This window comes from Proteus sp. CD3, assembly GCF_008808075.1.
Classification (GTDB): Bacteria; Pseudomonadota; Gammaproteobacteria; order Enterobacterales; family Enterobacteriaceae; genus Proteus; species Proteus appendicitidis.
In genome coordinates, this window is sequence record NZ_CP019686.1 from 1 (window position 1) to 57,671 (window position 57,671).

Sequence of the window (57,671 nt, forward strand, 5' to 3'; positions counted from 1 at the left end):
AAAGTGGGTTCAACCATCCAAACGGAAAAGACAATAGAGTATGAAGGGCAAACATACCCTTATGTGACATTAGATGTCTCCTCTCAATCACACCCATTTTTATACCGGTAAGCAGAAGACACATTCTCAAGAAGGTAATGTGGCACGCTTTAATAAACGTTTTGGTCAATTTATTAAGTAAGGAAGAAAAAATGCAGGTATTAAGTTCATTAAAAAGTGCTAAACAGCGCCATCCAGATTGTAAGGTGGTGCGTCGCCGTGGTCGCCTTTATGTGATTTGTAAATCAAATCCACGTTTTAAAGCAGTTCAGGGGTGAAATTATGCAAAAGCCAGTTCTTTCTTGTATTTTAATCATGGATTATTGGGTAGTGCAATGTGTTTTAGCACATAGCCACCATCATGAAAAAGTACAAACACAAGCACAGCGAGATGCAGCAAACGGGATTTTGAGGACAAGGACGTTCTCAATCGCCAGCTTAGTGATTGGGATGGCGTAAATCTGTAGAGCCTTATGGTGAGTGGCGAGCTAGATGAGGTTTTACAAAAGAAAGCAGAAACGAAAAAAGATAAAAAACGGTTGAAGAGTACCGAACCTATTACGCACAAGGATAAAACTGTGGGATATTTTATTATTATTGAGTTCCATAGAGGCGAAAACGTCGATAGCTGTGAATATCACTATGATGGTTATCGTATTCTACATTATGAGTCTGGTAAAAAAGGCGTACGTTTCTTTTCCGCTGTGATGATGCCAAAAGCCAAGCACCTAAATTTATTCAATTTAGCGACCATATTATTGCGCCAGAGAAAGCAGGGCACTTCCATTTATATATGGGCAATATATCGCAAGATGAATTACTTAAAGACTAGCAACTGGCCAACGTATTATCCTTATTCCATGAAAGCAGATGATATTGTTCATGAAATGCTTTATCACTGATTTAAGTAAAATAGATAGAAAATAAAATAAAAAATTAGCAAAGGAATGCTAGATTTTTTTTAATTAATTATGTGGTCTAAAGAGAATAATAAAATAATTCATGTGAAAGTTATTTAATTAATAAGTATACTCATATTTATTTAGTGATATATTAAACTAAGTCTATTCATTTTTTTATTACCTAATATTTAATTAATTTTTTTAAAAGGAATTTTTATGGCATATCCTATTTATTTAACTTTAAAAGGGAAAGTCCAAGGGTTAATTTCTGTTGGTTGTTCATCTCTGATTCGATAGGAAACCGTTATCAACTTAATCATGAGGATGAAATTCAAGTGATTAGTTTAAATAATGGTTCTTTTCGTACACAAAATGCATCTTATCAACCGGTTATATTTACTAAACCCATAGATAAATCATCACCACTACTTTCAACAGCCCTAGATAACAATGAGGTATTAGAAGCAACATTCACTTTTTATAGAACAAGCCAACATGGGCAACTTGAAAAATATTATGAAATTAAACTGACAGAAGTTTCTCTAATTGAAGTTTCTGATATTTTCCCTGATTCAATAAATGATAATGAATCAATGCCATATCAGCGTATTCAAATGAAATATACTTCAATCTCAAGAAATCATTAGTCGGTAATACCTCTAGTTACAGTATTAATAGTGATATGATTAAGTAGGATTTACAACATAATTAAAAGATATGTGCTATTTACACATATCTTTTGGATATAACATATTCGCTTTGGTGCAAAGATTGATTGTTTATAGCAAATATAATATCCCTTAGAGACTAAATCATATCTGACATAAAATGAAAAAAAGAAACTAAAAACAATTCCAGCTATTACAATAATGGCAAGATAACCGGCGATTTTATTATTCATTTTTTGTATTTTTTTTCTTATATGCACAAAGAAAACCATAATATGAAAAATAAAAAGTTAAAGGAACCCCCAAAGCAGAGTAATCCGGTCTGAAATGAAAATGCTATTCTGTCTTTCATTAAAAAGTAATCTATATAATTAATTGTTGAGTAATAAAATCCAAAAACGATAAGAGTAAAATACATAGAGAAGATAGTATTAAATTAACCGGTTTTATTTCTATTTTTTTATTTTATCCACGGCTAAGTCTTCCCCATTGTGTAAAAAATTGATCAGGATGATAAGGTGTTTCAGGTTTTTTGTCTCGATAAGATTTTAGATTTTTAATTATGGGTTTCACTTATCTTAAATTCATCATCTAATTTATATAGGGCAATCGCTACCACTAGACCACAATAAATACACCTAAAGTAACGACTATAATACTTGTTCCTCCTGCTAATGCAGCTGTTACTAAGCTACCCGTGAGTAAAGTTGTCATTTGCATACTAATAGCCAATTTTGCCATATCCATCGTTATATTTACGAAAAAATTGGTGAGATCATATTCATCTCTAAATATTAGCTCTACAATTCTATAAGCTGCTGAAAAGACAATTGCAAAACGTGCTCCCCCAGTTGAAACTGAATTCATTCCTTGGGTTCCTACCCCCATATATATAATACGAGGATTATTTGCTAAGTATCGAGTTGCATTTAAATAAGTTCTAACGCCCGCATGACCTGAAATTCTTATATAGACATTTCCATTTTTACCTACATATTCAGTCGCTGTGATATTAATATTTCTAAACTCATTAATAATCCTTTCGACTCTATATAATTCATAGATATTTCCAGAATATGATGAAGCAATATCACCAACACTAAATAAAGTGTCTTTCGATGATTTATAAGGTGTTGGGGTAGATAAGTTTTTTAGAACATAATCAGCTTCTTCAATGGTGATAAGTGCTGCAACATTTCATCATCTTCGGTATCATTAAGGATCCGTTCAATTCTTTCTTATTGTTGTATTGTTCTTCTCTATCCCAATCAATAACGGTGGTATCGTATATATAGCCCATATAAAAAATCCTTTTTTATAAATTTGGATTAGATTAATAAAATTTATAGTTTTATGCAATTAAAAATATTCGTTATTAGATTAACCAATTTAAAAATTAGCTTAATACTATATGAGTTTTTATTTCTTATTATTTCATATTTATGATGATTATTTTGATTGTTATGGTATTTGTTTTATTTATCTTTTTAATTTTATTTAAAGAAATAATATCCACTCTTATAAGAGAAGTTGTTTTTATTTTTATATTAGTAATAAATAGATTAAGGATATATAAATTCTATTTTATATCTTTTTGTTAAATCAGGGATTTTAATTTTTTAGATAATAAGAGAAAATAATAAGAAAAAAGAGTAAGAAAAAAGTAGTAGCATCCATGCTGACTTACTTTTATAAGTTGGGTTAACGATTATTTATAATCCCTGGCAGAGATACTTCATCTCCATATAGTCTTCAATACCGTGTTCAGAGCCTTCACGACCTAAGCCTGATTGTTTAATTCCTCCAAATGGCGCAACTTCATTAGAAATTAAACCCGTATTAATGCCCACCATGCCGTATTCTAAATTTTCAGCAACACGCCAAATACGCTGTGGATTTTCACTATAAAAATAAGCCGCTAAACCATAAATGGTGTTATTAGCTAAATGTACTACTTCATCTTCATTTTCAAAGATAACTAAAGGTGCTACAGGGCCAAAGATCTCTTCTTCAAGGATATGGCTATCGGCAGGCACATTACCCACAACAGTAGGCTGGAAGAAGTTTTCACCCGCTTTATCACTTTCACCACCACAAAGCAGTGTCGCACCGCGTTTTAGTGTGTCAGCCAGTAAAGATTGTGATTTTTCAACTGCTTTGCGATTAATAAGAGGTCCAATAGTGACACCTTCTTCAAAACCGTTTCCTACTTTGAGCTTTTTGACAGCAGCAACAAAACGTTCACTAAATTGTTGATAAACATCTTTATGAATATAAAAACGGTTAGCACAAACACAGGTTTGCCCTGCATTGCGGAATTTAGCGCCCATAGCCCCTTCAACGGCTTTATCAATATCGGCATCGTTAAACACGATAAATGGCGCATTACCGCCCAATTCTAAAGAGACTTTTTTTACGCTATCAGAACATTGGCGCATTAATAAACGTCCAACACCTGTAGAGCCAGTAAAACTTAATTTGCGAACACGGTTATCAGAGGTAAAGACTTCGCCAATTTTAATGGCATCACCTGTAACAATATTAATCACACCCGCAGGAATACCCGCTTGAGCCGCTAATTCCGCTAAAGCTAATGCGGTGTAAGGTGTTTCATTGGCAGGTTTAATCACCATCGTACAACCCGCAGCTAATGCTGGAGCGGCTTTGCGGGTGATCATCGCTGCTGGGAAGTTCCAAGGTGTAATAGCAGCACAAACACCAATACCTTGTTTAATCACCATCAAACGTTTGTCAGCAGAAGGTGAGGGAATAATTTCACCGTTGGTTCTCTTTCCTTGTTCTGCAAACCACTCGATAAAAGAAGCCGCATAAGTAATTTCACCCTCTGCTTCAGCAACAGGTTTACCCTGCTCAAAGGTCATTAATTCAGCCAATTTTCTTTTATTTTCAGTGATTAATTTAAACCAGTTTTGCAATAACGCTCCGCGCTGATGTGCTGTAAGTGCGCGCCATTTTGGTAAGGCTTTTTGTGCAGCATCAACAGCCATTATTGCTTCTTGAGTTGCCATATTGGGTACAGTTCCGAGTAAAGTACCCGTGGCAGGATCGATAACATCAACGGTTTCGTTATTTTTAGCATTACACCAAAGACCATCAATATAGCCTTGTTCGCGGAAATAGGGATTTGTCGTTATCTTCACTTAATACCTCTCTGAACACATTATATATTGATATTTATAAGGCTAGGCAGTTTAGTGCCTATGTATAATTATATGCCTGTGTTGTGATGTTGTGAAAATAAGTATGACAAATGCCAATAAAAAAACGTTAAAACGCGGTGAATAGAGTCAATTGCTTACGTTTTTAATGAATCTCAAGGCTGAAGGTTTACGCTGTACCTTACCACTGTTATTCTTGAATTTAACTTTCATAAAAAACAGGTATTTTCATGTCAAAACCATCATTTGATTCTATTGAATCACAGGCAAGTTACGGTATTGGTCTGCAAGTCGGTCAACAACTGACTGAGTCAGGTCTTCAAGGATTAGAGCCAGCAGCACTGTTAGCTGGCTTGACCGATGCATTAGAAGGTAATGCGCCTTCTGTACCTGTTGAAACATTACACAATGCCTTACGTACTATGCACGAGCGTGCTGAAGCTGTGCGTCAAGAACGCCAAGCAGAGCTGGCTGATGCTGGTAAAGTTTTCTTAGAAGAAAATGTGAAAAATGAAGGCGTTCAAGTTACAGAATCAGGTTTACAGTATAAAGTCCTGACTGCGGGCGAAGGTGCAATCCCTGCGCGTACTGATCATGTTCGTGTTCATTACACAGGGCGTTTAATTGATGGTACTGTGTTTGATAGCTCAGTTCAGCGCGGTCAACCTGCTGAATTCCCAGTAAATGGCGTTATCGCAGGCTGGATTGAAGCATTAACATTAATGCCAGTAGGCTCAAAATGGGAATTATATATTCCTTACCAATTAGCTTATGGCGAACGTGGTGCGGGTGCGGCTATTCCTCCATTCGCGACATTAGTATTTGAAGTAGAATTATTAGAAATTTTATAATTTCTTATTCTGCGGCAAATTAGAGTAAAAAATAGCTGGTTTTTGCCAGCTATTTTTGTCTCTATACTAAAATAAAGAGACAGTAGGGTAATTAATTTTTATAAGAGAAGTTATCTGCTTATAGAAATAAGAGAGGTGTATGATGTTAGAACAAGTCAGCAAATTAGCCCGCCAAGCAGGTATGGCGATAATGCAAATCTACCAGCAATCAGAGCCTATCCAAGTACAGGAAAAAAGCGATAATTCACCTGTCACAGAAGCTGATTTGGCCGCTCACCAAATTATCAAACAAGGACTTGCTTCTATTGCCCCTGATATACCTCAATTATCTGAAGAAGATCCCCCTGAATGGGAAGTTCGTCGTCATTGGGATCGCTATTGGTTGATTGATCCTTTAGATGGAACTAAAGAATTTATCAGCAAAAATGGTGAGTTTACGGTGAATATCGCCTTAATTGAAAATGGTATTCCCGTTTTAGGCGTTGTCTATGCACCAGTTCAAAATGTGTTATATGCGGCTGCTAATAAACAAGCATGGAAAGAAGTGTGTGGTCGTAAATTACCTATTCATGCGAGCCGCGCTGAACCGCCAGTGATTGTGATTAGTCGTTCTCATCAAGATGATGAATTAAAAGAGTATTTATCTCAACTTGGTGAACATCAAACGGTGGCAGTTGGCTCTTCTTTAAAATTTTGTCTTGTGGCGGAAGGTAAAGCACAACTTTATCCTCGCTTTGGACCAACACATACATGGGATACTGCCGCAGGTCATGCCATTGCGATAGCAGCTGGTGCGCATGTCACCGATTGGAAAGGAATCACGTTAGATTATTCCCCTAAAGAATCGCTGATAAACCCAGGATTTAGAGTGTCTATTTTTTAAATAGACCAAATAAGGTTGTAGCCCTTTATATAAAAGGGCTATAACACAGAGATTATTCTTTAATTAAATCGTTGATAAGATTGATTGCAGTTGTAATTTCCGCACCGCTTAATACACCTTCTTTAACGAAACGAACCTTACCTTGCTTATCTAAAACAACAATAGCTGAACTCTCTTTCTCTAATCCCCAGCTTTTTAATGCTGCACCATCGGCATCAACAATAAACTGTGACCAAGGAAATTCTTTTTTACTGTCTTCAACACTGCCACGAACAAATGGACCTGTGCCAAAGACTGCATCATCAGTATTAATAATCGTTGTAGTTTGATAACTGGTGTGTGGAAATTTAGCCAGTTTTACGGCTTCAATAAACGGTGCATTCATCTCCTTCGCCTTGCTACGTCCTGCTATATGCTGAACAGTACGTACTTTTCCACTAAGCAGACCACTATTCCAATTTTGGTAGCTAAACTTATCTTTGGTTGTGTCATAAAGTAGTTCGCCTTTGTCATTGATTGTGACAGCAGGAAGTACTGTATTTTCAGTGATGTTATGTGCAAATGCCCAGGTGGATGTGCTGAGTAAAAGAGCAGCTAAGGTTATTTTGTGCATAGCCATTGTCCTATTATTGAAATCGACGTTAGATTTTATCTAAGCATAGAAGCTAGTGAAGAATAATACCTCATTACTGATACATTTATTTAACATTGAGTGAGTAAAATAATGCATACGCTATCTTTAGTTATATTCTTTACTGTCAATAAATGTAAAAACAGATAAGAAAATCAAATAAGTTGAACCTAGTACTTATAATTAGGTCTTTAAATTTGATATATAAAGATAAGTCTTTATGACTTATTAAACTCAACAACGAGCATGGGAGACTAACTGAAAGATGAAAATCTTCAATCGCTATAACCCTGAAAAAATTGCTCTCTACGTTAAGACATTATTTCGTGGACGGTTTTACATCAAAGGAATGGGTGCATTTGAATTCGATTATGGCAAAATACTACTGCCTAAAATAAAAGATAAGCTACATTTTAATGTGATGAGTGAAGTAAACCAGCAGGTGGTTTTACTGAAAGCAGAACTGGGCTAACTTTTATCTGATAGATAACTGAGTCTTTCTCGTGCATACCTTCGATAAGACTCAGTTATTAATTTCAACTTGTTACTTGTTACCTATTACTTGTTAACTGACCGTTTTATTCTCATCTGTCTTGATATCGACTTCTGTTGTGGTTGTCTGTGTTACAGGAACGTGCTCTTGTAAAACAGGCTTCACAGGTGGAATATCATCAATTTTTGTCACAAGCAGTTGATCTATTTTGTAATTATCAATATCGACAACTTCAAATTTGTATCCTGAAAACTTCACATAATCAGTGCGTTTGGGAATTTTACGTAAGCGATACATCATAAACCCAGCGATGGTTTCGTAGTTACTTGAATCTGGGAAATCGTCGATATCAAGTACACGCATTACATCATCAATTGGCGTACCGCCTTCAACTAACCACGAGTGCTCGTCACGGCTTACAATTTGCTCTTCTTGCCCCGGTCCAATTAAATCGCCCATTAAGGTTGTCATTACATCGTTTAACGTAATCACACCCATCACCATAGCGTATTCATTAAGGATGATGGCAAAGTCTTCGCCAGATGTTTTAAAGCTTTCTAACATATCTGAAAGTGTTAATGTATCAGGAATAATCAACGCTTTACGGATATGAACACCTTCATTAAGATTTAGGCTTTGTCCGTTAATAACGCGATTAAGAAGCTCTTTAGAATCTACATAACCAATAATATGGTCGATATCACCTTCACAAACTAAAAATTTAGAGTGAGGCTGGGTAGCAATTTTTTCTTTGATATCACTTTCAGTTTCTTCACGATCAAAATAGACCACATCTTCTCGTGGTGTCATTGCGGATGGTACAGTACGAGATTCTAATTCAAAGACATTCTCAATCAACTCATGCTCTTGTTTACGTAAAACCCCAGCAACAGCCCCCGCTTCTACAATGGCAAAAATATCATCAGAAGTAATATCTTCATTTCTAACCATCGGGATTTTAAATAATTTGAAAATGAGATCTGCCATACCGTTAAATAACCACACCAAAGGGCGAAAGAAGGCAAGACAGAAACGCATTGGATTCACAATTCTTAATGCGATAGCTTCTGGTTTTATCATACCAATGCGTTTTGGCGTTAAGTCAGCCAGTAAAATAAACATTGATGTGACAATAATAAAAGAGCAAATCGACCCTAATTGTTGTGAGAGTGCTTCATCAAAAAATTGTAGGAAAAAGCTTTTTAATGAAGGCGAAAATGCAGATTCACCGACAATACCCGCTAAGATAGCGACGGCGTTTAATCCAATTTGCACGACGGTAAAAAACATGCCCGGCATTTCTTGCATTTTTAATACACGAGCAGCGTTGATATTGCCTTCATCAACAAGTTGTTTGAGCTTAATTCGACGAGAAGCAGCAAGAGAGATTTCGGACAGCGAAAAAAAGGCGCTGATAGCACAAAGCAAAAGCACAATGAGTAAACTATTAAGCATATAAGGCTCACACCACCCCAAGTATTTAATCCAAAGGGTAATACTAGAGTGTTAAAAATAGAAGATAAATCAATATATTGTGATGAGGTTTTTCACAAAGAAAGATAAGAGGGCGCAATTATATCATCGCCCTGCTATTTTCTGCTAGTTTTACTTTTCAGGTGGGAAACAGATGCCAATTCCCCCTAAGCCACAATAACCTTGTGGATTTTTATAGAGATATTGTTGGTGATAATCTTCAGCAAAATAAAAAGGCCCTGTAGGTTGAATTTCTGTGGTGATTGCTTCAGTAGCACCTTGAGCATTCATCGCTTGCTGATAACGTTTTTTGGACTCAATAGCTTGCGCATATTGTTCTGCATTAACGGTGTAAATTGCCGAGCGATATTGACTACCAATATCATTACCTTGGCGCATACCCTGTGCAGGATTATGATTTTCCCAAAAAAGCGCCAAAAGTTGTGAGTAGCTAATTATTGTAGGATCAAAAACGACTCTCACGACTTCACTATGACCCGTTAATCCTTGGCAAACTTGTTGGTAGGTTGGATTTTCTGTTACACCACCGCTATAACCTGCACTTGTTGAGTAAACGCCTTGTTGTTGCCAAAACAGACGTTCAACTCCCCAAAAACAACCCATCGCAAAATAAGCGATACTCATTTTTTCAGGAATATCATTGATAGAATGCCCATTTACTGCATGATTAGCAGATATTTCTAATGGTGTCGAAGTACCCTTTAAGGCATTCTCTGGTTGGTAAGCTTTATGTTGCAAGGTAGACTCCATTTTTTATATTTGTAAACGCTTTACTATGGTAAAGGTTTAATATTGTTATAAACTAAATCTACAATAAAGCTTAAAACAGTTTGTCGTCAATTCATCACATGGATTAAATCATATTGAGGAGAAAACGTGCCGAGATACTCCGTTATCTACGTTCTCTGTCTGTCTTTTATCGCACCCGTTGCCTATGGGGCAAATTTGCGTTTAAAAGTAGAAGGTTTAGAAGGGCAGCTCGAAAAAAATGCGCGAGTCCAGCTATCAAACATTACAACAGAAGAAGTTGCACCTGACGGGCGTTTTCGTGCGCGTGTTGAAAAGGCAATTCAAGAAGGACTTCGCCCATTAGGTTATTATCAGCCTACTGTGACATTCTCTTATCAAGAAAATACACCGCCAGCACGTTCGGTATTAACAGCAAAAGTTGAACCAGGTATTCCTATTTTATTGAAAGGAGTCGATGTTGTTCTCGAAGGCGGTGCTAAAACAGATAGCCAATATGCTAAGGTTATTAAAGAGAATACGCCGCCACTTGATAGCGTGTTAAACCATGGTGATTATGAAAAGCTCAAAGGTTCGCTAACGGGGCTTGCTGTTCGCCGTGGCTACTTCGATGCTGAAATGGAAAAAAGCCAGCTCGGTGTTTCTTTAGATAATCACGCCTCTTATTGGGATTTCGTCTTTAATAGTGGCGAGCGTTACCGCTTTGGTAAGGTGAATTATAGCGGTTCTCAAATCCGTGAAGACTATCTACAAAATATTGTTCCTTTTAAAGAAGGGCAATATTACTCCTCAGAAGATCTGGCAGAATTTAATCGACGCTTAGCGGCAACAGGTTGGTTTAACTCAGCACTTGTGACGCCTGATATTGCAAAAGCACGCAGTGAACATTCTTACTTGCTCCCTATGGATGCGGTTGTCACTCCTCGCTCTCGTAACTACGTTGAATTAGGGGGAGGTTATGCAACTGATGTAGGACCTAGGTTGAATATGCAGTGGAATAAACCTTGGATGAACTCTCGTGGTCATAGCCTGACGTCAGATCTTAGTATTTCTCAACCTGAACAATCTATTGGTGCGAAATACAAAATTCCATTAAAAATTAATCCATTAGAGCAATATTATGCGATAGACGGTGGTTTTAAGAGAACAGACTATAATGACACGCGTTCTGATACGACAACGCTGAACCTTTCTCGAAATTGGGATATGTCTACAGGTTGGCAATATAGCATAAATACCCGCTGGAGCCTTAGCCACTTTACTCAAGGGCAAGACACTTATACCACTATGCTGTTATATCCAGGGGTTAATGCGAGTCGAGTACGTCAACGCGGTGGCATGATGCCTTATTGGGGAGATAGCCAACGTTACTCTTTAAATTACTCAAATAAAATTTGGGGTTCTGATGTTGAGTTTTTAGCTTTCAATGCTCAACAAGTGTGGATACGTACGCCTTGGGATGGGCATCGTTTTGTGGTAAGAGGCAATTTTGGTTGGATTGAAACCAATGCTTTTGGGCAAGTGCCACCTGAACTTCGTTTCTTTGCGGGTGGTGATAGAAGCGTTCGTGGCTTTAAATATCAAAGTATTTCACCTGAAGATAGCAAAGGTAACTTAACGGGTGCCTCAAGAATGTTAGTTGGCTCAGCAGAATACCAATATAACGTGACAGGGAACTGGTGGAGTGCCGTCTTTATTGATAGTGGTGAAGCCGTTAATGATTTTACTCGTAGTGATTTTAAAACAGGTGCGGGTGCGGGTATTCGTTGGGCATCACCAGTAGGTCCCATTAAATTTGATTTAGCATTACCTGTGAGCGACGTTGATAAGCGTAGACTCCAGTTTTATATCGGGTTAGGAGCAGAGTTATGATAAAAAAGTGGTTGAAATGGATTGCGCTAATACTCCTTATCATTATTTTGCTTACATTCGGTGCTGTAGCTTGGGTTTTAGGAACACAATCTGGTTTACATTTTGCTATTAACAGCGCAGCGCGTTGGGTTCCCGGTTTAGCCATTAAAGAGGTTAACGGAGGCTGGAAAGATCTACGTTTAACGGGGGTTGAATATCAAATGCCCGGTGTTGACGTGAATGTGGGAGAGTTATCATTAGGATTACGTTTAGCATGCCTGACTGATAAACAAGTTTGTGTCGATACATTAGGCACACGAGATGTTGTTGTTAATGTTGATACTAGTGCTTTTCCCCCTTCTGAAGAAACACCTTCATCAGAGCCTTTAACAGAGCTTAATGCACCATTACCTATCTATTTAAATTCACTCTCATTAGAAAATACACATGTGAAGATTGACGATATGGCAATCTCGCTTGGTGAATTTAAAACAGGCGCACAGTGGGAAGGTCGTCAAGTTACATTAAATCCAACACTTATTAATGATTTGCTGGTGGCATTACCGAAAACACCAGAAGAAGGCAGTGTTGAAGCGGTTGCACAAGATGTAAACGAAGTTGTCACGGCAAAAACTCAAACTGAGCCAACAACTCAAGAAGAAAAAGAACAGGCTTTAGCTGAGACAATTAAAGCGATTTTTGCTAAACCTCTGTTAGCTGATTTACCCGAAATTATTATTCCTGTTGATGTAAATGTTGAAGGTATTGAAGGTAAGCAGTTACAAATAACAGGGGATACACCGGTTACGATTAACCAATTATCTTTTGAAGCCAATACGCAAGGTAAACAGGTTAATCTCACTAAATTAAATGTTGATGCACCAGAAGGTGAGATTAGTTTAAATGGGGGAATTACCCTAGATAAGCAGTGGCCTGTTAATTTAAATGTGAATGCGACTATTCGTGATGTGGCAGGGCTTGAAGATTTTAAAGATCAAAAAGCGACGCTTTCTTTACAAGGCGCATTACTCGAAGAGCTTAAATTAGCACTCTCTTTAACAGGAACGGTTACCGCAACTTTAGACGCTCAAGCGGAACTGGCAAAACCACATCTTCCATTAAAATTGACACTTGAAAGTCAGAAAGTTCGTTGGCCATTAACGGGCGATGTACAGTATCAACTCAATGATACTCGGCTGCGTTTAAATGGTCAGACAGACAACTATGATCTCTCATTACGCTCCGATATTGAAGGTCAGGAGATCCCGCCAGCTAAATTAATGCTAGATGCGAAAGGGAATGAAGAGAAAATAGAGGTGACGCGTTTACGTTTAGCCGCTTTGCAAGGTCATGCGGATATTACTGGTGTCGCTGATTGGAGTAAGGCAATTAGCTGGAATGCGTTATTAACCATTTCAGGTATTAATACCGTTAAACAATATCCAGATATGCCCGCTAAATTAGATGGGCGCATTGCCACAACGGGCAGTTTATATGGCGGAAGTTGGCAATTACGTGTTCCTGAAATCACCTTAGATGGCAATATCAAAAATAATCTTATCAAAGCGAGAGGTAATGCTTACGGTAATGATTCTGGCCAATGGAATATCCCTCAGTTAAAACTTATTCTTGGTAAGAATAACCTCGATATTGAAGGGCATTTAGGTGATAAATGGGCATTAGATGCCAATATTAATGCGCCAGGATTAAATGGTTTAGTTCCTGGATTGGCTGGAGTCATTAAAGGTAAGGTTAATATTCGTGGTGATATTAATACACCTAAGATTATTGCTGATATCAATGCTCATGGTATTAAATGGCAAGATCAAGTCAGTATTGAATCCATCACAATTAAAGGTGATGTTCAATCAGACAAAGAGATTGGCGGCAAGCTAGCAATTACTGCTCGCCAGTTAAAACAAGCCGATTTAGTTATTCGCAATTTAACGCTGGATGCTGCTGGTACAGAAAAACAGCATAAACTGACGCTAAAAATGGATGGAGAGCCTGTTTCTGGCGGACTGACATTAGCGGGTTCATTCGATAAAGAAAAACAGCAATGGAAAGGAACGCTAAATAATACGGCATTTGATACTCCTGTGGGTGAATGGCGTTTAAATAAAGCCATGGCGTTGAATTTATTGGCAGAAAAGCAAGAAGTCACCATTGGTTCTCATTGTTGGGTAAACCCAAATGCACAAGTTTGTGTTCCTAAAGCGATAACAGTGGGTGAAAGCGGATCTGCCGCAATTACATTGACACGTTTTGATCTCGCTATGATCAAACCTTTCCTACCAGCAGAGACTTCTGTTCGAGGCGTATTTACTGGCGATGCGACAGCAACTTGGAATTCAAAAGGCGGATTACCGAAAGCATCTGTAAACCTGAAAGGGCAAGGTGTTGGTGTAAAACAGAATATTGATGGTACTGTTTTACCGATTGATTTTGATGCAATTACTTTAAATGCTGGTGTAAATAATGGCAAAGCCACATTGCAATGGTTGATTAGTATTGCGGGTAATGGTGATTTTAAAGGTAATGTGAATGTTGCTGATCTTGAGAAAAAACGCCAACTGTCTGGTACGGTTGATATTGATAATCTGACATTAGATTTAATCAAACCGTTCTTAGGGAAAGGTGAAATAGCTCAAGGAAGCGTGGGCGCTCAATTACGTTTAGGAGGAAATGCGCAATCACCGCTGTTATTTGGTCAATTCGGTATTAATCAATTAAAAGTGGTTGGGCATTGGATCCCATTTGATATCACCAAAGGAAATGTTGATATTAGCTTTAATGGTGCAACCTCTGATTTAAGTGGCAGAATCGAAACACCAGAAGGTTATTTAAATCTTACGGGTAATGCAGATTGGCGTAAATTAGAGGAATGGCGCGCTGTTGTGGCAGCAAATGGTAATAAGTTACGTGTTGCATTACCTCCGATGGTTCGTATTGATGTCAACCCTGATTTAGTGTTTGAGGCAAGCCCCCATTTACTGAAATTAGACGGTCGCATTGATATACCTTGGGCGCGCATTGTGGTGCAAGATTTACCAGAATCTGCGGTATCAGCGTCTTCTGATGAAGTGATGCTGGATAAAAACTTGCAACCTATTGCACCAAAAGAGACATCCATTCCAATTCAAAGCAATTTAGCGATTAATATTGGCGATGATGTGACACTGGACGCATTTGGGCTTAAAGCTAGATTGACGGGGGCGCTTAAAGTCAATCAAAATAAACAAGGGCTTGGTTTAAATGGCCAAATAGATATTCCAAAAGGCGCATTCAAAGCTTATGGGCAAGACTTACAAGTGCGTAAGGGACAAATCTTGTTCTCAGGTCCAGTTGATCAACCTTACTTAAATATTGAAGCGATCCGTAATCCTGAAAACACAGCAAATAATGTGATTGCTGGTGTCAGGGTGACAGGGCTTGCAGATAAACCTAAAGTTGAAATTTTCTCTGAACCTGCGTTTACCCAGCAAGAAGCGTTATCTTACTTGCTAAGAGGTGAAGGGTTAGATAAAAGTGGTGATGCAGACTCATCACAAATGACGGCAATGCTGATAGGCTTAGGTGTTGGTCAAAGTGGTCAGCTTGTAGGACGCATTGGTGAAACCTTTGGTGTTTCAGATTTAGCATTGGATACGCAAGGTGTGGGTGATAGCTCACAAGTTGTGGTCAGTGGCAAGATAACCAATGATCTACAAGTAAAATATGGAGTGGGTATATTTGATTCGCTAGCGACGTTAACTTTACGTTATCGCTTGATGCCCAGGTTGTATTTACAAGCAGTGTCTGGTATGAATCAGGCAATAGATCTGCTTTATCAATTTGAGTTTTAAATTATATGCGAATTATTGTTTATGGTAGTTTACGGCAAAACCAAGGTAATCATCACTGGATGACCTATGCGCAGCTATTAGGCGAGCATAAATTAGTGGGATATAAACTTTATGATTTAGGGTTTTATCCTGCTGTGGTTGAAGGTGATGGCGAAATAGAGTGCGAAGTTTATCGGATAACGCCCTCTATTTTGACAGAGCTTGATGAATTGAAAAAGAACGATCAAGATTACAAGCGACAACTGATTTCAACGCCTTATGGCAGCGCTTGGATCTACCTTTATCAAAAGCCTGTTGATGGTTTACGTGAAATAAAAAGCGGTGACTGGCTAAAACGTCACGAAGAAGAGTAATTGGTCAGATCTACCTTTTACTGAAAGATGTCTGAAAACGGCTCGATAGTGATATCGAGCCGTTTTTATTGATTAACCTATTGGATCATAAGTTAATTAGTCATTCTGATAATGTCAGAATTATTTTTTAGCGCGCTCGAAAGAAGACAGAATTTCAGCTTTAGCTGCTTCTACGCCTTCCCAACCGTCAACTTTAACCCATTTGCCCGCTTCTAAATCTTTGTAGTGTTCAAAGAAATGTTTGATCTGTGCTTTTAGCAGTTCAGGCAGATCAGTCACATCTTTAATGTGATCGTATTCTTTGCTCAGTTTAGTGTGTGGAACTGCAACCAGTTTCGCATCTTCACCTGATTCGTCAGTCATTTTCAGTACGCCAACAGGACGGCAGCGAATAACTGAACCTGGTTGTAATGGATATGGAGTTGGAACCAGAACGTCTACTGGGTCACCATCTAAAGATAACGTGTTGTTGATGTAACCGTAGTTGCATGGGTAGAACATTGCAGTTGACATAAAACGGTCAACGAACAGTGCGCCACTTTCTTTATCAACTTCGTATTTGATAGGATCAGCGTTTGCTGGGATTTCAATAACAACATAGATATCTTCTGGTAGTTCTTTACCAGCAGGAACATGATTCAGGCTCATAAAAAATTTCCTATAAAAAAATTAATTTTACGTGGCCTCTAGTATAGCGAAAAGTTTTTAACAATACCCGTTTTTTGCCGAACATGTTGCGTTCTGACGCAAAAATAAGCAGCAAATAAAAGAAAGCGCTATTTTCAAAGATGAAAAAACCGGACGAATAAGAAGCCCGGTTTATCTATGTTCGTGCTAAACAAATGGATTATTCTTCGTCTGGATATTGCGCCATAAAGCTTTCAGCTTGTTCAACCATCGATTTAGTCCCTACAAAGAAAGGCATACGTTGGTGAAGTTCTTTTGGTTCGATATCAAGAATACGCTCTTTACCGTTACTTGCTTTACCGCCAGCTTGTTCGGCTAAGAACGCCATTGGATTACATTCATAGAGTAAACGTAATTTACCAGTAGGGTGGCTTGCAGTACTTGGGTAAATATAAATACCGCCCTTCAGTAAGTTGCGGTGAAAATCAGCAACTAAAGAACCAATATAACGTGTGGTATAAGGACGATTTGTTGCCGCGTCTTGTTCTTGGCAATACTTAATGTATTTTTTTACGCCTAATGGGAATTTGATGTAGTTACCTTCGTTGATTGAGTACATATTTCCTGTTGGTGGGAAATGTACGCTTTCATGAGATAAACAGAATACACCTAAAGATGGATCGTAAGTAAAGGCATGAACACCACAACCTGTTGTATAAACTAACATGGTTGAGGAGCCATAAACGACATAGCCTGCTGCGACTTGACGATGACCTGGTTGTAAGAAGTCATCTAAAGTAACAGATTGACCAATAGGCGTAATACGGTGGTAAATAGAGAAAATTGTGCCGACGGAAACGTTTACATCAATATTCGACGAACCATCTAAAGGGTCCATTAGTACAACATACTTAGCATTTTCAGCACGATCACCTTCAAAGATAACAATATCATCTTCTTCTTCTGATCCGATACCCGCAACTTCACCACGCGCTTTTAATGCAGCTTTTAGTTTCTCATTCGCGTAAAGATCCAGTTTCATCTGGGCTTCACCTTGAACATTAGAAACACCGTTAGTACCAAGAATATCGACTAACCCTGCTTTGTTAATATCACGGTGGATAATTTTAGCCCCAAGCTTAATTGCTGAAAGTAATGCAGTAAGTTCACCAGTTGCATGGGGAAAATCTTGTTGTTTCTCGACGATAAATTCGCCTAATGTTTTCATGACGCAGGTCCTGAATGTGAGTGGGTAAAGTAAAAAAGGAGGAAAATCTCCTTGGTGGTGGCAAGTTTAGCCAAAGAATCGGATGATTCAAAGGTTAATCCGTTCCTTATCTGCTTTTTGATCGTTAGAATAGTGACCAACTTCATGCTATTGGACAGAAATTCATGCACATTCATATTCTTGGTATTTGTGGCACCTTTATGGGAAGCCTTGCCATTTTAGCTAGAGCAAAGGGACATAAAGTCACAGGCTCAGACGCTAATGTCTATCCACCCATGAGTACTTTATTAGAAAATCAGGGAATCGAACTGATTGAGGGATATGACCCAAAACAATTAGAACCTGCCCCTGACATGGTGATTATTGGTAATGCGATGACACGAGGAAATCCTTGTGTTGAAGCGGTACTTGAAAAAGGTTTACCTTATACCTCAGGTCCTCAGTGGTTACACGATTATATTTTACCTGAACGTTGGGTATTAGCCGTTGCTGGAACCCATGGTAAAACCACAACAGCAGGTATGCTGGCTTGGGTTTTAGAAGACTGTGGTTATAAACCCGGTTTTTTAATTGGTGGTGTTCCGGGTAATTTCCAAGTATCTGCACAGTTAGGCGAAAGCCCTTTCTTTGTGATTGAAGCTGATGAATATGATAGTGCTTTCTTTGATAAGCGCTCTAAGTTTGTTCATTATTCGCCACGTACACTGATTTTAAATAATCTTGAATTCGATCACGCTGATATTTTTGATGATTTAGCGGCGATTCAAAAACAATTCCATCATTTAGTTCGTATTGTTCCAGGCACAGGGAAAATCATCATGCCTGATAACGATATGAATTTAAAACAGACCATTGGCATGGGATGTTGGAGTGAACAAGAATTCACGGGTGAAACAGGAGATTGGCAAGCCAAAAAACTCAGTAATGACAGTAGTCATTTTGAGGTATTCCACAAAGGTGAGCGAGTCGCAGAGGTGTGTTGGGGGCTTTCTGGTGAACACAACATGCAAAATGGCTTAATGGCGATTGTTGCAGCGCACCACGTTGGCGTTTTACCTGCTGATGCTTGTGAGGCATTAGATAAGTTTATTAATGCGCGTCGTCGCTTAGAGCTACGTGGTGAGGTTAACCAAATAAGTGTTTATGATGACTTTGCGCATCATCCCACAGCGATTTTGGCAACGCTTGAAGCGTTACGCAGTAAAGTCGGTGGAACTGCTCGTATTATTGCGGTGTTAGAGCCTCGTTCAAATACCATGAAAATGGGAATTAGTAAGGATGATATCGCGCCTGCATTAGGTCGTGCTGATGAAGTCTTCTTATTCCAGCCACCTAATATTCAATGGTTAGTGAGTGATATTGCAGAACATTGTGTACAACCGGCTCGCTGGAGTACAGATCTGGATACACTTGTTGATATGATTGCGAAAGAAGCTCAAGCGGGCGATCATATTTTGATTATGAGTAATGGCGGTTTTGGTGGTATTCACGAAAAACTGCTCGCAAAATTAGCACAACCTAAAGCTCCTGATAGCCAGTATTAAAAATAAATAAGCCACTGAACATTCAGTGGCTTATTTTTTGAAGCTGTAGAAAGGCTAATTATAATTCTTGATCAAAAAGATTCAGAATAGCGTCTCGTAATTCTTCTGTGGAAAATCCTGGTGCGGGTGTTGAAAAAATGGTGTCATCACCTGCAATACTGCCAAGGATCCCTTCTGCTTTGCCTAATGAATCTAATAAACGTGCAATAAGTTGTGCCGCACCCGGACTTGTTCTTATCACCACAACAGAATGGTTATGATCGATATCAAGTACCAGATTTTTTAATGGGCTGCTGGCTGTTGGTACGCCAAGCTCAGTAGGAAGACAATACACCATTTCCATTTTGGCGTTACGGGTTCTTACTGCACCAAATTTTGTTAGCATACGAGAGATTTTGGACTGATTAATATTATCAAATCCAGCCTCTTGTAATGCAGTCACAATCTCGCCTTGTGAACTGAATTTTTCTTCTTTCAGCAGGGCTTTAAACGCTTTAACCAAGTCTTCTTGCTTAGAAGGAACGCGCATAGTTCACCTTTAGTGAGTTATCAATAACCTGTGTATTATGCAGAGAAGTGAATTTTTATGCAACATAAGACGAAGAAAGACGAATGATAGCCTCTTCAAAATTGTAAAGTAGAATGTACTGCAAAAAAATTTCATTTACAGCATGTGAATGTGATAATTTAAAGAAAGTAAAATATTTGTTAACTAAATGATAAGCTTAAATGGTTATCACAAGGATAATGGTGTACTTAACACTTTGCCATATTTATTGAAATTATTTATCAAAAGAGTGTCCACTATCTCATTAACAGATAAGCAATTTGTTTAGAATAACCAGAGTATTATTTTTCACTGTAAATGCCTTATTATGCAATATTGCTGTTAAATAATTGTTTTTTACAAGGTGAATTGCGTAATAGTGAATATCTTTAAGGCGTTCCACTATCTTGTAAACTAAGGAGTATCAGAATGAAAGTAGCAGTTCTCGGTGCAGCAGGTGGTATTGGTCAGGCACTGGCACTTCTTCTTAAAAACCAGCTTCCTGCTGGTAGTGAACTCTCTTTATATGATATCGCTCCCGTCACGCCGGGTGTCGCAGCTGACTTAAGCCATATCCCGACTCAAGTTACTGTAAAAGGTTTTGCGGGTGAAGATCCTTCTCCTGCACTAAAAGGCGCTGATGTTGTTCTGATTTCTGCGGGTGTAGCTCGTAAGCCAGGCATGGATCGTTCAGATCTTTTCAATGTTAACGCAGGTATTGTGCGTAACTTAATTGAAAAGGTTGCACAAAACTGCCCTAAAGCACTTATCGGTATCATTACTAATCCAGTGAATACAACGGTTGCTATTGCCGCTGAAGTACTCAAAAAAGCAGGCGTTTACGATAAAAAACGTCTCTTCGGAATTACCACTCTCGATATTATTCGCGCCAATACCTTTGTCGCTGAACTAAAAGGTAAAGATCCACAAAAAACCAATGTTCCTGTGATTGGTGGACACTCTGGTGTGACTATTCTTCCTCTATTATCCCAAGTTGATGGTGTTTCATTTACAGATGATGAAGTTGCCGCGCTGACTAAACGCATTCAAAATGCAGGTACTGAGGTAGTAGAAGCAAAAGCCGGTGGCGGATCAGCTACATTATCAATGGGTCAAGCGGCCGCTCGTTTTGGTCTTTCATTAATTCGTGCTTTAAATGGCGAAAAAGATGTTATTGAATGTACCTATACCGAAGGCGATGGAGAATATGCCCGTTTCTTTGCACAACCTATTCGTTTAGGTAAAAATGGTGTAGAAGAATATTTATCTATTGGTAAATTAAGTGATTTCGAAAAACAATCTCTTAATGGCATGTTAGATGTATTGAAAAAAGATATAATTCTTGGTGAAGAATTTATTAATAAATAAAGAAATACTTTTTTTGCTATAAAAATAATGCAAAATTAAATAAAAACCGCTGATATAGTATCAGCGGTTTTTTTTATTAATTATAATGTATGTAATTATTAGTTAATTATTAGTTTTGTCACGAATCTTTCGCTCAAGTAATTCTCCTGTTTCAGGATGAAAATAACGGCTAGGCCAAATTTCAGAAGGGAAGACACCAAGATAATCAGCAATGATTTTTTCTCCTTTAGGCCAAGGGCGTGACAGCGCATTAGCGAGTGTTGAAGAGCTTAACCCTGCTTGGCGAGAGATGGCAGCAAGTGTTGTTCCTCGTTTTCTAAGTGCGGCAATAATATCGGCAGGATGCCAATCAGATTTCCTTGAAATCATTTTTAATCCTTTTTCTATAAAATTGATTGCTGTGTTAGTGGTATAAATAACAGTTTATTAGAAATGTCCTAAAGCATTTAAACTGATTATTTAGAAAATAAAATAACATTATTTTTCTAAAAAGATTTCTGATTTTTTTCTTAATAATTTCTTTTTTGAAGTTGATAACAATTTTAGAGAAACATAATGAAAAAAGAGTGGTATACGGCAAAGGAATTGACGGGTATAGGTGGATTACCTAAATCACCACAAGGTGTAAATGCGAAAGCTAAACGAGAATTTTGGCAAAAACAAAAGATAAAGAATAAACAAGGTAATGGTGTTGAATATCATTATTCTTGTTTGCCAGAAGAAACTTTAATTGCTCTGGAACTTTATGAACCATTAGCACATTACAAACTAAATAAAAAAGAGGAGCCACTCGTTATCTGGGTGAAAGCATTCCAACAACTAAATGATGGTGAACAAAAAACATTAACAGAGCTGATATTGCGGGATGGTATTAGAAGTTTTTTAGAAAAAATCGTCAATTATTAAGCGATTTTAAAGAATTTATTATTGCGTTATCCGCAACAGATATCTGACTAACCTCTTAGTTGAATGTGAGATGAGATCATGAAAAAAGAATGGTATACAGCGAAAGAATTAGTGGGGCTTGCGGGGTTACCTAACTCACCGCAGGGAGTTAACTTGATGGCGCGTCGTGAAGGATGGGAAAATCGCCGTAAACGAGGTGTTCAGGGGAAAGCTGTCGAGTATTCAGTGAAAAGTCTTCCTGATGAGGTGATTGGCGTGCTAGCTGCACATGAGCCTCCGGCTGAGTATTTATCAAAGCGTCAGGATGCTTTTTTGATTTGGGTTGAAGCTTATTATCAATTAACCAAGTCAGAACGAGAGAAAATTGTGAAATTTGTGCTCCGTGAAGGGTTAGCAAAGCTTATTAGTTATATTGATGCTGATAATCAGGACGCGATTGAGCGAGAAAACGAAGAAGTACTTAATAAGTTGAAAAGCCCACCAGAATCGACATAGTCGCTCTGGCGGGCTTCTTTACATAACTAATGTCTTAACATAAAGGTTATGATTGGCGTTGTACAGCGACGTGAGCAAGCCCAATAAGCGCATCTTTATACGGTGAGTCAGGTATAATTGATAAAGCTTCAATTGCTTTGTCTGCTTCTTCTTCTGCTTTTTGACGGGTATATTCCAAAGAACCACACTGTTTCATCGTAGTTAAAACAGTATCCAATAAATGGCGACCATTACCTTGTTCAATGGCTTGGCGAATTAATTGGGATTCTTCTTCATTGCCGTTATGCATAGCATGAAGTAATGGCAACGTTGGTTTACCTTCATCGAGATCATCACCCGTGTTTTTACCCAACTGGTTGTTGTCTGCATCATAATCAAGCAAATCGTCAATGAGCTGGAAAGCAGTCCCAAGATAACGACCATAATCTTGGAATGCTTTTTCTTGCTCAGGCGTCGCACCTGAAAGGATCGCTGATGCATGAGAAGCCGCTTCAAAGAGACGAGCTGTTTTGCTATAGATAACTTGCATATAGTCATCTTCAGAAATGTCAGGATCATTACAATTCATTAACTGTAAAACTTCACCTTCAGCGATCACGTTGGTGGCGTTAGACATTAATTTTAATACACGCATCGAATCAAGATCCGTCATCATCTGAAAGGATCGTGTATAAATAAAGTCGCCAACAAGCACACTTGCTGCATTTCCAAAGACGGCATTTGCCGTTTGTTTTCCTCTACGCATATCAGATTCATCAACAACATCATCATGTAACAACGTTGCAGTATGAATAAATTCGATAAGCGCTGCGACCGAGATATGTTTGTCACCTTGATAGTCCAATGCTCGTCCGGTGAGCACTGCGATCATTGGTCGGATCCTTTTACCACCACCACTAATGATGTAGTAACCAAGTTGGTTTATCAAAGAAACATCTGAATTAAGCTGGTAAAGGATTGCCTCATTTACCGCAGCCATATCAGCGGATGTTAGTTTTATAATAGATTCTAAATTCATGTTTTTTCGACTTTGGCTCGCCAATGAGCGCGTTATTATTAATAAAAAATGATCATGCCATAGATTTTACTCTCTTATAATTTAGATTGTACTTTAAAAATGGCTGAAATAAATATCGTGTAAAAAACTCTTTTTTTTAACGCTAGTTTGCGATCTGTACTTGTCATCGGCACTAAATTTGCGTAGAATTCGCGCCCTATGTGAATATTTTAATTGTGCACTCAAATTATACATATTGGGAGTGTGCGGAAAGCGGAGTTTATATGTACGCGGTTTTCCAAAGTGGTGGTAAACAACACCGAGTCAGCGAAGGTCAAACTATTCGTTTAGAGAAGCTGGAAGTAGCTACTGGCGAAACAATCGAGTTTGATACTGTAATGATGGTCGCTAATGGCGATGACATTCAAATTGGCGCTCCAATCCTTGCGGGCGTTAAAGTTAAAGCGGAAGTGGTTGCTCACGGTCGCGGCGATAAAGTTAAGATTGTTAAGTTCCGTCGTCGTAAACACAGCCGTAAACAACAGGGCCACCGTCAGTGGTTTACTGATGTTAAAATCACTGGTATCGCTTAAGGTTTAGGAGAGTAGTTCAATGGCACATAAAAAGGCTGGCGGCTCGACTCGTAACGGTCGTGATTCCGAAGCAAAACGTCTGGGTGTTAAACGTTTCGGTGGTGAAGCTGTATTAGCAGGTAGCATCATCGTTCGTCAACGTGGTACTAAGTTCCATGCAGGTACTAACGTTGGTTGTGGTCGTGACCACACCCTGTTTGCATTAGCTGACGGAAAAATTAAGTTCGAAGTTAAAGGTCCAAACAACCGTAAATTTATCAGCATCGAAGCTGAATAATTACTGGTCCTTTAAGCACCGAGTCAAAAGCCCTGCAAATCTGTTGCGGGGCTTTTTATATTTAAAAAAGGCCATCTCTGGGTAATTTCGGCCATCCAGCACGTTAATGGCTACTATACGGAGTAAAATCATGAAATTTGTTGATGAGGCCAAGATCCTAATCGTCGCGGGCGATGGTGGTAACGGCTGTGTAAGCTTTCGTCGCGAAAAATATATCCCTAACGGGGGACCAGACGGTGGTGATGGTGGTGATGGTGGTGATGTCTACATGATTGCAGACGAAAACCTTAACACCTTAATCGATTACCGTTTTACAAAATCTTATCGTGCAGAACGTGGTGAAAATGGCCACAGTCGTGATTGTACTGGTAAGCGTGGTCAAGATATTACTATCAGTGTTCCTGTCGGAACGCGTGTCCGTGATTTAGCAACAAATGAAGTTATTGCTGACTTGACTGCTCACGGTCAAAAGCAAATGGTTGCTAAAGGCGGCTTCCACGGTTTAGGTAATACTCGCTTTAAATCGTCGGTTAACCGTGCTCCACGTCAACGTACAATGGGAACACCGGGTGAATCTCGTGAAGTCCTATTAGAGCTAATGTTATTAGCTGATGTGGGTATGCTTGGTATGCCAAATGCGGGTAAATCTACATTTATTCGTGCAGTATCAGCAGCAAAACCTAAAGTTGCTGATTATCCATTTACAACATTAGTACCAAGCTTAGGTGTGGTGCGTATGGATAATCACCAAAGCTTTGTGGTTGCAGATATTCCCGGATTAATCGAAGGCGCTGCTGATGGTGCAGGTCTTGGGATCCAATTTTTAAAACATTTAGAACGCTGCCGTGTATTACTACACTTGATCGACATTGATCCTATTGATGGATCGGATCCTGTGGAAAATGCAAAAATTATTATCTCTGAATTAGAGAAATACAGCGAAAAATTAGCACAAAAACCACGTTGGTTAGTGTTCAATAAAATTGATCTTCTTGATGCTGAAGAAGCAAAAGAGAAGGCAAAAGCAATTGTTGAAGCGCTGGGTTGGGATGAAAACTATTACATGATAGCGGCAATCAACCAAGAAGGTGTGAAAAAACTTTGCTGGAATATCATGGAATTCCTGAATGTTACTCCGCGTGAGCAAGACATTGTTGCAACAAAAGTAGAGCCAGGAAAAGTTGACTTTATGTGGGATGATTACCACAAAGAACAGCTTGAAAACCCTGATTTCGAAGAAGATGATGACGATGATTGGGATGAAGAAGACGATGATGGTATTGAATTTATCTACCAACGTTAATCATCATTCTGATTGTGATTAAAATAAAAAACGCCTGATTAATCAGGCGTTTTTCATATCCATTGCTTATATTTATCTCGTGTAAATCTAGCGGTTATTGTACATATCTTTATACAGATTAGTTTCAAAACGCACTAAATAAGCGCGTCCAGCATTACGATTCTGTGTCGGCGGTGAATACGCTGAAACGTATTGTACAAACGCAACTTTCTGTCCATTTGCCGTGATCATAAAGCCTGCAAGATTGTAAACCCCTTTTAATGAACCTGTTTTGGCAGACACTTTGCCATCAACACCCGCTTCATGAAAACCGCCTCGATATTGCAATGTACCGTCATGCCCTGCAAGGGGAAGCATAGTGATAAAGTTTAATTCACTTTCATGTTGTCCAATATATTGAAGGACTTGCATCATGGTTGCAGGCGAAATGAGATTATGGCGAGAAAGACCAGAGCCATCAACCATAACGGTATTTCCTAAATCGATTCCGGCTTTTTGTTTTAAAATAGCGCGGGTTGCTTCTGCACCAGAGCGCCAAGTACCTGCAACGCCATAATACTCACGACCAATAGTTCTAAATACGGTGTCTGCAATCATATTGTCAGACTCTTTTAGCATAGTTGTAAGTAAGCTATGTAACGGTTTTGATTGTGTTTGTGCCAGTACAGTAACGGGTGCTTTTAGTTGAGAGCGACGCTTGATATATCCATCAAGTTCAATATTAGCGCGTTGTAACTCTTCTTTTAAAATTGTACCGGCCCAATGCGCGCCGTCTTGAATAGAAAACATTAAAGGTACTGCATCGTCACGTTTAGGAATACAACCTGTGATTACATAGGTATTTAAGTCACGCACAGTGACATCTAATTCACAAAAACGGGTGCGAGTTGATCCTTTCTCATAAGTTTCAACTTCACTTAAAACAGTTACAGGATAGAAAGAAGCTTTACGTATTGTGGCAATATCACCTTCGTTTTTGCCACTTTGCAGCAAGACAGAAAAACAGTTCTTATCAACAATCGCAGCACTTGGTGGTGCGCTAAAGCATTGGGTCATATCATTCCAAACCCAACCCGGGGCTTTGTCATGACTTGAAAAAGCAGAAGTATCAATAAGCAAATCACCATGCACTTTTGTAACACCAGCTTGCTTTAATATGGCAACCATTGCTCTTAACTGCTGGCGAGTTAATGTAGGATCGCCTGTAAAACGAAAGATTAAATCACCATTAAGCTGATTGTCTTTTATCTTACCTTCGGTTTCCATTGTTGTGGTGAATTGATAATTTCCACCTAATTGAAGTAATGCTGCAAGTGCAGTCACTACTTTCTGAGTACTTGCTGGAAGTGCTAATTGCTCGGCATGATAGTTAAGATTAGGAGAAGCCGCGCCAACGGGTTGAGTTATTAAACCTACTTGTGTTCCTTCAGGAAGAAGGGATGTGTAGTTTTCAACAGGTATTGCTTGGGTTGAAAAGCTAATAATACTTAATGTGTAAAGTATCCGTCGAAATGTTGATAGTAAGCGCATAATTTCTCTATCTGTGACTATAGCGTGTAACGTTACAGTATTGATTGCCAGAGGCTAATACTAAAGGGCAATGAGGGCAAAAGTAAACGGTAACAAGCAGGATTCGCTCATTATCAGAAAAAGTCTGTTTATCTCTTTATAAAGAGAGATAAGGCGTGAAGCAATGCGTCTGTTGTGTTAGATTTAGTTTTAAGTATGGGAGGTTTAGTTTATATCCCAATAGCATGAGTTGGGAATAATAGCATCCCCTTATTTACCGAATATATGTAGAGACAGGCCCAATTTAAGGTTGCCTGTGTCTTTTTTTGTCTTGAGAAGAGTAAATAGATCCTTTTCTCTGTGTTGTTAGTATAAAAAATCAGGATGATACCTATTTTTTATTAGGAATAGTATTGAGGTATTAACACATGAATCAGATCCCTATGACAGTTCTAGGTGCAGAAAAATTACGCGAAGAGCTGGAATATTTAAAAGGTACTCGTCGTCCCGAGATTATTGCTGCTATCGCTGAAGCTCGTGAACATGGAGACTTAAAAGAAAACGCGGAATATCATGCTGCAAGAGAGCAACAAGGTTTCTGTGAAGGTCGCATACAAGAAATTGAAGCAAAATTATCAAATGCTCAAGTCATTGATATTACAAAGATGAATAACAATGGTCGTATTATTTTCGGTTCAACAGTGACACTGTTAAATGTTGAAACTGAAGAAGAGCAAACTTACCGCATTGTGGGTGATGATGAAGCGAACATTAAAGAAAACTTAATTTCTGTTAACTCACCGATTGCGCGTGGGTTGATTGGTAAAGAGTTAGATGATGTCGTTGTTATCACTACACCGGGTGGACAAGTCGAGTATGAAGTTTTAAACGTAGAATATATTTAATTTGTAATTTTACGTTTCTATAGAAAACTAGACTGCTATCCTGTGGTAATATGAAAAAGGCCTTAAAAGGCCTTTTTTGCCATAGAGTTAGTTATGGCATTTTTATATAAAGATACAAGTTTTATTTCGGTAAAATAATCTTACGTGCTTCTGAAGGACGATAAAGAACAAGAATTTTTCCGATAACTTGTACATTCTGTGCACCGCTTTCGCGTACAATCGCTGCCACGATCAAGTTTTTAACATCTCGATCTTCGCCTGCGATTTTGACTTTGATAAGCTCATGGTGTGCCAGAGCGACTTCAATTTCTGCAAGAACGCCTTCAGTCAACCCGTTGTTACCAATCATAACGACTGGATTAAGGTGATGAGCGAGCCCTTTCAGGTGTTGAATTTGTTTTTTGTTAAGAGTCATCATTAATTTTTGCTTTGTTGGGATTGAAAACTCGCTATTCTAACGCCATCTCTCACTTATCACCATAAAATGTCGTTAAGACGAGGTTAAATGAGTGAAATAGTAAAAATTTTGATAGCTAAGTGTATGATAGTTGGAAAACGCAATGGCCAATAAGAAACGTTCGGCAAGCTCTAGCCGCTGGTTACAAGAACATTTTAGTGATAAATATGTTCAGCAAGCAAAGAAAAAAGGGTTTCGCTCTCGCGCTTGGTTTAAACTGGAAGAAATTCAGCAAAGTGACAATATCTTTAAACCAGGTATGACCGTTGTCGATTTAGGAGCTGCTCCTGGTGGGTGGTCTCAATACGTTGTACAGCAGTTAGGAAGCAAAGGTCGAATTATCGCATGCGACCTTTTACCTATGGATCCTATTGTTGGAGTCGATTTCCTTCAAGGCGATTTTCGTGATGAACTTGTATTGAAGGCATTGCTTGATAGAGTAGGTGAAAACAAAGTCCAGGTTGTCATGTCTGACATGGCTCCAAACATGAGCGGTACGCCCGCGGTCGATATCCCTCGATCCATGTATTTAGTAGAGTTAGCGCTTGATATGTGTCGTGATGTACTGGCTCCCGGGGGAAGTTTTATTGTCAAAGTGTTTCAGGGAGAAGGCTTTGATGAATACCTGGGGCAAATACGCTCCCTGTTTACGAAAGTGAAAGTTCGTAAACCAGACGCTTCGCGGTCTCGTTCTCGTGAGGTATATATTGTAGCCACAGGGCGTAAACTTTAGTACCCTAAAGCTATTTGTTAACACAGTTGTAATATGAGGTTAATCCCTTGAGTGACATGGCGAAAAACCTGATCCTCTGGCTAGTTATTGCAGTCGTTTTGATGTCATTATTCCAGAGCTTCGGACCCAGCGATTCGAATAGTCGTAAGGTGGATTACTCTACCTTTATCAATGAGTTAACTAATAACCAATTACGCGAGGTCAGCATAAGTGGTTATGATATTAATGTAACTAAAACAGATAACTCAAAGTACAGCACGTATATGCCTATGCGTGATGATAACCTGCTGACCACTTTAATGAACCGTAATGTAAAAGTAACGGGCGAACCACTTGAAGGCCAAAGTCTTCTGACTCAAATTTTTGTGTCTTGGTTCCCAATGCTATTACTGATTGGTCTTTGGATTTTCTTTATGCGCCAAATGCAAGGTGGTGGCGGTAAAGGTGCGATGTCTTTCGGTAAAAGCAAGGCACGCATGTTGACAGAAGACCAAATCAAAACAACCTTTGCTGATGTCGCGGGTTGTGATGAAGCGAAAGAAGAAGTAAGCGAATTAGTTGAGTATTTACGTGATCCAGGTCGTTTCCAGAAATTAGGGGGTAAAATCCCTAAAGGTATTCTGATGGTAGGACCTCCAGGTACAGGTAAAACATTATTAGCAAAAGCCATCGCGGGTGAAGCTAAAGTCCCATTCTTTACCATTTCAGGTTCTGATTTCGTTGAAATGTTTGTGGGTGTGGGTGCTTCTCGTGTTCGTGATATGTTTGAACAAGCTAAAAAAGCAGCACCTTGTATCATCTTTATCGATGAAATCGATGCGGTCGGTCGTCAACGTGGTGCAGGTTTAGGTGGTGGTCATGATGAACGTGAACAAACACTGAACCAAATGCTAGTTGAAATGGATGGCTTCGAAGGTAATGAAGGTATTATCGTTATCGCGGCAACTAACCGTCCAGACGTGTTAGACCCAGCATTACTTCGTCCTGGTCGTTTTGACCGTCAAGTGGTTGTTGGTTTACCTGATGTGCGTGGACGTGAGCAAATCCTTAAAGTCCATATGCGCCGTGTGCCTTTATCACCCGATGTTGATCCAGCAATTTTAGCGCGTGGTACTCCAGGTTTCTCTGGTGCTGACTTAGCTAACTTAGTTAACGAAGCTGCTTTATTTGCTGCTCGTGGTAATAAACGTGTTGTCTCAATGGTTGAGTTTGAGAAAGCGAAAGATAAGATAATGATGGGCGCAGAGCGCCGTTCAATGGTGATGACTGAAGAACAAAAAGCATCAACCGCTTATCATGAAGCTGGTCACGCAATTATTGGTCGTTTAGTTCCTGAACATGATCCTGTGCATAAAGTGACGATTATCCCTCGTGGACGTGCATTAGGTGTGACTTTCTTCTTACCTGAAGGTGACCAAATTAGTGCGAGCCGTCAGAAGTTAGAGAGCCAAATTTCAACGCTTTACGGTGGTCGTTTAGCTGAAGAAATTATCTATGGTGTAGAGCATGTTTCTACGGGTGCTTCTAATGACATCAAAGTTGCAACCAATATTGCACGTAACATGGTGACACAGTGGGGCTTCTCTGAAAAATTAGGGCCATTGCTGTACGCAGAAGAAGAAGGTGAAGTGTTCTTAGGTCGTTCTGTTGCTAAAGCGCAACATATGTCTGATGAAACGGCTCGTACAATTGACGAAGAAATTAAAGCTATCGTTGATCGTAACTATGTTCGTGCTCGTCAGATCTTAATGGACAACCTTGATATTCTGCACTCAATGAAAGATGCACTGATGACTTATGAAACTATCGATGCGCCTCAAATTGATGATTTAATGAATCGTCGTGATGTTCGTCCACCTGCGGGTTGGGAAGGCAATAATGGCAATAGTGGTACAACGACTACTGCCCAGCCAGCACAAACGCATGTAGCGAATGAGCCAAAAGACAAGCCTGAGTCAGAAAGTGATACACCTTCTGATAACAATACTCACTAATCCTTATTGGGTTACGCATATTGAGTAAGCTATAAATACAAACCCCAGGCTTCTGGGGTTTTTTTATGAAGGTATCAATGAAATGAAATTAATGGCTAGAGGAACCGAACTTAACTTATCAACACCTCAAGTTATGGGGATTTTGAATGTTACTCCAGACTCTTTTTCTGATGGTGGCACTCATAATTCACTTAATGATGCAGTAGACCATGCCGCAAAATTGATCGCCGAAGGGGCTTCTATCATCGATATTGGTGGTGAGTCTACTAGACCCGGCGCAAGTGATGTCTCTATTGATGAAGAGTTGCAGCGTGTTGTTCCTGTTGTTGAGGCTATTCGTCAGCGTTTTGATGTGTGGATTTCTGTTGATACATCCAAGGCTCCAGTCATTACCGAATCTGCAAATGTAGGTGCTTCAATTATCAATGATATTCGCTCTTTACAAGAGCCAGGAGCGCTTGAAGCAGCCGCTAAAACAGGTTTGCCAGTGTGCATTATGCATATGCAAGGCGACCCTAAAACTATGCAACAATCGCCACATTATGAGAATGTGATGATAGATGTTGATCGTTTTTTACAAGAAAATATTCAACGTTGTGTTGATGCTGGAATCGAAAAAAATCAAATTATTCTTGATCCAGGATTCGGCTTTGGTAAAAATTTAGCGCATAATTACCAATTATTAGCACACTTAAGTGAACTTCATCACTTTGGTTTACCCATACTTGCCGGAATGTCACGCAAATCAATGGTTGGACAACTATTGAATGTACCACCACAAGAGCGTGTTGCTGGTAGTGTGGCATGCGCAGTGATTGCAGCGATGCAAGGCGCACAAATTATTCGTGTACACGATGTTAAAGAGACTGTTGATGCGATGAAAGTCGTACAAGCGACTCTTTCTGCAAAGGAAAATAATGAATGAGCGAACGTAAATACTTTGGAACAGATGGTATCCGTGGAAAAGTAGGTGATAGTCCAATTACACCTGATTTTGTATTAAAACTGGGTTGGGCTGCGGGCAAAGTATTAGCACGTCATGGCTCTCGTAAAATCATTATTGGTAAAGATACACGTATCTCTGGCTATATGCTGGAATCTGCATTAGAAGCGGGTTTAGCTGCGGCAGGTTTATCAGCCTCATTTACAGGGCCAATGCCAACACCGGCTGTTGCTTATTTAACGCGTACATTCCGCGCTGAAGCTGGGATTGTTATTTCAGCTTCTCATAACCCTTATTACGATAACGGGATCAAATTCTTCTCTATTGATGGCACAAAATTACCGGATGAAGTAGAAGAAGCCATTGAAGCTGAAATGGAAAAACCAATTACCTGTGTTGAATCAGCGGAGCTTGGTCGTGCAAATCGTATCGTGGATGCGGCAGGTCGTTATATTGAATTCTGTAAGGGGACTTTCCCGAATGAAAACAATCTTAATGGTCTAAAAGTGGTTGTCGATTGTGCTCATGGTGCAACCTACCACATTGCGCCAAACGTATTTCGTGAGTTAGGTGCTGAAGTGATCACTATTGGCTGTGAGCCAACGGGTATCAATATCAATGAAGAGTGTGGCGCAACAGATGTTCGTATGTTGCAAAAACGCGTATTAGAAGAAGGCGCTGATGTTGGTTTAGCTTTTGATGGTGACGGTGACCGTATCATCATGGTTGACCATCAAGGTCTAAAAGTTGATGGTGACCAAATTCTCTACATTATTGCGAGAGAAGCGTTACGCCAAGGTCAATTACGCGGTGGTGCAGTTGGTACTCTAATGAGCAATATGGGATTAGAGATTGCACTGAAACAACTGGGTATTCCTTTTGTCAGAGCAAAAGTGGGCGACCGCTATGTGCTTGAAAAATTACAAGAGAAAGGCTGGCGTTTAGGTGCTGAAAACTCAGGTCACATTATTTTATTAGATAAAACGACGACAGGTGATGGTATTGTTGCTGGTTTACAAGTTTTAAGTGCAATGGTACGTAACCATATGAGTCTGCATGATCTATGTAGTGGCATGAAACTATTACCACAAATTTTAGTGAATGTTCGTTTTACCGGTAGCCACGATCCACTACAAACACCAGAAGTTCAGAAAGTCGCTAAAGCGGTTGAAGAAGAACTGGCTGGTAAAGGTCGTGTATTGCTGCGTAAATCAGGAACAGAACCTTTAATTCGTGTCATGGTTGAAGGTGAAAATGAAGAGCAAGTCACGGCGATGGCTAATCGTATTGCAGACGCTGTGAAGCACGTTGGTTAATTGATGCTTTTTTCTTCAATCAATCACTTTGTAGAAAAATAACCTTGCTTGTCAGTTCAGCTTTGGTTAGTATTCACACCCGCTTAGTAAGGTCTTGAACTAAAGCGGGTGAAGCAATCGAAGGTTATCGTTAAGACGATAAGTTCCATAGAAAAGGTAACGCAAATGTATACGGCACTCATTGTTATTCTTATCATTGTAGCAACAGGGCTAGTTGGTCTGATCCTGTTACAGCAGGGTAAAGGTGCTGATATGGGCGCTTCTTTTGGTGCAGGTGCTTCCGGTACAGTATTTGGTTCAAGCGGTTCAGCTAACTTTATGACCCGTATGACCGCTGTTTTAGCGACAGCTTTTATTGTACTTGCCCTTATTTTAGGTAATCTAAGTGCCAATAAAACTGTACGTGAAGACAGCAAATGGATGTCTATCGAGCAGACTACAGAAGAAGCTAAAAAAGCTGAGCAATTAGCAGCGCCTGTAGCGCCAGCAAATACAGATATTCCGCAGTAAACTAAGTAAAGATTTAAATGAGATTGTTAATTTTTACGCAGTAACAGTCTCATTAAGTGCCGAGGTGGTGAAATTGGTATACACGCTACCTTGAGGTGGTAGTGCCTATAAAACGGGCGTACGGGTTCAAGTCCCGTTCTCGGCACCATTATTCCAGATAGCTTGCGTTTTGCTTGTTATCAGCGTAAAATTTGCCACGTTTTTCGAACGCGGGGTGGAGCAGCTTGGTAGCTCGTCGGGCTCATAACCCGAAGGTCGTCGGTTCAAATCCGGCCCCCGCAACCACTTCTAACAATACAGCACTTTTCTCATTAATCATCTTGTTGAACCGATTATGATCCTGAGTGGAATGTGCCGTAAGAAGAGGTTATTCTCGAATGGCAAGTTACAGGGTCCAGTTGCATAAAGCCCCGAATTTCGGGGTTTTTTGTTATCAGAGAATAGAATACTGGGCTATAGGCCCTTTTTTTATGCCTTGGGGGTGGGTTTGTCCACATTAGAGCAAAAATTAACAGCGATGGTTTCAGCACCAGTAGAAGCATTAGGCTTTGAATTTGTCGGTCTTGAGTTTATTCGTGGCCGAGAATCAACATTGCGCATCTATATTGATAGTGAAGACGGTATCACTGTTGATGATTGTGCTGATGTTAGCCACCAGGTCAGTGCTGTGCTGGATGTTGAAGATCCAATTCAAACGGTTTATAACCTTGAGATCTCATCTCCTGGTTTAGAACGACCTTTATTCACTGCAACGCATTATGAGCAATTTATCGGCGAAGAAGCCGCTATCGTATTACGAATTGCAATGCAAAACCGCCGTAAATGGCAGGGCATTATTAAGTCTGTCGCTGGCGAAATGATCACGGTTACTGTGGATGGTAAAGACGAAGTGTTCGCACTGAGCAACATCCAGAAAGCTAACCTGGTACCCCACTTTTAAGTTTTGAAGAGGCAACTAGGATGAACAAAGAGATTCTGGCTGTTGTGGAAGCGGTCTCTAACGAAAAATCTCTTCCTCGTGAAAAGATTTTTGAAGCACTGGAAACCGCACTAGCGACAGCAACTAAGAAAAAATACGAGCAAGAAATTGATGTTCGCGTATGTATCGACCGTAAAACCGGTGACTTTGATACATTCCGTCGTTGGGTTGCTGTTGATGAAGTGACTCAACCAACTCGTGAAATCACACTTGAAGCTGCTCAATATGAAGATCCTAGTATTGAACTAGGTGGTTATATTGAAGATCAGATTGAATCTGTTACTTTCGACCGTATTACAACACAAACCGCTAAACAAGTTATCGTACAAAAAGTACGTGAAGCTGAAAGAGCAATGGTTGTTGATCAATTCCGCGAACAATTAGGCGAAATTATCACTGGTGTTGTGAAGAAAGTGAACCGTGAAAATATCACTTTAGATTTAGGTAATAACGCTGAAGCGGTTATTTTACGCGAAGATATGTTACCGCGTGAAAACTTTCGCCCAGGTGACCGTTTACGTGGTGTTTTATACGACGTACGTACAGAAACCCGTGGTGCGCAACTTTTCGTGACACGCTCTCGCCCTGAAATGCTGGTTGAACTTTTCCGTATTGAAGTACCAGAAATTGGCGAAGAAATCATTGAAATTAAAGCTGCAGCGCGTGATCCAGGTTCTCGTGCCAAAATCGCAGTAAAAACTAACGACAAGCGTATTGACCCTGTGGGTGCTTGTGTTGGTATGCGTGGTGCGCGTGTACAAGCCGTTTCCAGCGAATTGGGCGGCGAGCGAATTGATATTGTTCTGTGGGATGATAATCCTGCACAATTCGTCATTAATGCAATGGCTCCGGCAGATGTTGCTTCTATTGTTGTCGATGAAGACAAATGTACAATGGATGTTGCAGTTGAAAGTAGTAACCTTGCACAGGCAATCGGCCGTAATGGTCAAAACGTTCGTCTGGCAGCACAGTTACTGAAAAAACATCGTGGTGATGACAAGTGGGAATTAAACGTCATGACTGCTGATGAACTGAATGCAAAACATCAGGCAGAAGCAAACGCAGCCATTGAAATATTTACTAAGCATCTCGACATTGATGAAGACTTCGCAACTGTTTTAGTTGAAGAAGGTTTCTCTACCCTTGAAGAGTTAGTTTATGTGCCAATCAGTGAACTGCTGGCTATTGACGGGTTAGATGAAGACACCGTTGAAGCTCTACGTGAGAGAGCAAAAGCTGCATTAACAACGATTGAATTGGCTCAAAAAGAAAGCCTAGGCGATAACCAGCCAGCCGAGGACTTATTAGCTCTCGAAGGCTTGGAGCGCTCTTTAGCATTTGATCTAGCTGCCCGTGGTATCTGCACACTGGAAGATCTTGCCGAACAGGGTATCGACGACCTAACTGATATTGAAGGTTTAAATAGTGAGCGCGCAGGCGAACTCATTATGGCCGCACGTAATATCTGCTGGTTTGGGAATGATGCGTAACAACTGAGCAGGAAGGAACAGAATGACAGATGAAACAGTAAAATCACTGGCAGAAGAGATTCAGACACCGGTTGAACGTTTGGTACAGCAGTTTGCTGATGCCGGTATTAAGAAGACCGTCTCTGATTCTGTCTCCCAAAAAGAGAAAGAAACCTTACTGGCTTGGTTGAATCGTGATAAAGACGTATCAACCAACCAACCAGAAAAATTAACGTTACAACGCAAAGTGCGCAGTACGTTAAGTGTTCCTGGTACAGGTGGCAAAAGTAAATCAGTAGCCATCGAAGTCCGCAAAAAACGCACTTATGTGAACCGTGACGCCGTTGAAAAAGCGCAAGCGGATGAGCAAGCTCAGCGTGAAGCGGAAGAAAAGGCGCATCGCGAAGCCGAAGAAAAAGCCCAGCGCGAAGCACAAGAGAAAGCACAGCGCGAAGCTGAAGAAAAAGCAAAACGTGAAGCTGAAAAGGCAAAGAAAGACGCCGAAGAAAAAGCGAAACGTGAAGCTGAAGAAGCAAAACGTGAAGCAGCGGAATTAGCTAAGCGCGAAGCAGCGGAAAAAGATAAAGTGAAACAAAACGATAAACCAAAAGCTGATAAAGCAGCAGATCAGGAAAAAGCACGTCGCAATGCTGAACAGGCTGAACTGAAGCGTAAAACGGAAGAAACACAGCGCCGTAAAGCGGAAGAAGAAGCTCGAATTGCAGCAGAAAAAGCACGTCGTTTAGCTGAAGAAAATGCTGAAAAATGGACTGCTGAACCTAAAGCACCAGAAACTGAAGGCTCAGACTATCATGTAACAACATCACGTTATGCTCGTGATGCAGAAGATGAAAGTGATGCTGAAGTTGAAGGTGGCCGCGGTCGTGGTCGCAACGCTAAGGCTCCTCGTCCTAAGAAAAACAACCGCCATTCTGAAAAAGCAGATCGTGAAGAAGCACGCGCTGCTGGCCGCACTAACAAGAAAGGTAAACGTAAAGGTAGCTCATTACAGCAAGGCTTCAATAAGCCAGCGGCTGTTGTAAACCGTGATGTTGTTATCGGTGAGACTATTTCTGTTGCTGAACTTGCTAACAAAATGGCAGTAAAAGGGTCTGAAGTTATCAAAACTATGATGAAAATGGGTGCTATGGCGACCATTAATCAGGTTTTAGACCAAGAAACTGCACAGCTTGTTGCTGAAGAAATGGGTCATAAAGTTATCTTACGTCGTGAAAACGAGTTAGAAGAACAAGTCATGAGCGATCGTGATACTGGCGAAGAAAGCGCAGTATCTCGTGCTCCTGTTGTGACTATCATGGGTCACGTTGACCACGGTAAAACATCATTACTGGACTACATTCGTTCAACGAAAGTAGCATCAGGCGAAGCGGGTGGTATTACCCAGCATATCGGTGCTTACCACGTTAAAACTGACAAAGGTGAAATCACCTTCCTTGATACTCCAGGTCACGCCGCGTTTACTTCAATGCGTGCTCGTGGTGCTCAGGTAACGGATATCGTTGTTCTGGTTGTTGCGGCAGATGATGGTGTAATGCCACAAACTATCGAAGCAATCCAACACGCAAAAGCGGCAAACGTACCTGTTGTTGTTGCAGTGAACAAAATTGATAAACACGAAGCTGATCCAGATCGCGTTAAAACTGAACTGTCTCAATATGGCATCCTGCCAGAAGAGTGGGGCGGCGAAACTCAGTTTATGCACGTATCTGCAAAACAAGGCTTAGGTATCGACGAACTGCTGGATGCTATTCTTTTACAAGCGGAAGTTCTTGAACTGAAAGCAGTTAAAGAAGGTATGGCAAGCGGTGTTGTTATCGAATCTTACCTTGATAAAGGTCGTGGTCCAGTTGCAACTATTCTTGTCCGTGAAGGTACACTGAATAAAGGCGACATCGTTCTGTGTGGCTTCGAATACGGTCGTATTCGTGCGATGCGTAACGAATTAGGTCAAGACGTTCAATCTGCTGGCCCATCAATGCCAGTTGAGATTTTAGGTCTGTCTAACGTTCCTTCTGCAGGTGATGAAGCAACGGTTGTTCGTGACGAGAAGAAAGCGCGTGAAGTTGCATTATACCGTCAAGGTAAATTCCGCGATGTTAAACTGGCTCGTCAGCAGAAATCTAAACTGGAAAACATGTTCGCTAACATGGAAGAAGGTAAAACTTCTGAACTGAACATCGTTCTGAAAACAGACGTTCAAGGTACTTGTGAAGCGATCACTGATGCTTTAGTTAAACTGTCTACTAATGAAGTTAAACTGAAAATCATCGGTTCAGGCGTAGGTGGTATCACTGAAACTGACGCAACATTAGCAGCGGCTTCTAACGCAATCATTCTTGGCTTTAACGTTCGTGCCGATGCATCTGCTCGCCGTATCATTGAACAAGAAAGCGTTGATTTACGTTACTACTCCGTTATCTATAGCCTGATTGACGAAATCAAACTGGCAATGAGCGGTATGTTGGCACCTGAATATAAACAAGAAATCATGGGTCTTGCAGAAGTCCGTGATGTGTTTAAATCACCTAAATTTGGCGCGATTGCGGGCTGTATGGTGGTTGAAGGTAACATCAAACGTAATAACCCAATTCGTGTTCTACGTGATAACGTGGTTATCTATGAAGGCGAACTGGAGTCACTGCGTCGCTTTAAAGATGACGTCAACGAAGTACGTAACGGCATGGAATGTGGTATCGGTGTGAAAAACTACAACGATGTCCGTGTTGGCGACATGATTGAAGTCTTCCAAGTTATCGAAATCAAACGTTCTATTGATTAATTTAGTCCGTTTTGTTTTAAAAGGGAGCTTAATGGCTCCCTTCTTATTCCTGTCTTTGCTGTATTCTCCTCTTATTTCCTCTCCATTTTTCAACATAACCGAAATAGATTGCCTTTCAGTAATTTATGAAAGTGAAATAACAGGGTAAAATAGCACCAAAGAAACATTTTATTTCTAAAGAAAGAAATCAGAGAAAGCGGTTGTTAAATATCACTTCATGTATACTCTTTAGATATCATTGATTTTAGATTTGAATTAATAATGACAATCAGGGCGATACCCTATTGTCAGGGAGAGATAAAATGGCAAGAGATTTTAGCCGTAGTCAGCGTGTTTCTCAGGAAATGCAAAAAGAAATCGCTATCATTTTACAACGCGAAGTCAAAGATCCACGTATTGGAATGGCAACGGTTTCTGGCGTTGAAATTTCTCGTGATTTGGCTTATGCCAAAGTATTTGTCACCTTTTTAAACTTATCAGGTGGTGAAAAAAGCGAAGAAGAGATGGTTGCAGATGGTTTAACTGCACTTAATGAAGCCGCTGGTTTTATTCGTTCTTTATTAGGTAAAGCGATGCGTTTACGTATTGTGCCTGAACTGACATTTGCTTATGACAACTCATTAGTTGAAGGTATGCGTATGTCTAACTTAGTTTCTAACGTCGTTAAAAGCGATGAAGAGCGTCGTCATAAAGAGGATAAATAATGGGGCGTCGTCGTAAGGGGCGTGAGATTAACGGCGTATTGCTACTCGATAAACCCCAAGATATTTCCTCTAACGATGCACTCCAAAAAGTCCGCCGTATGTTTAATGCCAGTAAGGCAGGGCATACTGGGGCATTGGATCCTTTAGCAACAGGTATGCTCCCTATTTGTTTAGGTGAAGCAACAAAATTTTCACAGTTTCTATTGGATTCTGATAAGCGTTATCGTGTTATTGCACGTTTAGGGCAACGAACAGATACCTCTGATGCACATGGTGAGGTTATTCAAGAGCGCCCAGTACAATTTACACAACAGGCTTTAGATGATGCCTTAGATAGTTTTCGCGGCGAAACATTGCAAGTCCCTTCAATGTACTCTGCTTTAAAACATCAAGGTAAACCGCTTTACGAATATGCCCGACAAGGTATTGAAGTTGAGCGTGAAGCAAGACCTATCACGGTTTATGAACTTCAGTTTATTCGCTGGGAAGGTGATGAGCTAGAGCTAGAAATTCATTGTTCTAAAGGTACTTACATTCGAACAATTATTGATGATCTTGGTGAGAAATTACAATGTGGCGCTCACGTTATTTTCTTACGTCGATTAGAAGTCGCAGATTATCCTAAAGAACGAATGGTAACGTTAGCGCAATTAAGCGCGATGATAGAGAATGCACAAACTGCGCAAGAAGATCCTTTCTTAGCGCTTGATGCACTGTTATTGCCTATGGATACCGCTGTTGCACATTTTCCTGTTGTGAATTTGACCACAATTATTGCGAGTTATCTCAAGTTGGGGCAGCCTGTTCGTGTTAATCATGACATTAATGAAGGCGAATGGGTAAGAGTAACTGAAGGCGATGAAAAAAAATTCATTGGCCTTGCTATCATTAAAGATGGCCTCGTTGCTCCGAAAAGAGTGGTTGTGGACTATAGCGCACAAGATAACACTTAATAGCAATCTTGCGCTAAAAGTGTTTGAAGCGTAGAATAATGCGGCTATCTGTTTAGGTGGCTGAGTTGGATAGCTGAATTAGAGATTGGCTATCTGAAAATTTTACTTAATTTGGAGTTTATTATGTCTCTAAGTACTGAAGCGAAAGCACAAATCGTTGCTGAATTTGGTCGTGATGCTAACGATACTGGCTCAAGCGAAGTTCAGATTGCACTGCTGACTGCAGAAATCAACCACCTGCAAGGTCACTTTTCAGAGCACAAAAAAGATCACCACAGCCGTCGTGGTCTGCTGCGTAAAGTTTCCAGCCGTCGTAATCTGCTGGACTACCTGAAACGTAAAGATGTTGCTCGTTACTCTGCACTGATTGAACGTTTAGGTCTGCGTCGCTAATCAAGCGAGTTTCAGTGGAAAGGGGCCTGTTGGCCCCTTTTCTACTAGAAAGTGCTATTTTTAATATTAGTCGTTATGTTTTAATGTGGTGATTGTTATTTAGTCTCTCTAGTTACGACAATTCGCGCGGCTAATGAAAGTATTTATCACTCAATGGTCAATATTTTCATTAGTCGCGAGGGGACGTAGCGGAGAAAAGATCATTCATCGTCGCTAAACATCTGGCGACAATAAGATAAAGGATATTATTTTGCTGAATCCTACAGTTCGTAAATTTCAATACGGTCAACATACTGTTACGTTAGAAACAGGTATGATGGCTCGTCAAGCAACAGCCGCTGTTATGGTTGACATGGACGGCACTGCTGTTTTTGTTACCGTTGTTGCTAAGAAAAAAGTTAAAGCTGGACAAGATTTCTTCCCATTAACAGTTAACTACCAAGAGCGTTCATACGCTGCTGGTCGTATCCCAGGTAGCTTCTTCCGCCGTGAAGGTCGTCCTGGTGAAGGCGAAACGTTAATTGCACGTTTAATTGACCGCCCTTTACGTCCATTATTCCCAGAAGGTTTCTTAAACGAAATTCAAATCGTTGCTACCGTTGTTTCAGTTAACCCACAAGTTAACCCAGATATCGTTGCAATGATTGGTGCTTCTGCGGTATTAGCGCTGTCAGGTGTTCCATTCAATGGTCCTATCGGTGGCGCTCGTGTTGGTTTTATCGATGGACAATATGTTCTAAACCCAACTGTTGATGAGCTGAAAGTTAGCAAATTAGACTTAGTGGTTGCTGGTACTGCAGGCGCGGTACTGATGGTAGAATCAGAAGCTGATTTATTATCAGAAGAAGAAATGTTAGGTGCAGTCGTATTTGGTCATGATCAACAACAAGTTGTGATCGAAAACATCAATGCATTAGTTGCAGAAGTGGGTAAAGAAAAATGGGATTGGGCGCCAGAAGCTATCAACCAAACTTTACATGACCGTATTGCACAACTAGCACAAGCTCGTATTGGTGATGCTTACCGTATCACTGAGAAACAAGAGCGTTATGAACAAATCGAAGCAATCCGTGATGAAGTTATCGCAACGTTAGTTGCTGAAGATGAAACTTTAGATGAAGCTGAAATCAGCGAAATCTTCTCAGGTCTTGAGAAAAACATCGTTCGTGCTCGCGTATTAGCTGGCGAACCACGTATTGATGGTCGTGAAAAAGACATGGTACGTGCATTAGACATTCGCACTGGCTTATTACCACGCACTCACGGTTCAGCACTGTTTACTCGTGGTGAAACTCAGGCTCTGGTAACTGCAACATTAGGTACTGCGCGTGATGCTCAAACTATCGATGACATCATGGGCGAGCACACTGATACATTCTTACTGCACTATAACTTCCCTCCATACTCTGTTGGTGAAACAGGCATGATGGGTTCACCAAAACGTCGCGAAATCGGTCATGGCCGTTTAGCAAAACGTGGTGTGTTAGCAGTAATGCCAACAATTGAAGAATTCCCATATACCGTTCGTGTGGTTTCTGAAATCACCGAATCAAATGGTTCATCTTCAATGGCATCTGTTTGTGGTGCTTCTTTAGCGCTGATGGATGCAGGTGTACCAATTAAAGAATCTGTTGCAGGTATTGCAATGGGCTTAGTGAAAGAAGGCGACAACTTTGTTGTTCTTTCTGATATTCTGGGTGATGAAGACCATTTAGGCGATATGGACTTTAAAGTTGCGGGTAGCCGTAACGGTGTCAGCGCATTACAAATGGATATCAAAATCGAAGGTATCACTCGCGAAATCATGCAAGTTGCATTAAACCAAGCGAAAAGCGCACGTCTACACATTTTAGGCGTAATGGAAGATGCAATTAGCCAACCTCGTGCTGATATTTCTGAATTCGCACCGCGCATTCACACTATCAAAATTAATCCAGACAAAATCAAAGACGTTATCGGTAAAGGCGGTTCTGTTATCCGTGCATTAACGGAAGAAACTGGCACAACTATCGAAATCGAAGATGATGGTACCGTGAAGATTGCTGCAACAAGTGGCGATCAAGCAAAACAAGCTATCGCACGTATCGAAGAGATTACTGCTGAAGTTGAAGTGGGTCGTATCTACAACGGTAAAGTAACTCGTATCGTTGATTTCGGCGCATTCGTTGCTATCGGTGGCGGCAAAGAAGGTCTGGTTCATATTTCTCAAATCGCAGACAAACGCGTTGAGAAAGTGAGTGACTACTTGGAAATGGGTCAAGAAGTTCCAGTTAAAGTATTGGAAATTGACCGTCAAGGCCGTATTCGCTTAAGCATGAAAGAAGCTCAAGCTAATCAGCAGGAAGCAACAGAAACTTCTTCTGAAGATTCTGCGAATTAATGATATTCTACTACCGATAACTAGACATAGGTATCGGTAGAGACTTATTATGATTGACAAGTAGGACGTCTAGAACGCTTTTTGTTGAAAGGTCTGACTTTGGGAGTGAGAAATGAAAACATTTCTGCGCAGTTGTTCTATTGCTGTTTTCATCTTTATTTCCGGATGCAGCACTAGTCCAGAGTGGCGTAAGAATGCGATTTTTGCTACACCATTGCAGCCTTCTTTACAACAAGAAGTGATATTGGCTCGTATAGAACAAATCCTAGCGAGCCGTTCATTAACCGAAGATGAATACGCACAGCTTTTATATGAGCGTGGTGTGCTGTATGATAGCCTCGGTTTACGAGCTTTAGCGCGTAATGATTTTTCAATGGCGCTATCAATTCGACCAGATATGCTAGAAATTTTTAATTTTCTAGGTATCTATTTTACGCAAGCAGCGAATTACGATGCTGCTTATGAAGCGTTTGATTCTGTTTTAGAGCTTGATCCAACTTACAATAATGCGCGTTTTAATCGTGGTATCGCGTTGTACTACGGTGGCCGATTGAAATTGGCGCAGGATGATCTGCAGGCGTTTTATCAGGTCGATCCAAATGATCCCATTCGTTCGCTTTGGTTATATCTTGTAGAAAAAGAGATAAACACTGATTTGGCTAAACAGCAGCTAAAACAGCGATACCAGCAAGCGAATAAAACGGGGCAATGGGGATGGAATATAGTTGAGTTTTATTTAGGCGATATTAATGAAAAAACATTAATGTTGAAACTAAATGAGGCTTCAACCGATAACACTTCGCTCGCTGAGCATCTTAGTGAAACTAACTTCTATTTAGGTAAGTATTACCTAAGTCTGGGGGACATGGATAGCGCTGAAGCGTTATTCAAGCTGACGGTTGCCAACAACGCACATAACTTTGTTGAGCACCGCTACGCATTGTTGGAATTAGCACTGTTAGGCCAACAAGAAGACCTAGCGGAATCGGACCAGCAATAGCTGACGAACATTTCTCTGATCAGTTTGAAAGCCATCATCTACATAGGATGAGGGCTTGTTTGTTCGTTTAATAATATAATTTGAGCCAGTTCACATTTTAGATGATAAAGACCGACAAACCATGCGGTATGTTATGTCAACTGGCTGCCATAATGAATGAGGCACAGTGACATGACTACTGAAACCGATATGACTTTTGCTGATCTAGGTTTATCAGCACCTATTTTGACTGCACTGAATGACTTAGGCTACGAGAAGCCTTCTCCAATTCAGCAACAATGTATTCCTTTCCTTTTAAACGGCAATGACGTTTTAGGTATGGCACAAACAGGTAGTGGTAAAACTGCTGCATTTAGCCTGCCATTATTACACAATCTTGATGAATCATTAAAAGCACCACAAATTTTAGTTTTAGCACCTACTCGTGAACTTGCAGTTCAGGTTGCTGAAGCTATTGAAGATTTTTCTAAGCATTTACCAAAAGTAAATGTTGTTGCACTGTATGGTGGTCAGCGTTACGACGTTCAATTACGTGCTTTACGTCAAGGTCCACAAGTTGTTGTGGGTACACCAGGTCGTTTATTAGACCATTTAAACCGTGGCACATTAGATTTATCTAAACTGAAAGGCTTAGTATTAGATGAAGCTGATGAAATGTTACGTATGGGCTTTATTGAAGATGTTGAAAACATTTTAAGTAAGATCCCAGCAGAACACCAAACTGCACTGTTCTCTGCAACAATGCCAGAAGCTATTCGTCGTATTACTCGTCGTTTTATGAACGATCCGAAAGAAGTACGTATTCAAAGTAGCGTAACAACACGTCCAGACATTAGCCAAAGCTATTGGATGACATTTGGCGCACGTAAAAACGAAGCGTTAATTCGTTTCTTAGAAGCTGAAGATTTTGATGCGGCAATTATTTTCGTTCGTACTAAAAACGCAACATTAGAAGTTGCTGAAGCTTTAGAACGTAATGGTTATAACAGCGCGGCGTTAAACGGTGATATGAACCAATCACTGCGTGAGCAAACATTAGAGCGTCTGAAAAATGGTCGTTTAGACATTTTAATCGCGACTGACGTTGCTGCTCGTGGTCTTGACGTTGACCGTATTAGCCTAGTTGTGAACTATGATATCCCAATGGATTCAGAATCTTACGTTCACCGTATTGGTCGTACAGGCCGTGCGGGTCGTGCGGGTCGTGCAATTTTATTCGTTGATAACCGTGAGCGTCGTTTACTGCGCAATATCGAACGTACAATGAAGATGACTATTCCTGAAGTAGAACTGCCAAATGCAGAGCTTATCAGCCAACGCCGTCAGGAAAAATTTGCACAGCAAATCGCACAACAATTAGAAACAAGCAACCTTGACCAATATCGCGCTCTATTACCAAAACTTGCTCCACAAGGTGAAGAAGCGTTAGATATGGAAACACTGGCTGCGGTATTACTGAAAATGGCTCAAGGTGAGCGTGCGCTTATCCTGCCACCAGATCCAGTTCGTCGCCCTCGTCGCGAATTTAACGATCGTGACGATCGTCGTGGTGATGATCGCCGTCGCGGTGATAACGATCGTGAGCGTTCTCCTCGTCGTGAACGTCGTGATGCTGGCGAAATGGATTTATACCGTATCGAAGTGGGTCGTGATGATGGTGTTGAAGTACGTCATATCGTTGGTGCGATTGCTAACGAAGGCGATATCAGCAGCCGTTACATTGGTAATATCAAACTGTATGGTTCTCACTCAACCATCGAATTACCAAAAGGTATGCCAACAGATTTATTAAGCCATTTCACGCGTACGCGTATTATGAACAAACCACTAAATATGCAATTAGTGGGTGATGCTCAATCTCAGCCTTTCCGTGAGCGTCGTAATAACAGCCGTCGTGATGGTCAGCCACAAGGTGGCCGCCGCTTTAACAATGGTGATCAACCACAACGTCGTGGTAATAACGACCGCGGTGGTGAGCGTAGCAACGATCGTGGTGGCGAGCGCGGTAACTTCCGTGGTCGTAACAACGAAGGTACACCTCGTCGTCGTAGCAGCTCTCATAACCAATAAGAGTTGGTAATTAACTTAATTTTAAATTGAGTTGATGACAAAAAATAAAAACCAGTCAACGTAAGTTGGCTGGTTTTTTTTATCTCTATTTCTAAACCAAACTACAATAGCCTTGCAATTGATAGAGATAGACTTTAAAAAAAATCAATTCCATACATTAAAAATTCAATATAACATATTGATAATAAGTTGTTTTTTCATTTAATTACAATAATATGCCAAAAATTTGGTTTTAATTGGATTATGAAGTAATAATTAATAGGAAGGGCGAAAATCAATGTAATAACCTTAGCTAAGAGGAAAAGGTGATGTCTAAAAATTTAACAATTATTGGTGGTGGTGTGATTGGTAGGGCTTGGGCTATTCGTTTTTTACAAGGTGGATGGAATGTCACTATTACTGATACTCAAGATTTAAGCCAAATGCTACATGATGAATTTAATGGAAAGGTTAAATTTACAACAGATCTAAAAAAAGCGGTACTTAATGCGGATTATGTTCAAGAAAATGGTCCTGAACGCCTATCAATAAAGCAAGAAATATTCAAGACAATCGCGGAAACCGCACCATCACATGCTATTTTTGCATCATCAAGCTCAAGTATTATGGCATCAAAAATTGCAGAAGGTAATCCTGCAGCAGATCGTATTTTGATTGGGCATCCGTTTAATCCAGCGAATATTATGCCATTAGTGGAGGTGGTTCCTAGCCCAGACACTAGCGATAATTCTATCAATAAAGCCATGGAGATTTACACTGCTCTTGGATATGAGCCTGTTTTAATTCGAAAAGAGATTGGTGGTTTTGTTGGTAATCGATTACAAATAGCTTTTTTGAACGAGTGCCGTTATTTAGTTGAACAAGGTGTTATTACAGTTGGTGATTTAGATAAACTGGTATTAAATTCTTTAGGGCTTCGCTGGTCTACGGTTGGTCCATTTGAAGCACAACATCTTGGTGGTGGTCCTGAAGGTATTCGACACCTTTTTGAAGGTGTAGGTGCAGGGTTAGATATAAAATTGGGAGCCCCTGATCCTAAAAAGCAAGGCGATATTATTGCTGAAGTAGAGAAAACCTATGGCACAGGTGAAAAAAATTGGAAAGAAAGATCAGAACATCGAGATAAATTAGCATTAGAAATCATAAATTTACGCAAAGAAAAATAATGTTTATATTCTATAAAATAGAATAAAGGCAATAATAGTCAATAAGAATGATGTTGATTTTAGATTTTTAGTCTGTTATTAACTTTTCCTTTTTCAGGAAAAGTTAATAACTATTTATTTTAAATGCCGTACTAATTAGTCTGCATCTTTTCCTTTATATTTATTATAAAAATCATCACCACAAACAACTTTTATAAAATCACTGCTTCCGGTAAAGATAGATAATGGTCGGCTTTTATCAATATAAAGGAAATTCTTTTTGTCTTTATCTTCTGATTTTATCTGGCCATCGATAACTCTTGCAGAATCATAATTAACACAATAGCCTACAGTATTATTTTTACTTGTATCTTTTACAGTAACAATTTTATTGTAAGTAAATTTATAACCCTGATTTTCTTTCTCTAATTCTTGTTTTGATTTTTCTGTAACAGTAAATGCAGAGCCAACATGGTTTATTGCATTGACATACTCTGAATCCATTTTATCTTGTACAAATTTTTGGTCTGATGAATTGGCGGCTTCGTATTTAATACCGTTCTTTTTAAGATTAGCGCCATAATCGTTCCATTCATCAACCTCAGATGAATATGAGCTAAGATTGGTGACTATTTTAGTGAATTTTTCAAAGGAGTTTTCAGATCCTGAATTACAGCCAGATAAAACTAAGGCTGCGATACCAATCAAAAATATATTCTTTTTCATTTTTCCACCTATATTACAAAATATTTTAATTTAACTCTAAAAAACAAATGCTCTTAAAAATACTATTAAGGTAACTTTTATATTTTATACTAAATAATGCATTTAAAAGATAAATTAAGATTAATCACTATAATAGGTATTAACGTTGTTAGTCATACCAGATTATATAGAATATTTAAGTATATTTACTTGTTTTGTGTTTTTTTATTAACACTAAATAATCAAATTGAAAGATATGATAATAAAAAAATAAATATCAATAATGGGTGAAAATAACCCTAACTTATAGATTTATTTATTAATTCAATGACTTCTGCATCTATAAGAGGATGTTGTTTTTCACTAATAGCTATTTTCTTATATTTTCCATTAAACCCGCTCATAATAACTTCATGAAATAAGCGATTTTCAACCATGGATAATCCACCTTCTGTTTGTTCCAAAGGATGGATAACGACATCTCTTTTTCTATAAAAAAATGAATATGGATTAATACCTAGCTCTTTGAGCGCAAAGGAAAGCGCTTCAATAGCTTGATAAAAATCACCAATTAACATGCGACTATGAGAAAAGTTACGTTCTACTGATACTTCTTTTAGTGTGTGAATATCGCGGATTTCAATGCGATTTTTATAAACTTTAATATAAATAGGTTCCATCCTATTCTTCTCCTTTATAATAAATTAGCTTAAACCAATCGCTTCTTTTAATGGTTTTAAATATCGACGGCTGACAGGGATTTGGCTGTTATTGTGTAAGATTAACTCTGCTTGCCCATTATCACCAAAAACAATCTCATTAACATAATCCATATTAACTAAATATTGACGATGACAACGGACTAGTTGTGTCCGCGTTTCTAATGTACGTAGTGTTAATTCTGTAAAACCTTCTTGGCCTTGATTATTGGTTACATAAACACCGCTGAGTCTTGATGTGGCAAAAATTGCCTCATCAATGGGCATTAACCAAATACGGCTATGACCTGTACAAGGAATACACTTTAAACGCTCTTCTGGTGGGGATAATAAATCAATATTCTGTTTATTACCTTGGCGTAAACGGTTTAATGTTTTAGTCAGGCGCTCTTGCTCTAAAGGTTTGAGTAGATAATCAAAGGCGTGCTCTTCAAATGCCTGAATTGCATACTCTTCAAATGCAGTTAAAAAGACGATATAAGGGCGATGTTCAGGATCTAACATTGTGACCATTTCAAGCCCTGTAATGCGTGGCATTTGAATATCCAGAAAGACAACATCGGGCTTTTTACGGTGTATCTCTCCTATGGCTTCAATGGCATTACTGCATTCACCAACAATATGAATATCTTTTTCGACTTCAAGTAAACAACGTAAATTTTCACGAGCCAACGGCTCATCATCAACGATTAATATATTCATTGTTATACAGTGTTATCCATACTTTTCTCTAGAGGTAAGCAAATTTTTACCTTTGTATATTCATCAGCTTGGCATTCCACTAAAACACCATAAAGTTCGCCATAGCGTAATTTTAATCGCTTATCCACCAGCCTCATTCCTAACCCTAATTCATGTGAAGAGCATTGAGGTTGATAAAGCCCCGCATTATCACTGATTTCAATAATGATTAAATGATGCTCTTGGTGCGCTCTAATTGTAATCTTTCCTGTATCTAATAACTGTGACGTTCCATGTTTAATTGCATTTTCGACCATTGGTTGTAGTGAAAAAGCAGGTAGGCGAGCATTAGCTAGGCTTTCAGGAATTTGAATATCAATTTGTAAACGTTCCTGAAAACGAGCTTTTTCGATTTGCAAATATGCATTCACATGCTCAATCTCATCACTTAATGTCACAACAGCTTCAGGTCTTTTTAAATTTTTACGAAAGAAAGCAGAGAGAAATTGCACTAATTGTTTTGCTTGTTCGCTATCACGTCGAATAACCGCTTGTAGTGTATTTAATGCATTAAAAAGAAAGTGAGGATTCACTTGCGCATGGAGAAGTTTAATCTCTGATTCTAAAAGAGATTGTTTATTTCGCTCGTATTGCCCAGCTAGAATTTGTGCAGATAATAGACTGGCAATCCCTTCACCTAAGGTTCGGTTAATCGAACTAAATAGACGATTTTTAGCCTCATAAAGTTTTATTGTGCCAATGACTTGGTTATTTTCGCCTCTTAATGGAATAACTAAGGTTGAGCCAAGTTTGCAATGGGGTGAAAGCGTACAACGGTAAGGTGTTTCATTGCCATCAGCGTAAACAACTTCATTATTATTGATGGCTTGCTTGGATTGTTCTGATGAAATAGGTGTACCCGGCAAATGATGATCAGCACCAATACCAATAAAGGCGAGGAGTTTTTCTCTGTCTGTAATGGCAACAGCACTGACTCTTAATTCTTGATAAATGACTTTTGCTACACGAGTGCTATTATCTTGATTAAATCCTTTACGCAAAATACCTTCGGTACAAACGGCAATTTTTAATGCTTGGGTTGAGAATGCACTGGTATATTTTTCAAATATTGCCCGTCTATCTTGTAATATTCGAATAAACATCGCCGCACCAACGGTATTTGCGACAATCATTGGCGCTGCAATATCTTTTACTAAGGCAAGCGCTTCATTAAATGGGCGAGCTAATAATAAGATGATGCTCATCTGTATTATTTCAGCAAAGAAGGTAACGGCAGCAGCGGTCCATGGATTAAATATGCGGTGCATTTGCCCGTGCTTGACGTAATAACGGTGAACTAATCCGCCAATTAATCCCTCTACAATGGTAGACACCATACAGCTAAATGCAGTCATGCCACCAAGTGAATAGCGGTGTAGACCTCCCGTAAAACCAACGAGAAAGCCGACGTAAGGACCACCTAGTAATCCACCTAATACCGAACCAATGGCGCGTGTATTGGCAATAGAATCATTAATATGTAGCCCAAAATAGGTGCCCATAATACAAAAAATAGAGAAAATGACGTAGCACATCAACTTATGCGGAAGTTTTATCGTGACCTGTAAAAGTGGCGTAAATAAAGGTGTTTTGCTTAAAAACCAAGCAATAATTAAATAAACGCACATTTGCTGTAATAACAGCAAAATAAGATCAAATTCGTACATAAGTATTGAGTACCGTTCTCTTTTTTATCTGATAAATATAAAAATACCAGATAAAACAGGGCTATTAATGAGGCGATAAAGTTTGATATAAGAATAACTTAATCGCACTTTCAAAGAAAATATTCCTTTGCGTCAGTGATCTGGCGCACAAAATTCTTAAAGAAATTCTGAGTTATTGTGTAATATAACTCTGTCAGTGAGTGTTCTACTTCACTATTAAGGTCTAATCGTTATATGAAAAAAAGAGCCATTTATCTTATTTTATTAATGCTAATACTAATTGCATTAGCCATACTTTTCCGCGCGCATAATCAATATTTATTACTGCAAGGCGAAGTAGACGCACCGGAAGTTATTGTCGCCTCTAAAGCCAAAGGTCGTGTGATTGAGCGTCATATAGAGCGTGGTGATGATGTAAAAGCGGGGCAATTGATGATCACATTAGAAAGCCCTGAACTTAACGCACAAGTTGCCGCACTTGAAGCCGCTAAAGCACAAGCTCAAGCACAACTAGACTTGTCATTACATGGCACAAGAGAAGAGAGCATTCGTAACCTAGAAGCCGTGCTATCTCAAGCCAAAGTGGAAGCTGCAAATGCGACAAGAGATTATCAGCGTATCAGTGCTGTAGCGAATAAAGGCTATGTATCAGCGACAGAACTGGATAATGCACGCCGTAGCCGAGATGTCGCTTCACAACGTGTAAGAGCTGCGCAAGCGGAGCTTGATGAAGCCCAAAATGGCGATCGTATTGAATTACGCCACAAATATACAGCGGCGGTGCAACAAGCAGAACAGCAATTAATTGAGCTGAAAATTCAGCAAGATGACTTACAGGTGAAAGCGCCGGTGGATGGTGAAGTCGGTCCTATTCCTGCGGAAATTGGTGAGCTTTTTAATGCGAATAGCCCACTTGCCACACTGATCCGAATTCCTGATGCCTATTTTGTTTATAACCTTCGCGAAGATATCTTAGCGGATATTCGTAAAGGTGATCGCATTACTATCACTGTTCCCGCATTAGGCAATAAAGAAGTCGAAGCTGAAATTCGCTATATCGCTCCAATGGGCGACTATGCAACAAAAAGAGCAACAAGAGCAACGGGCGATTTCGATTTAAAAACATTTGAAATCCGACTGTATCCTGTTACGCCAATTGAAGGGTTACGCCCCGGTATGAGTGCATTATGGCGTTGGGATAAATAAGGACAAACAATGAGAGTAAAGGCAGCTTGGCGTGGCTTTAGTAGCGCATTTTCACGAGAAACTCATATGGCAGTCCGTAGCCCCGTTTTTCACTGGCTAAGCTGGCTGTTTCCATTGATGTTGTTCACGTTAATTAGTGCTAACTTTTCTGAAGGCACATTGCTGAACTTGCCTGTTTCTGTGATCAATAACGATAATAGCCCGTTATCGAGAACACTGATCAGAGACTTAAATGCAGGCTCTCATGCGCAATTAAATACGTTAGATGGTAATCCACGCACTGCAATGGAGCGATTAGGTAGCGCAAAAGATTATGCGATATTGACCATTCCTCGACACTTTGAAAGTAAGGTATTAGCAGGAAAACAGCCCACCACACGGATGTATTACAACGGGTTGTATTATGCTGCTGGGAGTTATGCAATACAGGATTTTAGTGGGCTTCTTGCAGAGCTTAATGCGCAATATCGCACTGTGTTAGCGCAAGAGATGAATAAACCTGTTCCTCCCTTGGCAAAAGTGACGCTCTCTTATGACAGTTTATTTAATGCCAGTGGCAGCTATATTTATTATCAGCAATTTGCCGCTACGATCCATATGCTCCAGCTATTTGTCGTGACCTGTACGATTTATTCGTTGTCGCGCGGTAATATGCTATTGAATATTAAGCCCTTCACATTTGCACTTATTGGAAAACTTACGCCTTACACACTGTTTTTCTTAACCTTATTAATTGTTGAATTAGCGGCATTAGTGCATTTTTCGGGGGCGAAAGTGAACGGTAACCCGCTATATATGGTATTAGTGGGGTTCTTCTATATCATTGCGGCTCAAAGTGTGGGATTGCTGCTCTTTGCGTTTACCAATAGTGCGATAACGGCATACAGTATGATAGGTATGTTGGTGAGTATTGCCTTGGCATTTTCAGGCATGGCTGTACCTGAACTTTCGATGATCTTACCTGCGCGGATTATTTCTAATTTAGAACCATTAACGCACGCCTTAAATGCGATGTTTGATATTTTCTTAAGAGAAGTATCACTACAAGGCATTTTATATGTTTGTTCACTCTTACTGATTTATCCTTTTGCTATCGCCTTCTTAGTTCGCAAACGTATTTTTAAACGATTGGAATTACAGGTAGGTGTCGCATGATGCAAATATACTTCCAAACCTTTAAGCGTGTTCTATTGGGTATGTTAGAAAAACCCATGTGGATGTTACTTATTGTTTCTCTATGCATTATGAGTTTAGTGTATGCCAAACCTGTTTTATGGGATTTGCCTGTGGCTGTGATTAATCAAGATCATAGCCCAGCAAGTTATTCACTTATTCGGTCATTAAACTCGACACCTAAATTAAGCATTAAAAACTACGATAATTTAGATGAAGCTCGTCACGATATGATTATGCGTGAGCTTTTTGCCATCATTATTATTCCAACTGATTTTGAGAAAAAATTATTAAATGGCAAAGATGTCACTGTGCCAGTCTTTGGTGATGCGACAAACCGTCTGGCTAGTGGGCAAATTCAACAAGAATTGATGTTGGCGTATCAGCAGTTATTAGATGCTTACAACGGACGTATTTTGAGAAATGCAGGTTTTAGTGTTGAGCAATCAAACATCCTATTAAAGCCTATTCAGGGTGAAACCATTGCGATGTATAACCCAGGGGTAAGTTTTGCTGCGATTATTTTCCCAGGGTTATTAGTGATGTTATTACAACACTCCCTTTTAATTGCTTGTGTCCGTGTCAGTATCGCGGTGAGAAGCACACCAAAAGGAAAACCTCCTTTGGCTGTGTATTTAGGGGCATTATCAGCACTTATTCCGATTTGGTTATTTTTATCTGCAGTATTCTTTGCATTGTGGCCGTGGGTATTGGGATATCGCCAAGAAGCACCGCTTTATCAGGTTTGGATGCTGACTTTCCCATTCTTATTGGCGGTCTTAGGGTTAGGTAAGTTAATTACAGAATGCTTACGCAGTGTTGAGATGATTTATCTGACACTGGCATTTGTGACTACACCTGTGTTTTATATTTCTGGCACGATTTGGCCACTACAAGCAATGCCTGACTGGGTCTTTGCCATTTCATCTGCATTACCTTCTACATGGGCAGTAAACGCCATGGCGGGAATTAACCAAATGGGGCTATCATTCCAAAGTATATTGGGTGATATCGTGATGATGCTCGTTTTAGGTGTGATTTATACCGTATTAGGTGTGCTGGTGGGGATGTTACGTAATGGTGAGCTAAGACATATTACGCATCAGTTTAAGCATTGGTTACATCATCGTGGAGAGTCAAAATAGGTTATATGATAAAATCATCAATAAATATTTAACTTAAAACTATCAATTAGGAATAGGCTCTACTATATGGAAATTGAAGAATTAGAATCGGGTTTTATTGAAATAAAATTATCAGAAGCCAATTATAACAAATTGATCTCATGGTTAGATAAATCAGCTAAGTAAAACATTGAAATCAAAATCACCTTGGGATAAGTGAATTCATCCACTCTATTATTGAATTAAATAGAGTGGATTAAACTCGCTACTCCACCAATTCCAATCCTGCCAGTTTACGCCAATAACCGTTACAGTCATGATGATGAATGGTTGTAATGGGGTGTTGACCTAGCTCATTTTGGCGAAATTGTTGCAAGGTATCAAAAATAGCGTCAGATTCAGGTGAGAGGCGAATAATATCCACTAAACCTGCCATTGATGTTTGATCGTTACCCAAGTTATAACAATAGCCACTTTGTGTTTGAATACCATTAAGAACAAATACTTGCTGATTTTCTTGTGAGAGCACTTCACGGCCTTGAGGGTATTTTTGGCAACAGGTTTCACAATCATCTTTAGAACGATTTTCAGAACGCGCAGTAAAACAGCGTGCGGAATAAGCTAAAGGAAGATGCCCATAAGCCAATACTTCAACTTCAAACTTATTGCGAATGCCTAATGTTTCACATTGATTTAAAAGATTATTTAACCACTCGCGAGAAAGCTCCACAGGCATACACCAACGCATCATGCCTTGCTTATGTAACAAACGTAGTGCATAAGCGTTGTAGCAGTTAAGCCCGTGACCGGCGACAAAAGGAAGATTGCGCTCGTAAAGCATATTAATTACGCCAAAATCATGGGCTTCAACTAAAAACTCGCCATTATCAACCAGCTTAGCAATTTCTTTCAATTCAGAAGGGGCTTGTAATAACGCTAAGGTAGAAAGAACCACTTGTTTGCCACTTTTGGCGACTTCTTTGGCGAGATTTATCCAATCTTGAGGCTTGGTTTCTCGGCGTTTGCTGCACACTGTTTCGCTTAAATAAATAATATCAGCGTCGCACTGTTTTGCTTTTTCGTAGAACGCTTCAAGTGTCTCTTTTTGCCAATAATAAAGTACAGATCCTAATGCATATTTCATTTTCGTATCCTTATTATTGCCATTTACGGTGATAAGCACCCAATGTTGTTTGTGTTCCTTCTGAAATCTTTCCTAGCGCGTTCATCCAACGTGGATTAGTGCTAAAACCTTGAGGATCTTTTTTGCATTGATCAATGGCTGCACGCCAAACTCTCGCCACTTCTGTCACATAGGCAGGGCTACGTTGACGACCTTCAATTTTAACTGACGCAATATTCATCGCCATTAATTCAGGTAAGAGTGAAAGAGTATTGAGGCTGGTCGGCTCTTCTAATGCGTGATAACAATTTTCATCAACAAAATAGCGACCTTTACACAGTGTTGGGTAGCCCACATTTTCATCAGGTGAATAGCGGTCTATCAAAACATCATTAAGGCGAGATTCCATTCCTTGCGGTGTTTGTTGCCAACGTACAAAACGCGCAGGAGAGCAAGCACCTACCGTATTTGGCGATTCACCTGTTAAATAGGAAGAGAGATAGCATCTACCTTCAGCCATAATACATAAACTGCCAAAGGCAAAAACTTCTAAAGGTACAGGGCTATTTTGTGCTAACTGTTTAACTTGATGAATAGATAGAACACGAGGAAGAACAATACGAGCCACATCAAAGTTACGTTGATAAAACTCAATCGCTTGTGTATTGGTTGCTGAGGCTTGTACTGAAACATGACGTTCAATATGAGGATAACGCTCTGCAGCGTACTCTAACATGGCGATATCCGCTAAGATAAGAGCATCAGCGCCTAAAGATGCCGCCATATCAACGGCTTTTTGCCAGCGTTCAAATCCATCAGGGTGAGCAAAGGTGTTTATTGCAATATGCAATTTTCGCTGGTGGCGATGAACATAATTAACCGCCTCTTGTAACTTCTTTTCTGTGAAATTTAAACCAGCAAAATGTCTTGCATTAGTATCATCTTTTAAGCCGATATAAACGGCATCCGCACCATTATCTATGGCCGCTTTTAAGGCAGGTAAATTACCCGCAGGGCACAGCAATTCCATCTTCACTTCCCTTTAGAAATTAAGAATGATCAGAAATTGTAATAAGCAAGATAAAAAAAGGTTTTGATTTAGGGCAGAGAACTTTGTCTTTTGCTTAAGTAA

The 57,671-nt window shown here is 39.7% G+C and carries 54 protein-coding genes, 2 tRNA genes and 1 pseudogene; 38 read left to right on the forward strand and 19 right to left on the reverse strand.

Features of this window, described 5'->3' with window-relative positions; translation table 11 throughout:
- Window positions 1–191: 191 nt before the first annotated feature.
- The 4 genes and pseudogenes from ykgO to BTA34_RS00020 all read left to right on the forward strand — a co-directional run bounded on the left by ykgO (window position 192) and on the right by BTA34_RS00020 (window position 1,635).
- A complete protein-coding gene (ykgO, locus tag BTA34_RS00010; protein WP_006535739.1) occupies window positions 192–317 on the forward strand; it encodes a type B 50S ribosomal protein L36 in 126 nt (41 codons plus the stop codon).
- Between the two features lie 4 nt (window positions 318–321).
- The gene (locus tag BTA34_RS18225) at window positions 322–498 is read left to right on the forward strand and encodes a hypothetical protein (protein ID WP_265576132.1); all 177 of its coding nucleotides are present in this window, start codon (window positions 322–324) and stop codon (window positions 496–498) included.
- 17 nt (window positions 499–515) lie between these two features.
- Window positions 516–941: a ZinT/AdcA family metal-binding protein gene (locus tag BTA34_RS00015; RefSeq protein ID WP_265576133.1), complete on the forward strand. Its 426-nt coding sequence runs from the start codon at window positions 516–518 to the stop codon at window positions 939–941.
- Window positions 942–1,157: 216 nt separating this feature from the next.
- A pseudogene (locus BTA34_RS00020) lies at window positions 1,158–1,635 on the forward strand (Hcp family type VI secretion system effector).
- Between the two features lie 3 nt (window positions 1,636–1,638).
- Here the strand turns inward: BTA34_RS00020 and BTA34_RS18230 are convergent.
- The 3 genes from BTA34_RS18230 to BTA34_RS00035 form a co-directional block, all read right to left on the reverse strand.
- Complete coding sequence (locus BTA34_RS18230) at window positions 1,639–1,881, reverse strand: DUF1240 domain-containing protein (protein ID WP_322618350.1); 243 nt, start codon at window positions 1,879–1,881, stop codon at window positions 1,639–1,641.
- Window positions 1,882–2,227: 346 nt separating this feature from the next.
- A complete protein-coding gene (locus BTA34_RS18235) occupies window positions 2,228–2,476 on the reverse strand; it encodes a hypothetical protein (protein ID WP_265576135.1) in 249 nt (82 codons plus the stop codon).
- A gap of 845 nt (window positions 2,477–3,321) precedes the next feature.
- Complete coding sequence (locus tag BTA34_RS00035; protein WP_151434008.1) at window positions 3,322–4,770, reverse strand: NAD-dependent succinate-semialdehyde dehydrogenase; 1,449 nt, start codon at window positions 4,768–4,770, stop codon at window positions 3,322–3,324.
- A gap of 248 nt (window positions 4,771–5,018) precedes the next feature.
- Between BTA34_RS00035 and BTA34_RS00040 the strand changes: the two genes are divergently transcribed.
- Window positions 5,019–5,639: a peptidylprolyl isomerase gene (locus BTA34_RS00040; RefSeq protein ID WP_006535733.1), complete on the forward strand. Its 621-nt coding sequence runs from the start codon at window positions 5,019–5,021 to the stop codon at window positions 5,637–5,639.
- 142 nt (window positions 5,640–5,781) lie between these two features.
- Window positions 5,782–6,522 (forward strand): 3'(2'),5'-bisphosphate nucleotidase CysQ, encoded by a 741-nt coding sequence (gene cysQ / locus BTA34_RS00045; RefSeq protein WP_151436701.1) that lies wholly within the window; start codon window positions 5,782–5,784, stop codon window positions 6,520–6,522.
- Window positions 6,523–6,574: 52 nt separating this feature from the next.
- On the opposite strand, the gene BTA34_RS00050 is transcribed toward cysQ, so the two are convergent.
- On the reverse strand, window positions 6,575–7,135 hold the full coding sequence (locus tag BTA34_RS00050; protein WP_151434009.1) for a YtfJ family protein: 561 nt from the start codon (window positions 7,133–7,135) through the stop codon (window positions 6,575–6,577).
- A gap of 283 nt (window positions 7,136–7,418) precedes the next feature.
- Here BTA34_RS00050 and BTA34_RS00055 point away from each other — a divergent pair, with 283 nt between their 5' ends.
- Window positions 7,419–7,625: a DUF1107 domain-containing protein gene (locus BTA34_RS00055; RefSeq protein ID WP_100159789.1), complete on the forward strand. Its 207-nt coding sequence runs from the start codon at window positions 7,419–7,421 to the stop codon at window positions 7,623–7,625.
- Between the two features lie 93 nt (window positions 7,626–7,718).
- On the opposite strand, the gene BTA34_RS00060 is transcribed toward BTA34_RS00055, so the two are convergent.
- Complete coding sequence (locus BTA34_RS00060) at window positions 7,719–9,101, reverse strand: hemolysin family protein (RefSeq protein WP_151434010.1); 1,383 nt, start codon at window positions 9,099–9,101, stop codon at window positions 7,719–7,721.
- Window positions 9,102–9,251: 150 nt separating this feature from the next.
- The gene (gene msrA, locus BTA34_RS00065) at window positions 9,252–9,890 is read right to left on the reverse strand and encodes a peptide-methionine (S)-S-oxide reductase MsrA (RefSeq protein ID WP_151434011.1); all 639 of its coding nucleotides are present in this window, start codon (window positions 9,888–9,890) and stop codon (window positions 9,252–9,254) included.
- 126 nt (window positions 9,891–10,016) lie between these two features.
- On the opposite strand from msrA, the gene tamA reads away from it, so the two are divergent.
- From tamA to BTA34_RS00080, 3 genes are read left to right on the forward strand one after another with little or no spacing between them, the layout of a single operon-like run.
- A complete protein-coding gene (tamA, locus tag BTA34_RS00070; protein WP_151434012.1) occupies window positions 10,017–11,759 on the forward strand; it encodes an autotransporter assembly complex protein TamA in 1,743 nt (580 codons plus the stop codon).
- The gene (tamB, locus tag BTA34_RS00075) at window positions 11,756–15,583 is read left to right on the forward strand and encodes an autotransporter assembly complex protein TamB (protein WP_416202671.1); all 3,828 of its coding nucleotides are present in this window, start codon (window positions 11,756–11,758) and stop codon (window positions 15,581–15,583) included. The genes tamA and tamB overlap by 4 nt, the downstream gene beginning before the upstream one ends.
- 5 nt (window positions 15,584–15,588) lie before the next feature.
- A complete protein-coding gene (locus BTA34_RS00080; protein WP_109372692.1) occupies window positions 15,589–15,936 on the forward strand; it encodes a gamma-glutamylcyclotransferase family protein in 348 nt (115 codons plus the stop codon).
- 120 nt (window positions 15,937–16,056) lie between these two features.
- On the opposite strand, the gene ppa is transcribed toward BTA34_RS00080, so the two are convergent.
- Both ppa and fbp read right to left on the reverse strand, forming a co-directional pair.
- Window positions 16,057–16,584: an inorganic diphosphatase gene (gene ppa, locus BTA34_RS00085; RefSeq protein WP_072069581.1), complete on the reverse strand. Its 528-nt coding sequence runs from the start codon at window positions 16,582–16,584 to the stop codon at window positions 16,057–16,059.
- A 199-nt stretch (window positions 16,585–16,783) separates the two neighbouring features.
- Window positions 16,784–17,791 (reverse strand): class 1 fructose-bisphosphatase, encoded by a 1,008-nt coding sequence (gene fbp, locus BTA34_RS00090; RefSeq protein ID WP_023583589.1) that lies wholly within the window; start codon window positions 17,789–17,791, stop codon window positions 16,784–16,786.
- 164 nt (window positions 17,792–17,955) lie between these two features.
- On the opposite strand from fbp, the gene mpl reads away from it, so the two are divergent.
- Window positions 17,956–19,335 (forward strand): UDP-N-acetylmuramate:L-alanyl-gamma-D-glutamyl-meso-diaminopimelate ligase, encoded by a 1,380-nt coding sequence (gene mpl, locus BTA34_RS00095; protein WP_151434013.1) that lies wholly within the window; start codon window positions 17,956–17,958, stop codon window positions 19,333–19,335.
- A gap of 58 nt (window positions 19,336–19,393) precedes the next feature.
- Here the strand turns inward: mpl and argR are convergent, their stop codons facing one another.
- Window positions 19,394–19,864, reverse strand: coding sequence for a transcriptional regulator ArgR (gene argR / locus BTA34_RS00100; RefSeq protein ID WP_006535714.1), 471 nt, complete (start codon window positions 19,862–19,864; stop codon window positions 19,394–19,396).
- A 447-nt stretch (window positions 19,865–20,311) separates the two neighbouring features.
- Here argR and mdh point away from each other — a divergent pair, with 447 nt between their 5' ends.
- On the forward strand, window positions 20,312–21,250 hold the full coding sequence (mdh, locus tag BTA34_RS00105) for a malate dehydrogenase (RefSeq protein ID WP_151434014.1): 939 nt from the start codon (window positions 20,312–20,314) through the stop codon (window positions 21,248–21,250).
- A gap of 102 nt (window positions 21,251–21,352) precedes the next feature.
- On the opposite strand, the gene BTA34_RS00110 is transcribed toward mdh, so the two are convergent.
- The gene (locus tag BTA34_RS00110) at window positions 21,353–21,619 is read right to left on the reverse strand and encodes a helix-turn-helix domain-containing protein (RefSeq protein ID WP_151434015.1); all 267 of its coding nucleotides are present in this window, start codon (window positions 21,617–21,619) and stop codon (window positions 21,353–21,355) included.
- Window positions 21,620–21,805: 186 nt separating this feature from the next.
- Between BTA34_RS00110 and BTA34_RS00115 the strand changes: the two genes are divergently transcribed.
- Window positions 21,806–22,156, forward strand: a complete 351-nt coding sequence (locus BTA34_RS00115; RefSeq protein ID WP_151434016.1) for a DNA-binding protein — start codon at window positions 21,806–21,808, stop codon at window positions 22,154–22,156.
- Window positions 22,157–22,234: 78 nt separating this feature from the next.
- On the forward strand, window positions 22,235–22,651 hold the full coding sequence (locus BTA34_RS00120; RefSeq protein ID WP_151434017.1) for a DNA-binding protein: 417 nt from the start codon (window positions 22,235–22,237) through the stop codon (window positions 22,649–22,651).
- A gap of 46 nt (window positions 22,652–22,697) precedes the next feature.
- On the opposite strand, the gene ispB is transcribed toward BTA34_RS00120, so the two are convergent.
- A complete protein-coding gene (gene ispB / locus BTA34_RS00125) occupies window positions 22,698–23,669 on the reverse strand; it encodes an octaprenyl diphosphate synthase (RefSeq protein ID WP_151434018.1) in 972 nt (323 codons plus the stop codon).
- 263 nt (window positions 23,670–23,932) lie between these two features.
- Between ispB and rplU the strand changes: the two genes are divergently transcribed.
- The 3 genes from rplU to cgtA all read left to right on the forward strand — a co-directional run bounded on the left by rplU (window position 23,933) and on the right by cgtA (window position 25,821).
- Window positions 23,933–24,241: a 50S ribosomal protein L21 gene (gene rplU / locus BTA34_RS00130; protein WP_006535707.1), complete on the forward strand. Its 309-nt coding sequence runs from the start codon at window positions 23,933–23,935 to the stop codon at window positions 24,239–24,241.
- 19 nt (window positions 24,242–24,260) lie between these two features.
- The gene (gene rpmA / locus BTA34_RS00135; protein WP_006535706.1) at window positions 24,261–24,518 is read left to right on the forward strand and encodes a 50S ribosomal protein L27; all 258 of its coding nucleotides are present in this window, start codon (window positions 24,261–24,263) and stop codon (window positions 24,516–24,518) included.
- 130 nt (window positions 24,519–24,648) lie between these two features.
- Window positions 24,649–25,821 carry an Obg family GTPase CgtA gene (cgtA, locus tag BTA34_RS00140; protein WP_151434019.1) on the forward strand — a complete coding sequence of 391 codons (1,173 nt, stop codon included), beginning with the start codon at window positions 24,649–24,651 and terminating at the stop codon, window positions 25,819–25,821.
- An 87-nt stretch (window positions 25,822–25,908) separates the two neighbouring features.
- On the opposite strand, the gene dacB is transcribed toward cgtA, so the two are convergent.
- On the reverse strand, window positions 25,909–27,351 hold the full coding sequence (gene dacB / locus BTA34_RS00145; RefSeq protein ID WP_151434020.1) for a serine-type D-Ala-D-Ala carboxypeptidase: 1,443 nt from the start codon (window positions 27,349–27,351) through the stop codon (window positions 25,909–25,911).
- A 407-nt stretch (window positions 27,352–27,758) separates the two neighbouring features.
- On the opposite strand from dacB, the gene greA reads away from it, so the two are divergent.
- Entirely contained in the window at window positions 27,759–28,235 is a 477-nt protein-coding gene (greA, locus tag BTA34_RS00150) for a transcription elongation factor GreA (protein WP_151434021.1), read from the forward strand.
- A gap of 121 nt (window positions 28,236–28,356) precedes the next feature.
- On the opposite strand, the gene yhbY is transcribed toward greA, so the two are convergent.
- The gene (gene yhbY / locus BTA34_RS00155; protein WP_151436703.1) at window positions 28,357–28,650 is read right to left on the reverse strand and encodes a ribosome assembly RNA-binding protein YhbY; all 294 of its coding nucleotides are present in this window, start codon (window positions 28,648–28,650) and stop codon (window positions 28,357–28,359) included.
- 145 nt (window positions 28,651–28,795) lie between these two features.
- Between yhbY and rlmE the strand changes: the two genes are divergently transcribed.
- The 17 genes from rlmE (at window position 28,796) to BTA34_RS00240 (ending at window position 48,102) form a co-directional block, all read left to right on the forward strand.
- Entirely contained in the window at window positions 28,796–29,425 is a 630-nt protein-coding gene (gene rlmE / locus BTA34_RS00160; protein ID WP_036939360.1) for a 23S rRNA (uridine(2552)-2'-O)-methyltransferase RlmE, read from the forward strand.
- Between the two features lie 47 nt (window positions 29,426–29,472).
- The gene (ftsH, locus tag BTA34_RS00165; protein ID WP_151434022.1) at window positions 29,473–31,419 is read left to right on the forward strand and encodes an ATP-dependent zinc metalloprotease FtsH; all 1,947 of its coding nucleotides are present in this window, start codon (window positions 29,473–29,475) and stop codon (window positions 31,417–31,419) included.
- An 82-nt stretch (window positions 31,420–31,501) separates the two neighbouring features.
- Window positions 31,502–32,344: a dihydropteroate synthase gene (gene folP, locus BTA34_RS00170; protein WP_151434023.1), complete on the forward strand. Its 843-nt coding sequence runs from the start codon at window positions 31,502–31,504 to the stop codon at window positions 32,342–32,344.
- Window positions 32,341–33,678, forward strand: a complete 1,338-nt coding sequence (gene glmM / locus BTA34_RS00175) for a phosphoglucosamine mutase (RefSeq protein ID WP_023583574.1) — start codon at window positions 32,341–32,343, stop codon at window positions 33,676–33,678. The genes folP and glmM overlap by 4 nt, the downstream gene beginning before the upstream one ends.
- Before the next feature lie 165 nt (window positions 33,679–33,843).
- Window positions 33,844–34,188, forward strand: a complete 345-nt coding sequence (gene secG, locus BTA34_RS00180; protein WP_036914692.1) for a preprotein translocase subunit SecG — start codon at window positions 33,844–33,846, stop codon at window positions 34,186–34,188.
- Window positions 34,189–34,246: 58 nt separating this feature from the next.
- Window positions 34,247–34,336: transfer RNA gene (locus BTA34_RS00185), tRNA-Leu, on the forward strand.
- Window positions 34,337–34,396: 60 nt separating this feature from the next.
- Window positions 34,397–34,473 (forward strand) — tRNA-Met (locus BTA34_RS00190).
- A 202-nt stretch (window positions 34,474–34,675) separates the two neighbouring features.
- A complete protein-coding gene (gene rimP / locus BTA34_RS00195) occupies window positions 34,676–35,128 on the forward strand; it encodes a ribosome maturation factor RimP (RefSeq protein WP_036914691.1) in 453 nt (150 codons plus the stop codon).
- Window positions 35,129–35,148: 20 nt separating this feature from the next.
- The gene (nusA, locus tag BTA34_RS00200; RefSeq protein ID WP_006535691.1) at window positions 35,149–36,657 is read left to right on the forward strand and encodes a transcription termination factor NusA; all 1,509 of its coding nucleotides are present in this window, start codon (window positions 35,149–35,151) and stop codon (window positions 36,655–36,657) included.
- A gap of 22 nt (window positions 36,658–36,679) precedes the next feature.
- On the forward strand, window positions 36,680–39,436 hold the full coding sequence (gene infB / locus BTA34_RS00205) for a translation initiation factor IF-2 (RefSeq protein ID WP_151434024.1): 2,757 nt from the start codon (window positions 36,680–36,682) through the stop codon (window positions 39,434–39,436).
- 302 nt (window positions 39,437–39,738) lie between these two features.
- Window positions 39,739–40,140 (forward strand): 30S ribosome-binding factor RbfA, encoded by a 402-nt coding sequence (rbfA, locus tag BTA34_RS00210; protein ID WP_099073997.1) that lies wholly within the window; start codon window positions 39,739–39,741, stop codon window positions 40,138–40,140.
- The gene (gene truB / locus BTA34_RS00215; protein ID WP_109372678.1) at window positions 40,140–41,093 is read left to right on the forward strand and encodes a tRNA pseudouridine(55) synthase TruB; all 954 of its coding nucleotides are present in this window, start codon (window positions 40,140–40,142) and stop codon (window positions 41,091–41,093) included. The genes rbfA and truB overlap by 1 nt, the downstream gene beginning before the upstream one ends.
- A 123-nt stretch (window positions 41,094–41,216) precedes the next feature.
- Entirely contained in the window at window positions 41,217–41,486 is a 270-nt protein-coding gene (gene rpsO / locus BTA34_RS00220) for a 30S ribosomal protein S15 (protein WP_023583571.1), read from the forward strand.
- 250 nt (window positions 41,487–41,736) lie between these two features.
- A complete protein-coding gene (gene pnp / locus BTA34_RS00225; RefSeq protein WP_151434025.1) occupies window positions 41,737–43,866 on the forward strand; it encodes a polyribonucleotide nucleotidyltransferase in 2,130 nt (709 codons plus the stop codon).
- A gap of 112 nt (window positions 43,867–43,978) precedes the next feature.
- Window positions 43,979–44,866, forward strand: coding sequence for a lipoprotein NlpI (gene nlpI, locus BTA34_RS00230; protein ID WP_151434026.1), 888 nt, complete (start codon window positions 43,979–43,981; stop codon window positions 44,864–44,866).
- A 171-nt stretch (window positions 44,867–45,037) separates the two neighbouring features.
- Window positions 45,038–46,936, forward strand: coding sequence for a DEAD/DEAH family ATP-dependent RNA helicase (locus BTA34_RS00235; protein ID WP_151434027.1), 1,899 nt, complete (start codon window positions 45,038–45,040; stop codon window positions 46,934–46,936).
- 308 nt (window positions 46,937–47,244) lie between these two features.
- Window positions 47,245–48,102 (forward strand): 3-hydroxyacyl-CoA dehydrogenase NAD-binding domain-containing protein, encoded by an 858-nt coding sequence (locus tag BTA34_RS00240; RefSeq protein WP_151434028.1) that lies wholly within the window; start codon window positions 47,245–47,247, stop codon window positions 48,100–48,102.
- A 135-nt stretch (window positions 48,103–48,237) separates the two neighbouring features.
- Here the strand turns inward: BTA34_RS00240 and BTA34_RS00245 are convergent, their stop codons facing one another.
- From BTA34_RS00245 to BTA34_RS00260, 4 genes are all read right to left on the reverse strand, one after another.
- Window positions 48,238–48,807, reverse strand: coding sequence for a hypothetical protein (locus BTA34_RS00245; protein ID WP_151434029.1), 570 nt, complete (start codon window positions 48,805–48,807; stop codon window positions 48,238–48,240).
- A 278-nt stretch (window positions 48,808–49,085) separates the two neighbouring features.
- Window positions 49,086–49,466, reverse strand: a complete 381-nt coding sequence (locus BTA34_RS00250; RefSeq protein ID WP_151434030.1) for a YjaA family stress response protein — start codon at window positions 49,464–49,466, stop codon at window positions 49,086–49,088.
- 24 nt (window positions 49,467–49,490) lie between these two features.
- Entirely contained in the window at window positions 49,491–50,207 is a 717-nt protein-coding gene (gene btsR / locus BTA34_RS00255; RefSeq protein WP_151434031.1) for a two-component system response regulator BtsR, read from the reverse strand.
- A gap of 2 nt (window positions 50,208–50,209) precedes the next feature.
- Window positions 50,210–51,913 carry a sensor histidine kinase gene (locus BTA34_RS00260; RefSeq protein ID WP_151434032.1) on the reverse strand — a complete coding sequence of 568 codons (1,704 nt, stop codon included), beginning with the start codon at window positions 51,911–51,913 and terminating at the stop codon, window positions 50,210–50,212.
- A gap of 234 nt (window positions 51,914–52,147) precedes the next feature.
- On the opposite strand from BTA34_RS00260, the gene BTA34_RS00265 reads away from it, so the two are divergent.
- From BTA34_RS00265 to BTA34_RS00275, 3 genes are read left to right on the forward strand one after another with little or no spacing between them, the layout of a single operon-like run.
- A complete protein-coding gene (locus tag BTA34_RS00265) occupies window positions 52,148–53,119 on the forward strand; it encodes an HlyD family secretion protein (protein WP_151434033.1) in 972 nt (323 codons plus the stop codon).
- Window positions 53,120–53,128: 9 nt separating this feature from the next.
- Entirely contained in the window at window positions 53,129–54,274 is a 1,146-nt protein-coding gene (locus BTA34_RS00270) for an ABC transporter permease (protein WP_151434034.1), read from the forward strand.
- On the forward strand, window positions 54,274–55,437 hold the full coding sequence (locus tag BTA34_RS00275) for an ABC transporter permease (protein ID WP_151436704.1): 1,164 nt from the start codon (window positions 54,274–54,276) through the stop codon (window positions 55,435–55,437). Before BTA34_RS00270 ends, BTA34_RS00275 begins: the two co-directional genes overlap by 1 nt.
- A gap of 244 nt (window positions 55,438–55,681) precedes the next feature.
- Here BTA34_RS00275 and BTA34_RS00280 read toward each other — a convergent pair whose 3' ends face one another.
- Entirely contained in the window at window positions 55,682–56,560 is an 879-nt protein-coding gene (locus BTA34_RS00280; RefSeq protein ID WP_151434035.1) for a U32 family peptidase, read from the reverse strand.
- A gap of 13 nt (window positions 56,561–56,573) precedes the next feature.
- On the reverse strand, window positions 56,574–57,569 hold the full coding sequence (ubiU, locus tag BTA34_RS00285; RefSeq protein WP_151434036.1) for a ubiquinone anaerobic biosynthesis protein UbiU: 996 nt from the start codon (window positions 57,567–57,569) through the stop codon (window positions 56,574–56,576).
- Window positions 57,570–57,671 lie beyond the last annotated feature (102 nt).

What these genes read in the sequence shown, in the direction of transcription:
- ykgO (WP_006535739.1), top strand. Translation starts at nt 192, where the DNA reads ATGCAGGTATTAAGTTCATTAAAAAGTGCTAAACAGCGCCATCCAGAT.
- BTA34_RS18225 (WP_265576132.1), top strand. Translation starts at nt 322, where the DNA reads ATGCAAAAGCCAGTTCTTTCTTGTATTTTAATCATGGATTATTGGGTA.
- BTA34_RS18230 (WP_322618350.1), bottom strand. Translation starts at nt 1,881, where the DNA reads ATGGTTTTCTTTGTGCATATAAGAAAAAAAATACAAAAAATGAATAAT.
- BTA34_RS18235 (WP_265576135.1), bottom strand. Translation starts at nt 2,476, where the DNA reads ATGAATTCAGTTTCAACTGGGGGAGCACGTTTTGCAATTGTCTTTTCA.
- BTA34_RS00040 (WP_006535733.1), top strand. Translation starts at nt 5,019, where the DNA reads ATGTCAAAACCATCATTTGATTCTATTGAATCACAGGCAAGTTACGGT.
- cysQ (WP_151436701.1), top strand. Translation starts at nt 5,782, where the DNA reads ATGTTAGAACAAGTCAGCAAATTAGCCCGCCAAGCAGGTATGGCGATA.
- BTA34_RS00050 (WP_151434009.1), bottom strand. Translation starts at nt 7,135, where the DNA reads ATGCACAAAATAACCTTAGCTGCTCTTTTACTCAGCACATCCACCTGG.
- BTA34_RS00055 (WP_100159789.1), top strand. Translation starts at nt 7,419, where the DNA reads ATGAAAATCTTCAATCGCTATAACCCTGAAAAAATTGCTCTCTACGTT.
- BTA34_RS00060 (WP_151434010.1), bottom strand. Translation starts at nt 9,101, where the DNA reads ATGCTTAATAGTTTACTCATTGTGCTTTTGCTTTGTGCTATCAGCGCC.
- msrA (WP_151434011.1), bottom strand. Translation starts at nt 9,890, where the DNA reads ATGGAGTCTACCTTGCAACATAAAGCTTACCAACCAGAGAATGCCTTA.
- tamB (WP_416202671.1), top strand. Translation starts at nt 11,756, where the DNA reads ATGATAAAAAAGTGGTTGAAATGGATTGCGCTAATACTCCTTATCATT.
- BTA34_RS00080 (WP_109372692.1), top strand. Translation starts at nt 15,589, where the DNA reads ATGCGAATTATTGTTTATGGTAGTTTACGGCAAAACCAAGGTAATCAT.
- ppa (WP_072069581.1), bottom strand. Translation starts at nt 16,584, where the DNA reads ATGAGCCTGAATCATGTTCCTGCTGGTAAAGAACTACCAGAAGATATC.
- fbp (WP_023583589.1), bottom strand. Translation starts at nt 17,791, where the DNA reads ATGAAAACATTAGGCGAATTTATCGTCGAGAAACAACAAGATTTTCCC.
- mpl (WP_151434013.1), top strand. Translation starts at nt 17,956, where the DNA reads ATGCACATTCATATTCTTGGTATTTGTGGCACCTTTATGGGAAGCCTT.
- argR (WP_006535714.1), bottom strand. Translation starts at nt 19,864, where the DNA reads ATGCGCGTTCCTTCTAAGCAAGAAGACTTGGTTAAAGCGTTTAAAGCC.
- mdh (WP_151434014.1), top strand. Translation starts at nt 20,312, where the DNA reads ATGAAAGTAGCAGTTCTCGGTGCAGCAGGTGGTATTGGTCAGGCACTG.
- BTA34_RS00110 (WP_151434015.1), bottom strand. Translation starts at nt 21,619, where the DNA reads ATGATTTCAAGGAAATCTGATTGGCATCCTGCCGATATTATTGCCGCA.
- BTA34_RS00115 (WP_151434016.1), top strand. Translation starts at nt 21,806, where the DNA reads ATGAAAAAAGAGTGGTATACGGCAAAGGAATTGACGGGTATAGGTGGA.
- BTA34_RS00120 (WP_151434017.1), top strand. Translation starts at nt 22,235, where the DNA reads ATGAAAAAAGAATGGTATACAGCGAAAGAATTAGTGGGGCTTGCGGGG.
- ispB (WP_151434018.1), bottom strand. Translation starts at nt 23,669, where the DNA reads ATGAATTTAGAATCTATTATAAAACTAACATCCGCTGATATGGCTGCG.
- rplU (WP_006535707.1), top strand. Translation starts at nt 23,933, where the DNA reads ATGTACGCGGTTTTCCAAAGTGGTGGTAAACAACACCGAGTCAGCGAA.
- rpmA (WP_006535706.1), top strand. Translation starts at nt 24,261, where the DNA reads ATGGCACATAAAAAGGCTGGCGGCTCGACTCGTAACGGTCGTGATTCC.
- cgtA (WP_151434019.1), top strand. Translation starts at nt 24,649, where the DNA reads ATGAAATTTGTTGATGAGGCCAAGATCCTAATCGTCGCGGGCGATGGT.
- dacB (WP_151434020.1), bottom strand. Translation starts at nt 27,351, where the DNA reads ATGCGCTTACTATCAACATTTCGACGGATACTTTACACATTAAGTATT.
- greA (WP_151434021.1), top strand. Translation starts at nt 27,759, where the DNA reads ATGAATCAGATCCCTATGACAGTTCTAGGTGCAGAAAAATTACGCGAA.
- yhbY (WP_151436703.1), bottom strand. Translation starts at nt 28,650, where the DNA reads ATGACTCTTAACAAAAAACAAATTCAACACCTGAAAGGGCTCGCTCAT.
- rlmE (WP_036939360.1), top strand. Translation starts at nt 28,796, where the DNA reads ATGGCCAATAAGAAACGTTCGGCAAGCTCTAGCCGCTGGTTACAAGAA.
- folP (WP_151434023.1), top strand. Translation starts at nt 31,502, where the DNA reads ATGAAATTAATGGCTAGAGGAACCGAACTTAACTTATCAACACCTCAA.
- glmM (WP_023583574.1), top strand. Translation starts at nt 32,341, where the DNA reads ATGAGCGAACGTAAATACTTTGGAACAGATGGTATCCGTGGAAAAGTA.
- secG (WP_036914692.1), top strand. Translation starts at nt 33,844, where the DNA reads ATGTATACGGCACTCATTGTTATTCTTATCATTGTAGCAACAGGGCTA.
- nusA (WP_006535691.1), top strand. Translation starts at nt 35,149, where the DNA reads ATGAACAAAGAGATTCTGGCTGTTGTGGAAGCGGTCTCTAACGAAAAA.
- infB (WP_151434024.1), top strand. Translation starts at nt 36,680, where the DNA reads ATGACAGATGAAACAGTAAAATCACTGGCAGAAGAGATTCAGACACCG.
- rbfA (WP_099073997.1), top strand. Translation starts at nt 39,739, where the DNA reads ATGGCAAGAGATTTTAGCCGTAGTCAGCGTGTTTCTCAGGAAATGCAA.
- truB (WP_109372678.1), top strand. Translation starts at nt 40,140, where the DNA reads ATGGGGCGTCGTCGTAAGGGGCGTGAGATTAACGGCGTATTGCTACTC.
- rpsO (WP_023583571.1), top strand. Translation starts at nt 41,217, where the DNA reads ATGTCTCTAAGTACTGAAGCGAAAGCACAAATCGTTGCTGAATTTGGT.
- nlpI (WP_151434026.1), top strand. Translation starts at nt 43,979, where the DNA reads ATGAAAACATTTCTGCGCAGTTGTTCTATTGCTGTTTTCATCTTTATT.
- BTA34_RS00235 (WP_151434027.1), top strand. Translation starts at nt 45,038, where the DNA reads ATGACTACTGAAACCGATATGACTTTTGCTGATCTAGGTTTATCAGCA.
- BTA34_RS00240 (WP_151434028.1), top strand. Translation starts at nt 47,245, where the DNA reads ATGTCTAAAAATTTAACAATTATTGGTGGTGGTGTGATTGGTAGGGCT.
- BTA34_RS00245 (WP_151434029.1), bottom strand. Translation starts at nt 48,807, where the DNA reads ATGAAAAAGAATATATTTTTGATTGGTATCGCAGCCTTAGTTTTATCT.
- BTA34_RS00250 (WP_151434030.1), bottom strand. Translation starts at nt 49,466, where the DNA reads ATGGAACCTATTTATATTAAAGTTTATAAAAATCGCATTGAAATCCGC.
- btsR (WP_151434031.1), bottom strand. Translation starts at nt 50,207, where the DNA reads ATGAATATATTAATCGTTGATGATGAGCCGTTGGCTCGTGAAAATTTA.
- BTA34_RS00260 (WP_151434032.1), bottom strand. Translation starts at nt 51,913, where the DNA reads ATGTACGAATTTGATCTTATTTTGCTGTTATTACAGCAAATGTGCGTT.
- BTA34_RS00265 (WP_151434033.1), top strand. Translation starts at nt 52,148, where the DNA reads ATGAAAAAAAGAGCCATTTATCTTATTTTATTAATGCTAATACTAATT.
- BTA34_RS00270 (WP_151434034.1), top strand. Translation starts at nt 53,129, where the DNA reads ATGAGAGTAAAGGCAGCTTGGCGTGGCTTTAGTAGCGCATTTTCACGA.
- BTA34_RS00275 (WP_151436704.1), top strand. Translation starts at nt 54,274, where the DNA reads ATGCAAATATACTTCCAAACCTTTAAGCGTGTTCTATTGGGTATGTTA.
- BTA34_RS00280 (WP_151434035.1), bottom strand. Translation starts at nt 56,560, where the DNA reads ATGAAATATGCATTAGGATCTGTACTTTATTATTGGCAAAAAGAGACA.
- ubiU (WP_151434036.1), bottom strand. Translation starts at nt 57,569, where the DNA reads ATGGAATTGCTGTGCCCTGCGGGTAATTTACCTGCCTTAAAAGCGGCC.